We start from the raw sequence: 56,628 nt of genomic DNA on the forward strand, positions 1-56,628 counted from the left end.
CTGACGGGTGTAACGATCTACTTGACGAAGGAGAAATGGACCTGCTTTTCGCTTTATTGGAGTAGTTGCTTTATCTTGCAGTAACTTTAAAAACATAGGCCTTTTGAGTTTTTCTTGAAGTGTGAGAACTCCTCGAAAATACACAAAAGGCCTAATTTTTTGTCATCGCCAAAATTCGGGATGACTCATGTTATCGTCTTCTGCTTTGCATCCCGCGACCGCGCCCCAAAGCCGATAATTTGATGTCCACCCTCCAGCTTGAATCCATCAAATACTGCCCGTCGGCTCGCTACTGAACAATAGCACCAAATCCCAAATGGCTGCGCTGACTTGTTCCGCTTTCTCGGCAGCCAGGCATTGGTCGCCGGTTTGCAGAATGGCTTCAAACTTCTCCAGCGCAACTTCAACGCTGGCGTGGGCTAGCTCGAAGCGTTCCATATCGATCGGTGCCTCCGGGCCGTACATCCTATCGTGGGGCATAATGGAACGAACCCGCCGCCAGGTATTCCGGACGTCTTTTGCGTAATTGCTGAACCCCGTCCATTCAAGGGAGCAAAGGTCTGGCTCGCCAACGGCGTGTTTCACCTCAACCCAAGTGATCAGGAAATCATAGATTGCCCCGATGTATAGCTCGTGCATGGTCGCCGGGCTGGCGGCGGTAAGTTCATACGTCGCCCGGTCGAGCTGAATGCCGGCCAATTCGAGGTTGGCTGCTTCAATTGACTCACGGGCCTCTGCATAAACCCACGCCGCCTGATCAAGGTGGTAGCGAATGTTCTCGGCCCGTTCTTCACTCAACGGCCGTTGCCAGGTGGTCCTTAGTTGAACCAGCGTTTTGTCCAGTTGGCGGGCCGCCGTTTTTGCTGCCGTCGGCTCCTCGGTATGGATGGCGTAGAACAAGTCAACGTAAGCTTGCTCGGCTTGTCGGCCACTGGCCAGCTGTTCGGGCGTACAGGCATAAAGCAGGCAACTGGTCAGGAACAGCAGGAAGAGACGGGGTAAAGACATGCTTAAGTAGGTTTTTTGTCGGCATAAAGATCCATGGCGTCTTTAGCCACCTCGTCTTCGCCACCGTGCAGTACAAGAATTGGTTTGTTGGAGCGGAGGGCGAGGTTTTGTGTCAGGCTAGCGCGAAGAAACGCGCGCCAATGGCCATGGAGCTTATTGACGATAACCACCAGGTTAGCCTTCTCTTTGTCTGCGTATTCCAGTAAACCCTTGGTGATGTCGGTTTCATTAACAGTGACAACCTTAAAGGGGTAATTGTTCCCTGATTTACTGGCCGTTAGCTTCTCCATCAACCGCCAGGGCACAAACTTGAGGGGGCCGTATTGGTTTGGCCATTCTACGTGAACGAAGTGGACGGTAGCGCGGTATTTTTCTGCCAATTGCTCGATCTGCCAAAGTGGGAAAGATTGGGCGGCCAGGTGGTTATTTGCTACAACAATGCGTTCAAATGGACTAAAGTTGACCTCTGGAGGTACCAGGTAAACCGGGCGGTTACAGGCTTCGCTGACCGTGGTCGAAGTGCTCCCTAACCACTTGTCCATAAGCTTAGCCTTGCTACGTGGGGCCATTACTACGGCCACAATGTCACTTTCCTCTGCCCGCTCAATAATGGCATTAGGGGTGTTAAAGGTTAAAGCGCATTCGTAAAATATCTCGACGCCTCTGGGTGGTTCCACCAGGTGGTAACCGATACCGTCTCCACTTGGGTAGGCAAACTGACGCATACGCTGGATGTAACTATCGTAAATGCTTCCGTCTCCTGAAAAAACGAGTGGTTGGTTAGGATCAATAGAACTTGAGTAATAGTGAACGAGGACGACGTTGCAGCCCATGTCCTGTGCAAGGTGCAAGCCATACCGATATGCGTTGTGGCAGGGCAGGCTGAAATCAACGGGTATGAGAATATTTGGCATGGTAGCTAGCAGTTTTGTGTACTACAAAGTTCTGTTTCGCGTTACTGAGTCCCATTGATTTACGTCAGTAGGAGAGATGACTTTCATCATGGCCTGCATCCGCTCTTGTAGTGATATTTGTTGTGAACCAAACCAGTGACCAATGAACCAGATTAAATCCATTTTGGTGCCTGTAGATTTTTCCGCCATTGCTCGAAATGCCTTTCGGTATGCCTTGCAACTTGGGGATCATCTGGAGGCTTCCATAACGTTGTTGTACACCGTCCCTCCTGCTTCAGCGGTACCTGATCATGCGCCTTTTGCGGTCTCTTTTGTGGAAGAGCTGCAGGAAGAAGCGGCTCTTGGTATCCGGCAGTTTATGAACACTGAGATCAAAGCACTCAGTGGCCAACTTCAGCGGGAGCCCAAAGTTAATTGCGTGGTTGCTGTAGGTGACCTGCGACACACCATTCGGGACAAGGCCGGTGAAATGAACAACGACCTCATCGTAATGGGGACGCATGGCCAGCATGATGTTTGGGATAAGCTGCTGGGGACCAATACCACTTTTTTGCTTAAGCGTTCGCCATTGCCGTTGCTGATTGTTCCCAACGGTGTGAAATTCACGCCCTGCAAACTGCTCTGCTATGCAACGGACCTGCAGCATGTCGATGCTTCTCAAGTAAAGCGACTCCTGGATGCCTTCTCTGTATTCCATCCCGATCTGCACTTCCTGCACGTATTACCACCTGAAAAGGAGCAAACAGCCTACGACCTCGGTCGGCTCCGGGAGCTTTTCGGGAATCCCAATGCAGCTACAAAAACTACGTTTGCCACCGTAAATAACAAAGAGGTTTTTAGCGGCATCAACGACTATGTCTCCCGAAACCACTGTGATCTGGTCTTTATGCACCGGCCTGAGTACAGCTGGCTGGAAGATTTATTCAGATCCAGCAACACCCGTGAGGCAGCGCTTAAAGCCAATTTCCCTTTACTCATCTTCCGCCAGGAAGACGTGTAGATGGTGAAAAGCGCCCGAATCCCCAAGGCTCTAACCCATGGGCGTTTCAAGACTGATTATCATTGGCCGTTAGGCCGCTTGTAGCCTCGGTCAATACCAAAGCCAGGCCGGTCGGGTGGCTTGGAAAGAAACTGCCCCTTCTCGCCTGGTTGTGAGAAGGGGCAGCATACTTTTAAGATGTGCAAGGTCGAAGTCGTCTCTCCGGAGAAGGATTCCCAAAATATACCCAACCCTGAATAAATAAAATTACAGCGGCTCCGCGCCAGGGTAAGCGACGATCACGGCCACGTAATCAAGGAAGGCGGATTTGACGGCCTCCGAAGGGGCTAATAGAATGGTATGGTCGGCTTCGTCTAGGAGTTGACCGAAGTTCTCCAGTGCCTGTGTCAACGCCAGCGCACTATGTTCTGCAGACGTACTATTGTTACCAATACCAGGGAAGACAAGGTCGTGGTGCAATGGCCGTGTCTTTTGAAAGGATCGCCACTGGCTATCTGCCTGCTCATAAAGCGCTTCAAATTCTTTCCATTCCAGCAGGCACATCATTTGGTCCGCGCACGTTTCCCCCACCTGATCCCAACTGTAAATGAACTCATACAAATGATCCGCCGGATGGACGATCCCGTAACGCGGTCGCAGGGTTTTTAACTGGTTCTGAAGATGCTGGATGTTAACCAAGGCATTTTGGGGCTGGTTATTGGTAAAAGCAATGTTAAGGTTGTTTGTCCAAAGGTTGACCAGGCTTACAGAACGTTTTTCCGCTTCGGTCAATAAGGCCAAACGAAATTTTTGCCGCAGCTTTCCCCACTTCGCCTGCGCCGATTGGTGGTAACTGCTGGCGATCGTTGAGTCACCTCGCTCCAGGGCAATCCACGTGATGAGCAGATCGCGCTCAAGTGGTGCCACTTCGACCAACTGGTCATTGGTGCAGGAGGATAGCATCAGGGCTAAAACAAGGGCTGGGAGCAGGTACAGGCATTTCATCGGTGAGGGCTTTGGAGTAGTGGAATCGTTTGGAGCGACTGGGGAATCCTTTGCTATTCGAAACAAGCAGGTTTAGCTGTGGATTTTAATATTCTCCAATCGGTACTACCAGCACTGGTACGGCGCTACTTGAAAGCAGGGGAGCGGTGTCAGAACTGATGAACAGCCGTTTGAAGAAGCCGCGTTTCCGGCGTCCTAAAACAAGGAGGTCAACGTTTTCTTTCAGGGTGTAATCGGTCAGTTTATCTGATGCCAGGCCGTGAGAGAGCATGTCGAGCTCTACGGGGTAGCCCGGCCAACTGGAGTCCATTACTACTTGTAACAGTTCAAGTTCAACCTTGACCTCTTCGCTGGAATCGATATCCTGAACGTGTACAAAGCGAATCTCGGGTTTCAGCGCTTTGCGTAAAAAATCCATGCCTGCGCAGGTTTCTTGGAGCGGGGCAACTTTCTCAAAGGAAATGGAAATCACCCTAATATCGGGCTTGCCATACCCCGGTGGAATCAGGAAAACCGGACAGGCGGCCTTCATCGCTACGGAACGGGCAACGCTGCCGAAAACGGGAGATATCGTCGTTACCCTGCCGGAACCAACGCCACCCATAACGATCAGCACAACGTCCTCGTCCTTACTGGCTTCGACTATGGCATCTGTGGGCGAACCGACCACTTCACTGGATTTTATGATCGGCAAGGTATTTGTTGAACCTTCACCGTTACCCGTGAAGTTGACGGGGTCGGTATGGAAACGGACAAATGCATCAATGGCTCGTTGGGCTTGCATCCGGGCGGCCATATTGCCCTTTTTTTCAACCAGGCGGTCTGTCTCGCCATAACCATCGTGAATGTGCAGCACTTCAAGATCAAAACCAGTAGCACCCGCAAGGTAGCTCGCATAGTTAAGGGCAACTCCTGAGGTTTCGGAAAAGTCGGTGGGAACAATGATCTTAGGCATAATGGAATAGAATTGGTGCAGTGTAAAATTGCACTTTAACTAGCCGGGAAACGCTGCTTTTTATCATTGGGTGCCATGATGTATTTCGTAGCCATTCTGGCAAGTCAGACAGATATTTACTGAAAATTGAACGACTATGTCGGTTAGCTATTGGTTTCTGTTGTTGGCCCTGTTGGCCGAAATTGTGGGGACCATTGGTGGGTTCGGTTCCTCAGTCTACTTTGTCCCACTGGCTAATATTTATTTTGATTTTCAGACTGTACTTGGCCTGACTGCAGTTTTTCACTTGGCCAGTAACGTGAGCAAAATAGCTCTTTTCCGGAAAGGGGTGGACCGAAAACTGATCCTTTACATTGGCCTGCCTTCAGTGGTTTTTGTGATCATCGGAGGCTTGCTCTCCAAGGTGCTTTCTTCCATTTGGCTCGAGGTAGCACTTGGTGTCTTTCTAGTGGCCTTCAGCCTGCTCTTTCTGATTAAGCGGAGGCTGGAAATTGAACCAAGACCAAGGCCAGCAATGATTGGCGGCGCACTTTCGGGGTTCACCGCAGGGTTGCTTGGGTCAGGTGGGGCTATCCGAGGGGTGACGATGGCAGCTTTCAATTTGGAGAAAAGTACATTCATTGCCACGTCGGCCGTAATTGACCTGGCTATTGATGCCACGCGTACAGTCGTCTATTATCAAAACGGATACATTGGTACGGATGCATGGAGGTACCTCCCGTATTTATTCGTCATTGGGTTGGTAGGAACCTGGCTTGGCAGGCTTATTCTCCAGAACATTCCCCAAGACTCTTTCCGCCGTTTGGCATTATTTCTAGTGCTGGGCATCGGTCTGCTCACTTTGGTGAGTTTGTGGGTAACGTAGGCATTCAGATGGCGCGGTCGCAGGTGCCACGAACGTAGAAGGGCAAAGAATGGCCGCCAGCCATGCTTTGCTTTTCCGGCCCTTATTTTGCACCCGCGGCCGCGCCCTTCTGAAGTCACACGGTCAAAAAAAACGGGGAGCCGAACAGTATCCTGAAGTCCGACAACCCGACAACCCGACAACCCGACCTAAAAGTCCCCGCCACCATCACCGCTCTTCTGGTCATCATTCTTTACCCGAGACCGCCGGTTCTGGGTTTTAAAGTCAATCTGCCCGAATTTGTGGGTAAGGTTCAGCCCGAAGCTACGGAAGGGAATGCTGAAGGAGCTCAGCTGACTGAAGGTTGGTCCGCTGAGTTCCGAAATGAAATCTTTGTTCTCATTCCAGGGCTCGATCACCCGAATACCCAGGCTGGTACGTTCGCTGACGGTCCAGTTAGCCCCGATACTGATGATGCTGAAACTTGCCGTTGCCCCCTGCAAACTTTGGTTGCGGTTACGGAAAAAGCTGAACAGGTCGAGCCTTACCTTCTTGGAGAACTCGTAACTGCCCCCCACATTGCCACTAATGACGTTGGCCGACCGTGTCAGCTGCTCGCCTCCGGCAAAGCCCGTTCCGTTGTACCGGCCGTAGTTGAAGCTGCCGCGCAGCTGCAACTTTTTCCATAGCTTGAAGGAGGTGAAAATATTAGCTCCGTACGTGTCTGAACTACCGATGTTCAGGTAAGTAGTTGTGCTGGAAATACCGTCGTCGCTGAGCTGAAGGAACTGTTCAATCAAGTCATTAGTTTGGCGTAAATAGACCGCACCGTTCAGTACTACTCCCTTTACGTAGGTGTTGTAAGCTACTTCGTATTGACGTACCCGCTCCGGCTCCAGGCTGGGGTTGCCGATGGTCAGTGTATTGGGATCAGAAATGGCGGTAAAAGGATTGATGAAGAACAAGCTGGGCCGCTGGATCCGTTCATTATAGCTGGCCTTGATGTTACTGAACTGACTGAGCTTCCGATTGAGGATGATGCTGGGAAGCAGGTTCTGGTAGCTGTTGTCGAAACTCGGATTTTCACTTCTGAAATCTCCACCAATCTCGGTTACCTCGTAACGGGTACCGGCTACGAGGCCCCACTTATCACCGAGGCTGACGTTGAAGGAGACGTAGCCGGCGTATACATCCTGATCGTAAAGGAACAAGTCGGTAAGCCGGGTGTCTGTAATGAATTCCGATTGATCTGTTGCCTTTACCTGCGTAAAGTAGTCGCTGTCGATACGGCGAATGACGGCTTTGACCCCCGTCTCCATTTTTACCTTAGTACTGAAGGGGTGCACGTAGTCGACCTGGCCGGTATATTCCAGGTTAAGGCCTTCGTTTTCGTTGATGATGTCCCGCTGGTAAATGGCAAGATCTCCGGTCTGGTCCACCAGGTTCTCAGTGAGGCTCTCCTGGCCACTTACCTGGAAGGCAAAAATGAGCTCCTTATCCTTCTGGTCAGGGAATGTTTTTCGGTAGTCCAGTGTGGCATCGAATCCACCGCCGCTGGTGAATCCGTCATTGAAACGACTGAATTCGATAAGGTCGGCATTGCCGAAGTTGTCGATGTTGCCATTGGTGATGCCTTCACCGCCACGCCGCCGGCTGTTGTAGCGGCCACTAAGGTTGAGGCTGTTGTAGGCATTGAAATCGTAAAAGGCGCCAAGGTTTCCGTTTAGCCCCAGGTAAGTGGATTCGTTGATCCCACGCTGGGTAAGCTGTCGGATGGGGGAGCCATTGGCGAGATCCGTCCGGTCAAACTCGATCTCCGAATCCCGGGGCCAGCTCCAGCGGCCGTTCAATCCGCCATTAAGACCAAAACGGCCCATCAAAGCATTGAGGTTCAGGCCGCCACTGTTTTGGCGGGTACCGATGCTGGAATTGACGGAGCCGGTAAATCCCTGTGCTTCTTTCTTTTTGGTGATGATGTTAATGATGCCACCCGAGCCTTCTCCGTCGTAGCGGGCAGAAGGGGAGGTGATGACCTCCACGCTCTTGATCTGGTCAGAAGGGATAGACTTCAGGGCGTCGGCAACGCTTGCCGCAAAAATGGAGGAGGGGCGGCCATTGACGAGGATCTGTAGGTTCGAAGAACCCCGGAGGCTGACGTTGCCTTCCAGGTCAACGCTGAGCAGGGGGACCTTTCGTAGTACATCGCTCGCGTCACCACCCTGGTTGGTGGCATCCTTGTCGGCGTTGTAGACCATTTTGTCGATCCGGTTTTCCACCAAAGAAGCTTCACCGGTCACTTCAATAGCGTCAAGAGCTATGGCGTCGGCTTCCAGGATTATTTTGCCGAGGTCCAGGTCCGGGTTTTTGGGCGTAGTCTCTACGTCAGTCAGTATTTTCTCTTTGTAGCCGATAAAGCTAACCTTCATTTGGTACTTACCCGCAGGTATGTCCGCAAGCTTAAAGGTGCCATCGACCTCGGAGATGGTGCCGGTTATCTGCTTACTGCCGTCGGCAGACAGCAAGACAACTGTAGCAAATTCTACAACCTCTCCAGTGGTGGCATCCGTAACTTCCCCCTTGATGGTACCCTTTATGGCTGGGGCACCACCTCCCGGACCACCGTAGGAACTTGCTGGTCGTTGGCTATTCAGACTAATAGAAATGAATAATAAACTTAGTGGTAGAATCAGTCGAATTAGTGTCATGCCTACAAAAGATTTATTATATAATTTTGTTCAGTCATTTTTTACATACTGTGTCCGCTTAAGGTATCCGATAACCCGACAACTTGAAAACCCGACAACTAGATTTCACATCCACCAGCAGTCCTGCCAGTCGGTGAACATATGAAACAGTAAGCCAACCGCAATGATTCGAACAGGCTTCCAAAACCACATCAGGCAATAAGCGCCAATGGCAGGGTAGGTGTGTAACCAATGAAAGCCAATGCTGCAGCGATCAGGGGCAAATACGGGTACCGCTAACAGATGATCTAAATCCACCAGCATGGTGGCAAGCATAATTAACCAGGCCTGCTGCCAGCGGTCCCTAAAGAAAACCCAGGCGATAAGGCCAGGAGCCAGCAGGTGGAGGCTGTAGTGGAGGGTGGTCTGTAGCATTTAGGATCTAGTGTTCAGCGATTAGTATTCAGGTTTCAGCGTCCAGGATGTGCAAATTGAAGAAGTGAGCTGGACTTCGTTTGGGGCCCGTTTTCGCTCAATGAGCGAAGCCGAGGCAACTATTCTTTTAACGAATAGTCCAATATACAGAAATAAGTATCTAGCCCTGAACCCTAATAACTGATTCCTAACCCCCTATCGGCGCAGAGAAGGATCCTGTCAATAAGAACCGCATCACGAAAACGAGTGCAATACTTATGGCCAGACCGAAGGTGACTTTTGCCAGATCTTTACCGATGTCTTTGAAGGCTGCTTTCAGGTTAAAGCGGCCGGGAAGCGTTTCATAGTACGCTACCGCAGCCCGGGCAATCATCACTCCGGCCATCAGAGGGACCATCCAGGGGATATCGGTGACGGCGTCGCGGAGGAAGACAACGTAGGCGATCAGGGCTACGATCACAAAGTTAAGCCCAATACCAGCGTAATGCATCGCCGGTGCCCGCTCAATGTCACTTGGCTCTTTGATCAGTTCTACGGTATATCGAATGGCAATCTCCCGCCCGGCCAGCAAGCCAAGGAATACCCAGGTCGTTGACATCGGAACATTACTAAACTCCTTGAAAAAGAGTAAGAGGATGCCATAAATAAAATCGACAATGGTAGCGGAGCGAATATCCGTAGTATTGGTCTTGGCTTTAACGATCTTCTGGATGTTGCCGCCTTTACTGTAGAAGATGACGGCCAACATGGTCAGGAGAATGGCCAATGATAGCCCAATTTCTATCCCCGTCAATGACCGGGGCAGGTAAACGTAAATATTGGCAAAATCCTGAATCAGCCATTGCCCCCATAAAAAGCCAGTGGAACACCACTGTAAAATGGTCCAGTTGCGCTTCTGGTTGGAGGTGATCTTATTGTCCATGAACCGCTTGTCGAGTAACTTGGTCACAAACTGCCATACGATAATGGCGAGGAGGAAGGCCAGCGCATAGCCAAGAACAGACTTAACGGTCATGTCTATGAGCCCTTTTGGCTTAAAGAAAGTAAGTACGAGGAAAGAAGTACTCACGGGAATCCCCGTCCGGGTCAGCAACATCAGCACGAGCGGAGGGAGCAGATAAGGCCAGCTCATATTATCAACAAAAGCGTACTTCTCCAGTCGACCGTAGCTCACGTCACCCCCATATTGATACCAGCCGTAAATGAGGGTGAAAGTGAGAATGGATCCTGCGAAGGCCCACAATACGTACCATGGGCGTTCTTCGTTTGAGGAAAGAAAAGTCCCCAGGGTCTGAATCGAATCGTTACCAACTACGGCATAACCGGCCAGGATAAAGCCCAGCCACATGATAATTAAAGTTGGATCCATTGAGTTCTTGCTTGAGGAGTTCGCTTAGGGGCGCGAAGATACCCGGTATTATTCCTCGAAAGGTTAACTGTAGGTTAAGTCCGCCCGCCACTAAATAGCCAAAATACTTGCCATTCGGATCAAAGCCTCCCTGGGCTTCTTCTCTTTATGGATGGCTTCTTCAAATGGACAGGTGAAAATTTCATCATTCACAATACCAATAGCGACGTTCTCCTCACCTTCCAGCAAACGGTTTACCGCATGGTGGCCGAGCCGGCTGGCCAGCACCCGGTCGAGCGCCGTCGGGGCTCCGCCCCGCTGCAGGTGACCAATGACGGTAACCTTTGGTTCCATACTAGCCAGCTCATCCTTGATCTTGTCAGCTACGCCCGCAGCACCGCCATTTGGGTGGCCTTCGGCCACAATGACCACACTGAACAACTTACCCCGGGCCTTATTCTTTTTCAGCACCGTCTTAAGGTCCTCAAGATTGGTTTCTGATTCAGGAATCAGGACACTGCTGGCACCAGAACCGATGGCTGTGTGTAGGGCGATGTAACCGGAGTGGCGGCCCATAACTTCTACGAAGAAGAGGCGGTTGTGGCTGTCGGCCGTATCACGAATCTTGTCAACCGCCTCGATGGCAGTATTGACCGCTGTATCAAACCCAATGGTATAGTCGGTGCCAAACAGATCGTTGTCGATCGTTCCGGGCACCCCGATAAAGGGGATGTCGTGCTCCTCGCTGAAAACCTTAGCACCGGTAAACGTTCCGTTACCGCCAATGGCAATACAGGCGTCGATGTCGTAGGCACGCAAATGTTCGGCGGCCATGGCTCTGCCCTCAGCGGTCATGAATCGTTTTGAGCGGGCGGTGCGAAGCACGGTTCCTCCACGTTGAATAATGTTGGCCACATCACGGCGTTCCATCCGCTTAAAGTGGCCATCGATCATGCCTTCGTAGCCACGTTCGATGCCGTAAACGTGCAACTTGTTCCAGGCGGCAGTTCTCACCACAGCGCGAAGAGCGGCGTTCATTCCGGGAGCATCACCTCCTGAAGTAAAAACGGCAATACGACGAATATTCTCTCTTTTCATTCTTTTCAATTGGGGTGGCAGTCAGGGCGACGCAAATCTAGTAGGTAAATCTGTGGTATTTCAGGTGATTGTTAGCACTTAAAAATCCAGATACCTTGTCAGATGACGCGTAGCATTTAAATAGCGCTCTCCCAGAGTAGGGTGGGGAGGCCTGGGAAGGGGCTTGCGATTTGATGTTCTATAAGTTCCCCCGGTGAAAATCTGCCAGGGCCTCAATTGGCTTATGTACAAATCTACCCACCTTCAGGTCACGCTCATGCATTGCTGCCAATAGAATTGGCTTGAAGTGGAAAGCAATCGATCCGATGAAACTAATGGGAACACCCAGGTGACCTCTGTATTTACGAACATGACGATCCAGGAATTCGGCAAAACTGGTAAAAACAATCTTTTGAATTAAAGGGTGCGATTGGTGTTCTCCCATAAACCGGGTGAAACTGGCCAGGTAAGTATTAGGAACGTCGGATTCATAGACTTTGTCCAAAATTACCGACTTGTCAATCTTAGCGTATTGCTCAAAAGCGTCGTTGAGCTCCTCGTCCAACTCCCGGTAGAAATAGGCCCGCAACAGCGCTTTACCTAAGTGGGAGCCACTTCCTTCATCGCCCAACATGAAACCGAGGTTGGTGACGTTGTCGGTCACATCGTCTCCGTCATAAGAGCAGGTATTGGAACCCGTTCCAAGGATGCAGGCAATACCTGGGTCATGACCGCAGGCCGCGCGAGCAGCACCGAGAAGGTCATGCATGACCAATACTTTTGCCTCCGGCCAGGCTGCCGAGATCCGATCTGAAATCACCTGCTTTCGCTTGTAGTCCCAGCAGCCGGCACCGTAATAGTGCACTTCTGCAGGCTTTAAACCAGGAAGCAAGTCCCTGGTAAGTTTTTTCATCTCTTCGTCGAAAAGTTCTTTGGGGTGTACAACCGGGTTGTAACCTTTTGTGTGGACGAACGAACTTTCACCGTCTTTTGCTACCCAGGCCCAATCTGCCTTCGTAGAACCGGAATCAGCGATCAATATCATGTGCAAACTTATTTGGCTTGTGAAGGTAGTGTATATTTTACACTAAGTGTTTTTTTTGGCGGGAACGCAGGTACAATGATCGGATAAGAGTAAGGGTATACCAAATTTTTGGGTTGGAAAGTAGAGACTCTCTTATCTCCTCTAGGAGGAGTGAAAGCAGGGCAAGTCTAAACGTTAGTTGAGTTTTTAAAACAAAAATTGTATAAAAATGTATTTTTAAAAACATTTATGCTTAAATTTGTTTTAAACGGTACAGCTTTTCCCGTTTTGGTTGCAAAAAGAAAAAACATGTCTCTAAACAATACACCCCAATCCACCGCCTTCGGTCAGTGGGTAGCTAAAGTCTTTGACTATGCCTTTCACTACAGTGTGGAAATCCTACTCATTGTGCTGATCCTTTACATCTGCATCAGCCGAGGTCTGACCTTTAGTATAGATGTTTACGATCCGATCGAGCCAACGGCCGGCACGGCACTCTCCGAAGCTTCGATTGCCGGTGGCTGGTTGGACGGGGTAGGGCGGTCGGCTACCGCGCTGCTGGCCTCTTTCTCTGATCCGGTCCCTGAACCCGTGATTGGGGAACGCACCGTTGCTATTGATGCAGCACATGAAGGATTCAATGAAGTTGCGCCAACCAGTGACCCCGCTCCTCACATCAGCAATTTGACTTTGGTGCTTAGCCCCGACTACGGCGAACGGAAAAAGCTTCCTCCCAACATCATCAAAGCCAAGAAGGATCGCGTGCAAAATTACCTGAAGCGGTACAGTGAAATTGCTCAGAAAGAAATGGTCGACTTCGGTATACCAGCAAGCATTACGCTGGCACAGGGCTTATTGGAGTCTAATGCGGGAGACAGTAAGTTGGCCGTAAACTCAAATAATCACTTCGGAATCAAATGCCGAAAGAAATGCCTGGGTTGTACCTGCCGAAACTACGGCGATGACACCCGCTACGATATGTTCCGTGTATTTACCTCCGCAGCGGAATCCTTTCGGGAGCACAGTGAGTTGCTAAATACCAGCCGGTACGCAAAGCTCAAAGCACATGGCAGTGATTACAAAAAATGGGCCCACGGCCTGAAGGCCTGTGGTTACGCTACCGACAAAAACTACGGGAATAAGCTGGTGAAGATCATCGAAAACCTTGGGCTGGACAGCTATGATCTTATGTAGAGCATTCGCTCTTCCACCTTTCTAATGAGATTCGCGCTATTTACTAATCATCATTGACTACTGACGCTTTACTACTGATAGCGTCAGCCCCATCCAACCAGTCCAGTACAATCTTATTAAACATCTTACGGTCCTCAAGATTACAGAGGTGTCCCTTGCCTTCCATAACGACCAATTCGGCCAGCGGCGCGTGCTTGTTAGCGTACCTTTTGGCAGCGTCGAGAAAGACGTGATCCTGGCTACCGTTTACCAGCAGGCTGGGCGTAATTAATTTAGTGTTGAAGAATTTCCGGACGACGGAGAAGAAGTCTTTGTAAAGCCCCAACCATTTCAGAAATTCTCCTGGTTTAAGCTTCAACGATTGTTTGCGGTATTGCTTTCGGCTAAAGGCGTGGTTCCTTCGTGGCATTACGATCAGGATGAAACCGTCGTATATCCAGCGAAACGGAACGAAATAGCTCAGGAATTTGCCGAAGTGGGCAAAGGTGCTGATCCGCCAGTCAGCTTTGAATACCCCGCCACACATGATCATTGTTTTCATCATGCCCGGGCGACGGTCGCTTAACTTTTGCAGGATGATGCTACCCAGGGACAGGGCGATAAAGTGCGCAGTGGTGACCCCCGCATGATCAATGGCCCTAAGTAAATCGTCGGTAATAATGTCAAAATTATAGGTTCGGTATTTTGGCACCAGGTCTTTGCTGTAGCCATGGTCTCGCATGTCTATGAGCAACAAGTTGTAATGGGGCGCAAAGCCTTCAATCTGGTATTTCCAGGTGAGGGAACTCCCTCCGGCCCCGTGGATGAAGATCATCCAGTCAGCATTGGGGTCGGCCAGATGGGTGGTGTAATGAAGGAGGTTCTGCAAGTTAGCTGGTTTTGTGGGCACCGGCGGTAAAGGTAATACTTCCCCCTAAGGTTAAGCCATCATCATGAATTGCCTGTTATTTCAGGTGATGATTTGGTAGACGCGCTGGTTCAATTCTCCATCATTTACTGAATGAATTACCTAATGCAGGCTCACTTTTTCAGACATAAAATGGACGGGAGGACTGGTTTAAAAAGCAGCTAATGACGTTCGTCGGTTTTTTGCTCACAGGGAGCGAGAAGCCTGATTTGAGGCTAAACCATACCACCAACCGAAATTGTTACCTTTGCCGGCGTGCCTGCAGTGGAGTTTTCCCTGCTCTTACAACCCCCGGCACTGCCCGCGATCACGCGGGCAATGCCGGGGCATGGCACCCGCGTTCGCGCCAACTAATTAGAAAGGACGTTCGCCTATTTTTACCTTATCAAGCCCCAAACGCATGAGCTTTTTCAAGAAGTTTTTTAACAAAGAGAAGAAAGAAGACCTGGACAAAGGCCTGGAAAAAACCAAAACCGGTTTTTTCGATAAGCTGAACCGTGCGGTTGCCGGAAAGGATACGGTAGATGAAGAGGTGCTGGATGAGTTGGAAAGTGTGCTCATTTCCAGTGATGTCGGGCTTGATACCACCATCAAAATCATTGAACGTATTGAAGCCCGGGTTGCCGAGGATAAATACGTTAATACGAACGAATTAAATAAGCTGCTGAGAAGCGAGATTGTTAATTTGCTCGCGGAGCAGAACGATCAGGACTACGAAGATTACGAAATTCCTCCCGTAGAAGGAGGGGGGCCGGCAATTATCCTGGTTGTTGGGGTCAATGGCGTTGGGAAAACAACCACCATCGGCAAAATTGCCAATCAATATCAACTTCAAGGTAAGAAGGTGGTGCTCGGTGCTGCGGACACCTTCCGTGCCGCTGCCGTCGATCAACTAAAGATCTGGTCGGAGCGGGTAGGGTGCGAATTTTACTCCAAAGGGATGTATACCGACCCCGCCGCAGTAGCCTACGAAACCACGAAATACGCTATTGATAACAATTGTGATGTGGCGATAATCGACACTGCGGGGCGTTTGCACACGAAATTTAACCTGATGAAGGAACTTTCTAAAATAAAGAGGTCCATCACCAAAGCACTTCCGTCCGCACCCCATCAGGTTCTTTTGGTCCTGGATGCCACTACTGGGCAGAACGCCATTGAGCAGGCGAAGGCTTTTACCGAAGCGACTGACGTTACTGCGCTGGCCCTCACTAAGTTAGACGGGACAGCTAAGGGCGGTGTAGCCATCGGAATCACCGATCAATTTCAAGTTCCGATCCGCTATATTGGCGTAGGAGAGGGTATTGATCACCTCCAAATCTTCAATAAAAAAGCCTTTGTGGATAGCCTGTTCGGCAACGAAATGAAAATTTCTTAGAAAAAATTTCCTTTTCTCGTGCACATTTATTAAAGTCAAAGGTTTAAGCCACCGAATCACGCAAACGAAAGGAGCCGATGACACCCGGCAAGGCGAAATCGACTCCGATTCTTTTGTGATGATTTGTGAACTACCGGTGACGACCACGGCAATGGTCTTTAACGGTGGATTACGATTTTTTACTCTCTAATTCAGCCTCCTTAATTCAGTGAACGGAAGGGGGAGACTGTCCACAAATTACACTATTATGTATAATAAAGTAACTCGATTACTAGGGGCCGTGCTATGTCTGCTGGCTCTGGTAACCACCTCACTCTCAGCACAAGGTACAACCTACGAAGTTAATTTCGCAAGTATTTCCTTTGTAAACATACAATTAAACGCTGACTGCTCCCGCAACCTCATTTATATGAATTTGCTGACCGGAGATGCAGATGTTGACCGGGACGGCCGCTTCCCTCCGCAGGAAGCATTCATTATTGAAATTGATGATGCTGACCCGTCGAATAACGAAATATTGGATGGCTGCGGTAGTTTCAACTACACCATCCGGCCAAATCCTGACAGCACGGTTGTCGGATTCACCTTTGGTCAGGGCACTATTACGGCGCGTGACGTTACACCGCCTACTCAATTCCTTACTGCCGGCGCAAACCCCGGCCCCTTCTTTACCACGCAGTTACAGGAACTTACGGTAAATTCTTTGCGCGGTGGCGTCTCTCGTTCCTTCACCCTCGATGGCCAATCTGGCATGCCGATAATGAGCACCCTTGATGGTGAACTCATGGTACGCTTGTTAGCCGGTGGTATGATCCCACGGTTCCGCGACGCCTGCTCCGACGTAAACGTTGTTGTTTCCGATGAAATTTTCATTGACGGCCCTTGTGGCGACATCATTATCACGCGATCCTTTACCGCTACCGATGATAGCGAGGACTGCTCCGCACCTGGATTCAGCAGCGGCGAAACGGTAGTCAGTTATGACATCGTTCTCCAACGCCCAACTATAGCTAACGTGCAGGCACCCAGGGAATTGGTCACTTACGAATGTAATGACCCAGCTCTTGCTAATGGGAACTTCCCCGATCCGAATCCCGAAGACTATCCGTTTATTAATACGCCTGATGGTCCGCGATACCTTGAATTTGTGTTTGGCAACGTTGGCTCGTCTTTCACCAACAGCGCTCCGGTAAACATCTGTACCAATACCATTAAGTACGTTCGTACCTACACCGTGATCGATTGGTGTGACACTGATAACGTACGCACCTTTAGCCAGCTGGTAAAAGTTGGGGACACCGGTGTGCCAACCATTACGCTACCTACCCAGGATAACAACTTTGACGGCCGCCCAGATCTCGGGCCACTGGTTTACAGCACCAACGCACCCGGTTGTGGCGCTTACATCAACACCCGCGCCAGCGGCTTGGATGTAACGGACGGATGCTCGGATGTGATGACCGTAACTGCCTTTGTTCTTTTCAACGGGTCTGAAGACAATGTCTCTGCACCAATTGATGTGAACTCCCCTAATCCAACCAATCGCCTGACCCCCTTCATTCCCGCCGGTGAACACACCCTGCGTTACCTGGCGATTGATGAATGTGGCAACGAAACTACTGCTGACCTCGATATTCTGATCGAAGACCGTTCGGGACCAGTAGTAATCGCTGAAGATGCGATCAATGTCGCGTTAAGTAATAATGGTTTCGCAACCGTAGCTGCCACGGACATCGATCGTGGTTCTTACGACGATTGTACGGGGGTTACCCTCGACATCGCTTTCGCCAACCCCGGTTCACTCATCGCAATTGGTGCCTTCGGCCCAACCATTACCCTCACTTGTATCGACGTGGGAGCTGTTCCAGTTATCCTGCGGGCTACCGATGCAAACGGGAATTCAAATACCCGGATGTCTATCATTAATGTGATCGATAACTCCGTACCGGTTTGTATTGCTCCGGGTAACGTAACGATTGACTGCGAGCAGGCAGATGATTTGCTGCCGGAAGACATCAACGCATTCTTCCTAGGGGACCGCCAGAGTACCATCATCCTGTTTGACGAATTGTTCGGCGCACCAACCAGTCTGGATAACTGTGGGAACGAGCAGTCGACGCAAGAAATATTTGCTAACATCAACGATTGCGGTACCGGTACCGTAACCCGTTCCTTCACCGTAACCGACTCCCGTGGCTTTGCTTCCGCTCCCGGTTGTGACCAGATCATCAGCATTCGCGGCATCCGGGATTACACCCTAGAATTCCCAGGGGACGCAGCTGCCACTTGTGGCAACAACCCCGTCTACGGTGACCTCGTGTACACTCCGCTGGGCTGTGATATGGTAGTCACGAACCTTACGGTAGACACTTTTTTCGCTACCTCAGACGCATGTTTTAAGCTTCGTCGGACCATTGAAGTCATCAACTGGTGTGAGTACGATGGCAACGGAGACTTCTATACTGTGCGTCGGGATGCAGATAATGACGGAAACTTTGATGAGCCTACATTCCTGCACGTTCTGCCAAATGGCAATACAGATCTGTCTGACGATGTAGCCGTTCTTGATCGGGACGCGAGCCGGGTGAATAACAATAACATTGGATTCCTTGACCTCGATGACCTGACCAGCGGGAATATCGATAATGACAACGATGGCGATTCTGGCTACGGAAATTCAGTCAGCCGCGGCGCCTTCCGTTACGTTCAATACGTGAAAGTATACGATAATACTGCACCGACGATCACGAACATCTCCTCCGACGTAACCAATAGTACTAACTGCGACGGTGGTGGTATCCAGATCGACTATACCGTTCTCGATGATTGTATCGGAGCTAATCTTAACACACAGGTGGAACTTGACCTCGACTACGTTCCCGGAAACGGATTTAACATCAGCCGGGTGCTCAACAGTGACGAAATTTTCTCTGACGGTGGCGGCAACTTTAATATTCTGCTGCCAAACCTGCCAATTGGTGAACATGCGATTCGTGCCCGGGCCACCGATGGTTGTGGTAACGTAAATGGCCGGATCATCCAGTTCAATATTGAAGACAACAGCGTAGTGACGCCGATCTGTGTAGGACGCCTGACCTTTGTCCTGCAAACTGATGGTGCAGGCGGTGGCCTGGCTATCGTGGAAGCCGACGACTTCGTGGTCAGCGCTAACGGCAACTGTATGAACCTGCCGCTGGAATACGCAGTCTACACCGAAGAAGAAACCAACGCACCTGGCTTTGAGCCCAGTACCGACCGGACCGATTTTCAGGTAACCTGCGAAGATGTTGGCGAAATTCCGGTCCGGGTATACGTCTTCACTCCTAATGGTAACAGCCACTTCTGTAATGCAATGGCAAGTGTGGTCACTTCCGCAACCGTAAGTTGTGCCGGCGCAGGTGTCGCCTCTATCTCCGGGTTCGTTACCTCGCCTCAGAATGAATTGCTGCGCGACGTCGAGGTGTCCATCAGCGATATGGCATCAATGAACGATAGGCAACTGACGGATGCCAACGGAAGTTTTCTCTTCCCGGCTCTTTTAGCGGGTGGCCAGTATATGGTGCAGCCACAGACCTCTAATGAGGTAGATATCCGCAGAGTCAAGACCAGTGATATTGCAACCATCGCAGCCCACGCTCTTGGCACCACGCCACTAACGGACCCTTACCGCCTGATTGCGGCCGATGTAAATGGAGACGGATATGTAGACATCACTGATATGTTAGCCATCAGCCGGATTATCATCGGCCTTGATGCAACTTATCCGAATAGCCCAACCTGGCGTTTTATCCGTCGGGATTTCGACCTCAACGGCCTGGAAGAAGGATGGAACCCGAGTATCTTCCCGACCAGCTACATGATCGAAGAGTTGCAGGGCCATAACCGCAATGCGGATTTCGTAGCCATTGAGATCGGTGATGTATTTGTCCAGCCAGAAGGCCGGGAGGCTCACGCACTCTATACTGAAGATGCGCTGCTTGAAGCAGGTGAGCGCTTTGACCTGAAGATTAATGCTGGCGAACTACAGGCCTTCCAGGGGACTTTTGATGTAGCCGAAGGCCTGGAGATCGAGAATTGGTCTTCACCATTGCTTGGACGTGGAAATGTGAATGATGCATACATGAACGACGGTTTACTGCCCTTCAGCTACCAGGCGGACGAAAGTCTGGAAGGGAAGGAAATTATCACCCTTCACTTGCGGGCGGCTACTGATTTACGGATTAGTGATTACCTTAGCGTCACGGATAGAATCACCTACCCGGAGGCTTATACTCCGGCAGGTAACACGGCGACCTTAAGCCTTGAATTCAGTGAGACCACGGGCGGTGACGGTATTGTACTTCACCAAAACTTCCCCAACCCGGCGGCCGCTCAGACCACCATCGTATTTGAATTGCCACAAGCCAGCGCAGTAGCACTGGAGGTGCACGATCTGCAGGGACGTCTCGTTGCCGCGAGAAACCTTGCAGGGCACATGGGCCGCAATACGGTGTCTTTCCGAACCGACGACGACCTGAATAATAGTACTGGTATTCTGACCTACACACTTACCGTGGGGCAGCAACGCCTTACTAAACGCATGACGGTGATTGCGCGCTAAACGCATGACCCAACGGCCACACTAATGGCCTTAAAGATTTAGAGAGTAGCGCGGCCCTGCCAGTCCATTAGGATTGGTGGGGCTATGCTCTTTTTAACGCCTCCTCCAACTTTTTCAAAAGTTATTTTCGGGATCAGGCGCGGTCGCAGGTGCAGTGGAAAGTTGAAAAGCAGCTACCGGAGGCTTTAAGGTCTGGTGTTTATTTGCCAATTTGAAAATGACCTGTTTGGTAAAGTGATCAAATTGCTGACAACCTTTGCCTCTGATAAGGCCGTTGCTGCAACTTCATTTCTTCTTAATGACCTATTTATACGAGTTGTCTTGTTAAGGTGAGAAACTGGAGATTTTCCCCGAAAAAGGGACGTTTTAGCCTGTCTTGAGGATAATCTGTCTATCCAAATACCAACCGGAAGGAGAAAATCCAATCTTAGTGAATAAGCACTAGGATTTATCAGGATAACTTCCTACCTTTGCGCTCGCTTTTCAAGGAGGTAGGCCTCTGGTAAACAAAAAAAGCGCAGCTAAAGCAAATAAACGTATGCCTACAATTAATCAGTTAGTCCGTAAAGGACGCAAGCAAATCGTTGAAGCGAGTAAGTCTCGTGCCCTCGATTCCTGTCCGCAGAAACGCGGTGTATGTACTCGTGTATACACGACAACGCCAAAGAAGCCAAACTCAGCGCTCCGTAAGGTTGCTAAGGTTCGTCTCACAAATGGCATTGAAGTGATCGCTTACATCCCCGGTGAAGGTCACAACCTGCAGGAACACTCTATCGTACTTATCCGTGGTGGTCGTGTAAAGGATCTTCCGGGTGTACGTTATACCATCGTTCGTGGTGCTCTTGATACGGCTGGCGTTGCCGATCGTCGTCAGGCTCGTTCTAAGTACGGTGCGAAGCGTCCAAAGAAATAATTTAATCAGTAAGACGAGTTCCCTTGAGTAGGGGCTCACCGGTGTACGGTTCAAATCCGACACCATCTGAAGCAACCAAGCTATGCGTAAAAGAAAACCAAAAGTACGAGTCATTGCTCCCGATCCCCGTTACGGAGATGCGATGGTGACTCAGTTTGTCAACATGCTCATGTACTCGGGTAAAAAGAGTACGTCCTTCCGTATCTTCTATGATGCGATGGACATCATCAAAGAGCGCGTTGCAAGCGAAGAAATCGACGAGTTTGAGGTGTGGAAACGCGCCCTCAACAACGCCATGCCTCAAGTAGAGGTACGCTCTAAGCGTATTGGTGGTGCCACCTTCCAAATCCCTACGGAGATCCGCGCAAAGCGTAAGATGTCCATTGGTATGAAGTGGCTCATCAAATTTTCACGCCAGCGTTCTGGTAAGGGTATGGCTGAGAAGCTGTCCTCTGAACTCCTCGCCGCCAGCCGCAACGAAGGCCTGGCAGTGAAGCGTAAGGAAGATACCCACAAGATGGCCGAGTCTAACCGTGCCTTCGCCCACTACGGAAGATAGAAGCTGATGAGTCAGTAACTAGGAAACTAGCTGCTGGCGATTAGGCTCCTAATTTCTAGTTCTTAATTCCATTTTACATTCCCCCTCTTAAATCCTTCTGCCATGGCAACGGATCTCAAATTCACCAGAAACATCGGTATTGCCGCGCACATTGATGCCGGTAAGACGACTACTACTGAGCGTATCCTTTACTACACCGGTATCAGCCACAAGATCGGCGAAGTACACGACGGTGCCGCCACCATGGACTGGATGGAGCAGGAGCAGGAGCGTGGTATTACCATTACCTCTGCCGCTACCCACACCAACTGGAAATGGCAGGATAAGGATTACGTCTTTAATATCATTGACACTCCCGGACACGTTGACTTTACCGTTGAGGTAAACCGTTCCTTACGCGTTCTTGATGGTCTGGTATTCTTGTTCTGTGCCGTTTCAGGTGTAGAGCCTCAGTCTGAGACCAACTGGCGTCTTGCTGATAACTACAAAGTTCCACGGATTGGATTCGTTAACAAAATGGATCGTTCCGGTGCTGACTTCCTCAGCGTTGTTAAAGACGTGGAAGAGAAGCTAGGCTCTAAGTCTATTCCACTGCAGATTCCGATCGGTGCAGAGGAGACCTTCATTGGTGTTGTTGACCTCATTACGATGCAGGCCATTCAATGGAATGAAGAAGACCAGGGCATGACCTTTGAGGTTATCGATATGCCAGCCAACCTCGTTGATACCGTTAACGAATGGCGCGAAAAACTGCTCGAAGCCGTTGCTGAATACGACGAATCCCTTCTGGAAAAGTACTTCGAAGATCCGGAGTCCATTACCGTTGAGGAAGTACGCAAAGCCGTACGTGACGCCGTAACCGACGCCGCTTTCGTTCCGATGATGTGTGGTTCTGCCTTCAAGAACAAAGGTGTACAAGCCGTTCTCGACGCCGTATGTGCTTACCTGCCCAGCCCACTGGACATTCCTCCGGTGAAAGGTACTGATCCTGACGACGAAGAAAAAATCCTCGAACGTGCGCCTTCTGTAGACGAACCGTTTGCAGCACTTGCGTTCAAGATTGCTACCGACCCCTTCGTAGGTCGCCTCGCCTTCATGCGCGTTTACTCTGGTGTTCTGGAAGCTGGTTCTTACGTAAAGAACACACGTTCCGGTAACAAAGAGCGTATCTCTCGCCTTTACCAAATGCACGCCAACCAGCAGCAAGCCATTGATAAGGTGGAAGCTGGAGACATCGCTGCTGCAGTAGGTTTCAAGGACATCCGTACCGGTGATACCCTTTGTGACGAAAAGCATCAGATCATTCTTGAATCTATGGTATTCCCTGATCCCGTGATCGCGGTAGCCGTAGAGCCTAAGACGCAGAAGGACCTCGACAAATTGGGTATGGCACTCGCCAAACTTGCTGAAGAGGATCCAACCTTTACCGTTAAGTACGATGAAGATACCAACCAGACCATTATTGCTGGTATGGGTGAACTTCACCTGGAAATTATCGTGGACCGCCTTCGTCGTGAGTTCAAGGTAGAAGCTAACGTTGGTGCGCCGATGGTAAGCTACAAGGAAGCACTCTTCACAACCGTTGAGCACCGCGAGCGCCTTAAGAAGCAATCTGGTGGTTCTGGTCTCTTTGCAGACATGAGTTTCACCCTCGGCCCAGCCGATGAGGAGTTCCTGGAAAGCGAAGATTTCAAGAGCGGTAAGGAAAACTTCCAGTTTGAATGGGCCATCGTTGGTGGTGCTATCGACAAAAACTACCAGAAGCCCGTTCGTGATGGCTTCAAGTCAATGATGAAAAACGGCATTCTCGCCGGTTACAACATTGATAGCATGAAGGTGAAGGTATATGATGGAGGCATGCACTCTGTTGACTCCAAGCCACTTGCCTTTGAACTTTGTGCAAAGGAAGGCTTTAAGGAAGCAGCAAAGCTGTGTAACCCCAAGCTGCTCGAACCGATCATGGAAGTAGTGATTGTGACGCCTGAAGAGTACACTGGTAACGTAATCGGTGACCTTAACCGTCGTCGTGGCCTTCCAAAAGGTCAGGTCCCAATGAATGGTGGAGCCGTAAAGATCACCGCTGATGTTCCACTGAGTGAAATGTTTGGCTACGTGACCGACCTGCGTACGATCACTTCTGGCCGTGCTAACTCAAGCATGACTTTCAACCACTACAACGAAGCTCCTAAGGGTATCGCTGATACCATCATCAAGGAAGCTAAAGGCGAGTAATAACTGACTAATCACTCCCGCTCTTTCCGGCAGTTGCCGGGGAGCGGGAGTTCTCAACTCTAAACGACTCCCGGAAAGCCGGTGTGGTCAAATTTTATTTGAAAATCTTATCTGGCATGAATCAGAAAATTCGCATCAAACTGCGGTCTTACGATCACAACCTGGTAGACAAGTCTACTGAGAAGATCGTAAAGACTGTTAAGAACAGTGGGGCCATCGTTACCGGCCCGATTCCGCTGCCCACCGAAAGGGATATCTATACTGTACTGCGGTCTCCGCACGTAAATAAGAAATCCCGGGAGCAGTTTCAATTGCGCACGCATAAGCGCCTGATTGAAATCTACACCCCCAACCAAAAAACGGTGGACGCGCTTTCGAAGCTCGAACTCCCCTCTGGTGTAGACATTCAGGTGAAGCTTACCTAGTAAGTTTCCCGCAATCTTAAATCCCCATTTTACCGGTACTTGTTGCCAGGGTAGGGTAGGGCTATTATTTAACTGTTCCTTCCCCGTTCGTTTCGGGGTTGGGATATTAGTTGCCCGCTTCCGGACAAACCGGGATGGCAATGAACAAATCAAGACCAATGAACGGAATTATTGGTAAGAAGGTCGGAATGACTTCCATCTTCGACGAAGCAGGCCGTAACCTCGCCTGTACCGTAATCGAAGCCGGTCCTTGCGTTGTAACGCAGGTAAAGACCGAAGATACGGACACTTACAACTCAGTCCAGCTTGCTTTCGGCGAACGCCGGGCAAAGACCTCCAGCAAGCAGATGGTCGGCCACTTCAAGGCTGCCGGTACTACTCCTAAGCATGAGGTTGTCGAGTTCCGCGATATGGACATCGCTAAATCTCTTGGGGATACTGTTACCATCGAGGACGTATTCGCAGAAGGTGACACTGTTGTTGCCGTCGGTACTTCAAAAGGTAAAGGCTTCCAGGGTGTAGTTAAGCGTCACAACTTTAAGGGTGTGAACGATGCTACCCACGGTCAGCACAACCGTCAACGTGCCCCTGGTTCCATTGGTGCCGCCTCCTACCCCGCGAAAGTATTCAAGGGTATGCGTATGGGTGGCCGCGATGGTGGTGTCCGGGTAAGCATCCCGGGCCTTAAGGTCCTCAAGATGTTCCCCGAGCGTAACCTCATCATCGTTAAAGGTGCCGTTCCCGGCCCAAAAGGTGGAACCGTAATCCTGCACAAATAATTAAGTCAGCCGATCCCGCTCTTCTGGAAATTGTCCCGGATGATTGGATTGTAAAACTATAAAAATGAAACTCCAAGTTCAAAGCGCACAGGGTACGAATGCTGGCCGTGAGGTAGAACTGCCCGAAAATATTTTCGGCGTAGAGCCAAACGAGCACGCCGTATACTTAGCGGTAAAAGCTTACCTGGCTTCTCAGCGTCAGGGTACACACAAATCCAAAGAGCGCGGTGAAGTAGCCGGTTCCAGAAGGAAGCTGCATAAGCAGAAGGGTACTGGTGGTAGCCGTAAGGGTGACATCAAGAGCCCGATCTTCCGTGGTGGTGGTCGTATTTTTGGCCCCCGCCCTCGCACCTACAACGTAAAGCTAAACAAGAAAGTCGCTCAGGCGGCCCGTGCAAGTGCTTTCACTGTAAAGGCGAATGCCGGTGCAATCAGGGTAGTGGAAGACCTCAAGTTCGACGCGCCTAAGACCAAGGACTACGTTGCTTTCCTCAACGCCATGGGCGCCAACGAAGGTAAAGTACTCCTGATCACTGCAGAAACCGACCAGCACGTTTACCGTAGTGGCCGTAATATTCCTAACAGTGCTATTCTCAGTGCTGGCCAGGTCAGTACCTACGATGTAATGAAGGCCAGTACGGTCATCGTTTCTGAAGGTGCCATCGAAAAACTCAAAGAGCAATTCGCTTAATCATCAGCTTTCGGTCTGCATGCAGGCCGGACTAAACACAAATCAAAATGGCTAAGACTATTCTTATCAAGCCGGTCGTGTCCGAGAAAGCTGAGTTGCTTTCCGAGAACCAGGAACACTACACTTTCGTAGTGGCCAAGACGGCTAACAAAATCGAAATCCGTAACGCAGTGGAAGCTCGTTATGGCGTAACGGTAAACCGGGTGAACACCATGGTTATGCCTAGCAAAACTAAAAACAGATCGACTAAGTCCGGTCTTCTCCGCGGTCGGGTATCCTCCTTTAAGAAGGCGATCATTACCCTGGCCGAAGGCGAGACCATCGACTTATACAACGAATTATAGAAATCACCGGTGGGTGGGGAGCCAATAACCGTGGTCGATCGCGGTCATTGCTTTAGCTCCGAGATTCACCGGACCAATTTGTGCAATAATGCCAATCAAAAAGTTTAAGCCAGTATCTCCGGGTTCTCGTTTCCACGTTGGAAACAAGTTCGATGAGTTAACTGGTGACAAGCCAACCAAGAGCCTGCTCGCCCCCATCAAAAAGAGTGGTGGTCGTAACGGTACTGGTAAAATGACTGTTCGCCAGAAAGGTGGTGGTCATAAGCGTCGCTACCGTATCATCGATTTCCGTCGTAACCATGATGGCGTAGCCGCCACGGTTAAGACGATCGAGTATGATCCGAACCGTACCGCTTTTATCGCTTTAGTCGAGTACACCGACGGCAAGAAGACTTACATTATCGCTCCTCAGGGACTGAAAGTAGGTGATCAGCTGATGTCTGGTGCTGACGCGCTCCCAACCGTGGGAAATACCCTTTTCCTGGCCGATGTGCCATTGGGTAACTCCATCCACGCTATTGAGCTTCAGCCAGGTAAGGGTGCAGCCCTTGCCCGCTCTGCTGGTACTAACGCTACCCTGATGGGTAAAGAAGGTCGCTTCGTTTCTGTGAAACTCCCTTCTGGTGAGGTTCGCCGTATCCTCAAGACCTGCCGTGCTACCATCGGTACTACGTCTAACCCCGACCATAGCCTCACCGTAGCCGGTAAGGCAGGTCGTAATCGCTGGCTCGGCAAACGTCCACGTGTACGTGGCGTAGCTATGAACCCGGTCGATCACCCAATGGGTGGTGGCGAAGGTCGCGCTTCAGGTGGTCACCCACGCTCACGCACGGGTATCATGGCCAAAGGCCAGAAGACGCGCAACGTCAACAAGGCAAGCAACAAATTGATCATCACCCGTCGTAAGACGAAGAACAAGAAGTAATCCATGGCACGTTCGCTTAAGAAAGGTCCCTACGTATTTCACCGCCTCTATGACAAAATCGTCAAAGCACAGGAAGGTGGCCGTAAGGGCATGATCAAAACCTGGTCCCGTTCTTCCATGATCATCCCTGACATGGTAGGCCTCACAATCGCCGTACACAATGGTAAAACCCACGTTCCCGTATACGTTACGGAAAACATGGTTGGCCATAAGCTCGGTGAATTCGCTCCAACGCGTTCCTTCCGGGGTCACGGTGGCAAGAAAGGTAAGTAAGCCAAGTTACAGGTTGCAGGTTACAGGTTCCTTCGGAGCGTGCTTGGCTTGCAACCTGCAATTTGCAACCTGAATAATAATTAGGCGCGGTCGCAGGTGCAGTGCAAAAGAGTAGAAAGCAAAGAAGGGTTGCCCGCATTGCTTTTAATCCTTACCTTTGCACCCGCGTTCGCGCCCCCTTTAATTGAGTGAAGGTAGAGTATGATCTCGTTTGAGATTATTGATTGTTAATACTTAATTGCTGATTGCTGAAATCAATAATTATCAACCAACAGTCTTCAATCAAGAATCCGTTGTACTAACCCGTTCCCTCGAAAACCTCCAATAATGGAAGCAGTAGCAAGTTTAAACAGTATCCCGATGTCGGTGCGCAAGATGCGGCTGATTATCGACCTTATCCGCGGTAAGCAGGTAGGAGAAGCACTGGGTATTCTCGAATTCAGCAAGCAGGAAGCTGCGATCTGGATCAAAAAGGATCTCCTGAGTGCTATCGCAAACTGGGAGTACAAAACCGGTGGCACCGAAAGTGCTGACGAGTACGACCTTTATGTCTCCGAAGCATTTTCTGATGCCGGTGCGCAAATCAAGCGTTTCCGCCCCGCGCCTCACGGCCGTGCCCACCGTATCCGGAAGCACAGCTGCCACATCACCATCAAGGTATCCAACCGCAACCCGCTCCCGAGCGAAGTAGAAGGTGCCGTAATTGAAACCGAAACCGCAGAATAAGACATGGGACAAAAGACTAATCCAATTGGTAACCGCCTGGGTTACATTCGCGGCTGGGACAGCAACTGGTTTGCTGACAAAGAGTACGCCGCCAACGTCATCGAAGACGCCAAACTGCGTGAATACATCGATACCCGTATCGAAAAAGGTGGTATCGCTCGCGTTATCATCGAACGTACCCTGAAGCGGATTACGCTGACGATTCACACCAGCCGCCCCGGTATCATTATCGGTAAGGGTGGTAAGGAAATCGATCTGCTCCGCGAAGAGCTTCGTCGCCTGACGAAGAAAGACATTCAGATCAACATCATCGAGATCCGTAAGCCTGAACTAGACGCCAATATCGTGGCCGAAAGTGTAGCTAAGCAGATCGAAGCCCGGATCAACTACCGTCGTGCGATCAAGACCAGCATTGCCGCTACTATGCGTGCCAGTGCAGAAGGTATCAAGATCCGCATTTCTGGTCGCCTCAACGGTTCGGACATGAGCCGTACGGAAGAGTTTAAGGAAGGACGTACGCCCCTCCATACTTTCCGTGCCGATATCGACTACGCACACAAAGAAGCACACACTGTATACGGACGTATCGGTATTAAGGTGTGGCTCTGTAAGGGTGAAGTTCTCGGTAAGCGTGACCTGAACCCGAACGCCGGTCTTGCAACCAAAGGCAATGATCGCCGTGGTGGAGATCGTGGCGGCCGTGGCGGTCGTGATGGCGGTGGACGCCGTGGTGGCAACGATCGCCGTGGTGGCGGTGGCCGTCGTTAATCAAGTTGCAAGTTGCACGAGTTGCAGGTTGCATACTAAATAAACAGTATTAGCTGCGGCTAATTACAAAGCGGCTAACCGCAGACTTTGCAACTTGAAACCTGCAATCTGCAACTTGTCCAAGATTCAACCGCCCCAGGCGAGAGAAGAAACTGACCAAGAATCATCAAGACGCGGTCTTGCGCTGGTTCTTAAACTCCTGAAAGCAGGGCTGCAATAGCGAAATAACTCGCTGTTGTTGCCTTGCTTTCGCTATGGAGAACAAAAATCACCAAAAACGGGAAGTTTGCTTCGGTTTACTTCTCTAGATTGGAATAAAATCGTACCTTTGCCCCGCTCTAAGGAGATCCTCGGGGAAATTTGAGGTGTAAGTGTTCGATTCTCGGACGTTTGCCCACTAAACTTTAAGCAATGTTACAGCCGAAAAGAACTAAATATCGCAAGCAGCAGAAACTCCGTAACCGGGGTCTCGCCCAGCGTGGTAATAAGGTTGATTTCGGATCCTTCGGACTGAAGAGCCTCGGTATCGGACGGATCACCAACCGCCAGATAGAAGCCGCCCGTATTGCCATGACGCGTCATATGAAGCGTGAAGGTAAAGTGTGGATTCGCATTTTCCCTGACAAACCCATTACCAGCAAGCCGTTGGAAGTACGTATGGGTAAGGGTAAAGGTGCCCTTGACCATTGGGTCGCCAACGTACAGCCCGGACGGATTATGTTCGAGCTTGACGGTGTGACCCGGGAAGTTGCTGAAGAAGCCCTACGCCTTGCCGCACAGAAGCTTCCGGTACTGACCAAAGTGGTTACCCGGCTGGATTACCAGGATTAGACATCCGCCTCCAACGAAATTAAAACGCTTTTAATAGTTAAGTCCGCCGGCCTGCCGTGCGGCACAACAATATCAACTGATGGCGAGTAATAAATCAGTCGAGTTGCGGAATGCTTCCGACGCTGATCTTCAGGATCAGCTGACGGAGACCACCGCTAGCCTCGAGAAAATGAAGTTCGACCATGCCGTGAATGGCATCGAGAACCCCCTGCAACTGCGGGTAGTCCGTCGCGACCTTGCGCGGATCAAAACAGAAATTCGTCGTCGCGAATTGGACGCAATGTCTCCAGAGGAGAAGTCCAAGCGCGATCGCATCTTAATCCGTCGTCGTAAAAAGTAATCGAACATGAGCAACGAGGAAAATAAAGAGCAGGAAGGCACTGTCGAAGAGACAACCCCAACCGTGCTGGAAACCGTAGCCGAAGCTGTAGGCACCGCCGTAGGAGCCGTTGAGAATACCGCAACTGCGGTAGCCGAAACGGTAACCGATGCAGCGGAAACAGTTACCAACTACTTCGCTCCTGAAGAGGAGGCTGAGGATACTGGCCGTAACGAGCGCAAAACGCGGATTGGTCTGGTCGCCAGCAACAAGATGGATAAAACCATTTCTGTGGTGATCGAACGCCGGTTGAAGCACCCTATTTACGGCAAGTACGTAAAGAAATCAAAAAAGCTCATCGCACACGATGAGAACAACGAATGCCAGATCGGCGACCTTGTCAAGATCATGGAGACCCGCCCGATTAGCCGCCGTAAGCGCTGGCGTCTGGTGACTGTCCTGGAGAAAGCCAAGTAATTCATTAATCGTTCAAATTAGCATAGCATGATCCAACAGGAATCACGGTTGCGCGTAGCCGACAACAGCGGTGCCAAAGAGGTACTCTGTATTCGCGTACTGGGCGGCTCAAAGCGTCGCTACGCCAGCATCGGCGACCAGATCGTCGTGACGGTTAAGGAAGCTTCACCAGGCGGCAACGTAAAAAAAGGTACAGTATCCCGTGCCGTAGTAGTACGGACACGGAAAGAAATCCGCCGTAAGGATGGCTCGTACATCCGTTTTGATGACAACGCCGTAGTTCTCCTCAACGCAAGTGAGGAGCCACGCGGTACCCGCATCTTCGGCCCCGTGGCTCGCGAACTTCGCGACCGCGACTACATGAAGATCGTTTCACTAGCCCCTGAAGTAATCTAGGGCACCAAAATAATTTCCAATGGCTAACAAGACCTATAAGGATAAGCAGAAGCGCCACGCGCCGAAGCTCAAAATCAAGAAGGGTGACATGGTCGTGGTCATCGCTGGTGCCGATAAGGACCGCTCCACGCCACGTGAAGTTCTTCAGGTTCTTCCCCAGGACAACCGCGCAATCGTCGATGGCGTGAACATCCGCAAGAAGCACCAAAAACCGACTGAAACCGATCAGGGAGGTATCGTTGACAAAGCGGCCTCCATTCACATTAGCAATCTGATGCTCGTCGATTCCGACAATCAGCCAACTCGCGTAGGACGCAAGGAGGGTGAAAACGGAAAGTTGGCGCGTTTCGGAAAGCGTAACGGTAATATCATCAAGTAATGAGCTACACGCCAAGACTTAAGAAAAAGTACGACGAGGAAGTAAGAGCTGCACTGCAAGAGCAGTTCAACTACAGCAGTCCCATGCAAATTCCTCGTCTCCTTAAAATCTGCATCAATCAGGGTGTAGGTAAAGCTACGCAGGATCGTAAGCTTGTTGAGAACGCAATGAAGGAGATGTCTCTGGTAGCTGGTCAACAATCTGTGATCACGAAGTCCAAGAAATCAGTCTCTAACTTCCGTCTTCGTGAAGATATGGGCATTGGTGCCAAGGTAACGCTTCGTCGTGAGAAGATGTATGATTTCCTTGACCGCCTGATCTCTACGGCCCTTCCACGGGTACGTGACTTCCGCGGCATCAACGATAAGAGCTTCGACGGCCGTGGCAATTACACCATGGGCATCACCGAGCAGATTATCTTCCCGGAAATCAGTCTGGATGATGTGGCAAACATCACCGGTTACGACGTTTCGTTCGTAACCAGCGCTGAAACCGACGCTGAATCACTTGCTCTCTTGAAGGCCCTCGGTCTTCCATTCAAGAACCAAAATAACGCGAACTAAGATGGCTCGTAAATCACTGATTGCCCGCGAAAACAAGCGGCAACGCATGGTTGCCAAGTATGCTGAAAAGCGTGCTGCGCTCAAAGCTGAAGGTAACTGGGACGAGCTGGATAAGCTCCCTCGAAACTCTAACCCCATTCGCCTGCACAACCGCTGTGGACTGACGGGACGTCCAAAAGGCTACATGCGTAAATTCGGCCTTTGTCGTGTTAAGTTCCGTGAATTGGCACTTAACGGTCAGATCCCCGGAATTCGCAAAGCTTCCTGGTAAGCAACCGCTTATAAGTCTTGGGTTTTTAAACCTGAAGCTTGTAAACAAAAACATTAAGCAATTTGCCTTCTGCAATTTGCCACTTTTTTTAACAGCTCCGTAGGTTCCTTATACTGGAATACCCCGAAGCGCAATATCAATAGTAATGGCCGTAACGGATCCAATTGCTGACTACCTGACCCGCCTGCGTAATGCGCAAATCGCTGGTCACCGAGTCGTCATCATTCCTTCTTCTAAGACTAAGAAGCGTATGACTGAAATTTTATACGATCAGGGATATATCCTGAAGTACAAGTTCGACGATGAAGCAGGTAAGGGTAAGCAGGGAGAAATCTCCATTGCCCTCAAATACGAGAAGGACAGCAAGCGTCCTGTTATTCGTAAGCTCATTCGCATCTCTAAGCCGGGTCTGCGTCAGTACGTAAAAGCTGATGCTCTCCCCAGAGTAATCAACGGCCTGGGAATCGCCATCATTTCTACCTCTCATGGTCTGATGACCGAGAAGCAGGCACGGAAAGACAATGTCGGCGGCGAAGTACTGTGCTACATATACTAATCAATCTTAAGTAAACTCCTGCAGAGGTCTGTAACCCACTGGGTTTTATAACTGACTTCATAAGGCAATTAAATCAACAGGATATGTCCAGAATTGGCAAAAATCCCATCAGCTTCCCTTCCGGCGTCTCTATTGACGTGAGCAAAGGAAACCTGGTGACCGTAAAGGGCCCTAAAGGGGAACTTACCCAACAGGTTAGCCCTGACATGGGAATCAACATCGAGGATGGTGAAATCACCGTTACTCGCCCTTCTAATAGCAAGCGTCACCGCAGCTTCCACGGTCTTTACCGGTCGCTGATTGCCAACATGGTGGAAGGTGTGACCAATGGCTACGAACTCAGTCTTGAGGTAGTAGGTGTAGGTTACCGTGCTGAAAACAATGGCAACCTGTTGATCCTCACGCTTGGGTTTTCCCACCCGATCTACTTCATGGTTCCCCAGGAAGTATCGGTAGAGACCATCAGTGCTAAGGGTAAGGCTCCAATCGTTAAGTTAACGAGTATGGATAAGCAGCTTATCGGCCAAATCGCCGCTAAGATTCGCGCCTTCCGTAAGCCTGAACCTTACAAAGGAAAAGGTATCAAGTTTGTTGGAGAAGAACTTCGTCGTAAGGCTGGTAAGACCGCCGCTAAGAAGTAAGATCCCCTAATCCCCAGAGGGGGAATCAAAAAAAATTAGCAATGCAACTCACAAAACTTAAGCGGAGAAAGCGGATTCACAGCCGCGTCCGTCGGAACATTTCCGGTACGCCCGGGCAACCCCGACTGAACGTCTTCCGCTCTAATAAATTTATTTACGCCCAATTGATCGATGACGTCAACGGTGTAACTCTTGCACAGGCTTCAAGCTTTGAAGCTTCTGTAGCAAACTCAGGCAACAAAGCTGAGCAGGCAACTGCGGTAGGCAAATTGATTGCTGAACGCGGTGCTGCTGCAGGTGTAAGCAAAGTTCTCTTCGACCGGGGAGGATATCTTTTTCACGGACGGGTCAAAGCGCTGGCAGAAGGTGCTCGCGAAGGTGGCCTTAAATTTTAAATAACACTACAATGGCTGATAACAGAAATTCAGGTGGCAGTGGTGGAGGCCGCAACCGCCGTGACAATGACCGCCGCGGTGGTCGTAATAACAAAGACCAAAACTCCGAACCGGAACTGCGCGAAAAAATGGTTGCCCTTAACCGGGTATCCAAAGTAACAAAGGGTGGTCGTACGTTTACCTTTGCTGCAATCGTTGTAGTAGGTGACGGAAAAGGCAAGGTAGGTTCTGGTGCTGGTAAGGCACGGGACATCTCCGAAGCCATCCAGAAGGCTACTGATAATGCTCGTAAGAGCATGATCAAAGTGCCACTGCATAAGGGAACAATCCCACACGAGCAGTTGGGTAAGTACGGTGCCGGTAAGGTACTCATCAAGCCAGCTTCCGAGGGTACCGGTGTAATCGCCGGTGGTGCCATGCGTGCCGTTCTCGATATCGCAGGTGTTCACAATGTACTGGCCAAGTCACAGGGTTCTTCTAACCCACATAACGTGATTAAGGCTACCATCGATGCGCTGAAGAAGCTCCGCAGCCCGATGGAGATTGCTAAGCAGCGGGGTATTTCCATGGAAAAACTGTTCGAAGGGTAGTCTTCCGGACTTAAGCCCGCTCTCTGGGCAATTCCTAACAACAGAAAACAATAAGTCAACATGGCAAAGGTTAAAATTACCCAGGTCAAAAGCGTGATCGACCGCCCGAAGAAACAAAAGGCGACGATCCAGGCCCTCGGCCTGAAGCGGATGCACCAAACCGTGGAGAAGGAGAATACTCCGGTAATCCAAGGTATGATCAAGGCAGTAAGCCACCTCGTTAAAGTTGAAGAAGCCTAAGGCAGCCAAATAGTCAGTTGAGCGATTCGTCAATAAGTTGTATGACGTTTGACAGGATGACACTCCGCTGACAGAATGGCACTGCTGGAACGTTTGTTGCACTGCACCTGCGTCCCCGCCCTAAGCTTTTTAAAAATAAGTCCGTAATGGAACTGAATAATCTCAAACCAGCCGCCGGCGCTACGAAGTCCGGAAAGCGAATTGCTCGTGGTCAGGGATCCGGCCGTGGTGGTACCTCCACCCGTGGCCATAAGGGTGCCAAATCTCGCAGCGGTTACAAAAGTAAGCGCAATTTTGAAGGTGGTCAGATGCCACTTGCAACCCGCCTACCAAAGCGTGGCTTTAACAGCCCGAACCGTACGGAGTACGTTGCTCTCAACCTTGATCGCCTCCAGGCCATCAGTGAGAAGCACGGCCTGACGGAAATTTCCCCAGCCGCCCTGTACGCTGCCGGTATCATTAAAAAGAATGATCTGGTTAAGGTACTTGCTACCGGCGAGCTTACTTCTGCCCTGACACTGACGGCCCACGCCGCTTCAGCCAAGGCAAAAGAAGCCGTTGAAAAAGCAGGCGGTTCCATTACCATCTCCTAAAATAAGCACCCATGAAGAGGTTTTTTGAAACGCTTAAAAACATGTGGTCGATCGAGGAATTGCGTAAGCGGATCCTGTTCACCTTACTGTTGATCGCAATTTACCGTCTGGGTTCTTACATCGTGCTTCCTGGTGCTGATGTGGATGCACTGACGGCATCAATCGCCAGCCAGGGTGGTGGTAATGACCTCCTTGGGTTGATCAATCTGTTTACAGGTGGTGCATTTAACAATGCTTCCATCATGGCTCTTGGTATCATGCCGTACATTACGGCAAGTATCATTGTCCAGCTGCTCGGCTTTGCCGTTCCTTACTTCCAGCGCCTACAAAGCAAGGAAGGAGAGTCCGGTCGTAAGAAACTAAGCCAGATTACCCGCGCCCTTACGGTGGCTATTACCCTGGTTCAGGGTGCCGGTTACCTGACTTACATTAAGAGCAACGGTGGTATGAGTTCCCAGGTAGATGAATCTATCTTCTGGCTCTCCGGTATTATTATCCTTTCCACGGGTACCATCTTCGCGATGTGGCTCGGTGAACGGATCACCGACCGGGGTATAGGTAACGGTGTTTCCTTACTGATTACAGTAGGTATCATTGTTGGACTACCTACCGCTTTCGGCTTCGAATTGGTAGACAAATCTGACCGCCTGTTACTCTTCGCACTCGAAATGTTCGGCTTCTTCTTCGTGACCATGGTAACCGTAATGGTTGTAACTGGTGTACGTAAGATTCCACTGCAATTCGCCAAGCGAATGGTAGGCCGTGGCCAGGGAGCCGCTCCTTCCCGTACAGAACGCGACTACATTCCCCTGAAAGTGAATGCTTCCGGTGTAATGCCGATTATCTTCGCTCAGGCCCTGATGATGTTGCCCGTAAGCCTAGCAGGTTTTGGTGCCGGTGGACAAACCAGTTGGCTCGTTCAACAGTTCAACGACTTTACGTCACCACTCTACAACATTGTTTACTTCATTCTGGTAGTGGTCTTCACTTATGTCTACACGGCATTGGTGGTGAACCCTGGTCAGTACACGGAGTACCTGCGTCGTCAGAATGCGTTTATTCCTGGTGTTCGTGGTGGTGCCGAAACAGAAGAATACATTGATGCAATCACTAGTCGTATTACGCTTCCAGGTTCCATCATTCTCGGTTTGATTGCCATCCTTCCTGCACTCGTTGCTGGTCTTGGTGTCAACCAGCAGTTTGCTATCTTCTTCGGTGGTACTTCCCTGATCATCATGGTTGGTGTGGTACTCGATACACTGCAGCAAATTGAAAGCTACCTACTCATGCGCAAGTATGATGGTCTGGTTAAAGATGGTCGTCTCGAAGGCCGCAGCGGTGGAAGCCGGATGCAGAGCCTTGGTGCTGACTTCTAACAGTTCTTCACCTATGGATGGTGATCAAACGCCCTCTCTGATTTCAGAGAGGGCGTTTTGTATTTAAGTAATTGAGAATGTTAAACCTTGATAATATTGTGAATTACGCACGAACTTGTACCTTAGCATTTCCTTTAGAATAAATAATACCTTCTCTTTAATGAGTTTGCGTTCATTGGTTTTTTTGAAGAGAAGTTTTTTTTCGCTCTACAATCACTTAATATGAAATCGTTATTTACACTTTTTTCCCTGGCCCTGCTTTGCAGCTTTAGCTTAGGTGCCCAGGACCTCCAGGCAGGCCTGGTCATGCACTATCCTTTGGACGGCAACCTCACGGATACCATCTCCGGAATTACCGCGGACAACAATGGCAACCTTACGTTCGCTGATGGGCTGGCAGGCGGCAAAGCCGTACGCTTCTTCACTGAAGAAGCCTATTTCCTTACGCCCAGAGAGAAACTCCAGGTAGGGCCTGAGGCAGACGGCGGCACCGCCGGAACTTTTTCCATGTTCGTCAATCATCGCGATGCTCCGCTGATGACCGACCGTCAAAACTACCTCGCGCAGAAGAACGGCTGTGGCCCTGAAGACAATAACCGTGGCCGGGTGGTACTCTACCGCCAGGACCCAACTGGAAACAGCGATCCGGACAGTTTGATCTCCTTTTTCGCCGGTCGTCCAAACCGTACTGGATACAAGTTGGATATGGCGGATACCTGGATTCACCTGACACTTACCGTTGACCCGGAAATTCGGGAATGGGCGTTTTACGTCAACGGTGCTGAGTTCAGCCGGGATACTTTCCCAGGAACCACCAATGCGGAAAACTCCTGTGGAGAATACGTGGTAGGCCACCACCTGACCTTTACTACAGGGACGCAGACTTTCGACGGACTGATGGACGACCTGCGCTTCTATAACCGGGTGCTTACTGACAGGGAAATTTTCCTGTTGTCTCAGCAATTTCCAACTGCTACCCGTGAGGTAGTAGTGAATGACGGTGCACGTCTGTTCCCTAACCCTGTTGCTACGGGCCAGGATGTCCAGATTGATATTGACCAATCCGTCTTCCCCGTTTCCGCTCAACTTAAGGTGAACGTTACGGATGCTTTGGGCCGGGTGGTCCTCAGCCGCGAATTCGATGGCCACCAGGGGCGTATTGCCTTGGGGCAAAACCTGAAAGTGGGAACCTACACGGTTTCCCTGACAGATGGCGTCCGACTAACCTCTGCTGCACTTCTGGTGCGGTAAATCCTCGTTGAGCCCTGACATCAACACTGCAAGCGCCCTCTCTGATTTCAGAGAGGGCGCTTAATCTTTGGCGTTTTATTCGATTTTGTGGATAGCTTGCAACTTTAAAGGGGAAGATCTCCCTTTACCATTAGCGGGACATAGGCCCGACAACATAACACGTTCTGCCAAGATGCGCCGAAAGATTTGGACCCTATTGGGGGACGCCATTCGTGGAAAACAATTTGACCTTACGGCCATCAGTATACCAAAGGCAATTGTCTTATTGGCAATACCGATGATGCTGGAGATGGCCATGGAGTCAATATTCGCGCTCGTAGACACTTACTTCGTTGGTAGAATTGGAACCGAGGCGCTCACCACAATTGGGCTTACCGAAGTGATGCTGACCCTGGTATACAGCGTAGCCATCGGTTTAAGCACGGCCCCGATGGCGATGGTGGCCAGATTCATCGGGGAGAAAAACCCGGCTCAGGCAGGTAAAGCGGCTGGGCAAGCTATTTTGCTAGGCATTTTCGTCAGTTTACTCGTTGCCGTGCCCGGCTTTATCTATGCCGAGGACTTGCTTGCTCTGATGGGAGCGAGCGAGGCGGTAATCAAACAGGGAGTGGGGTACACCAGAATTATGTTTGCTACCAATGTGGTTATCATGTTGCTATTTGTAGTCAACGGCGTATTTCGTGGCGCAGGGGAAGCGGCCAAAGCGATGCGTGTACTGTGGTTAGCAAATGGGATCAACATCGTGTTGGACCCGATTTTTATTTTTGGCCTTGGGCCGATTCCTGCATTCGGAGTGGAAGGGGCTGCCATCGCTACTTCGATTGGAAGGGGGGTGGGCGTAGCCTACCAACTGTACCTGCTTTTCGGAGATAAATCCGTGATCAAGATGGGCGCTAAAGCCTGGTTGATAGACTGGGTAATGCAACAGCGGATTGGCCGGATTGCCTCTACGGGCGCTTTTCAGTACCTCATCGCCTCGGCGAGTTGGGTATTCCTGATGCGCATCGTTGCGGGGTTTGGTGATGCGGCGGTGGCTGGGTATACCGTAGCCATTCGCCTCATTCTCTTTACGATGTTACCCGCCTGGGGCCTGGCTAATGCTGCGGCGACATTTGTGGGGCAGAGCCTTGGAGCAAACCAGCCCGAGAGAGCAGAGAGGGGAGTATGGGTAACCTTAAAAATCACGGCTATATATTTTGGCGTCCTGTCAATTTTTTATTTTTTTCTGGCGCGGCCGCTGGTGCAAGGATTCGTTGAAGAAGCAAGGGCGGTCAGCTATGGGATCAACGCACTGCAGGCCTTTGCTATCGGCTATGTCTTCTTCGGTGTCGGGATGATTCCCGTACAAGCCTTAAACGGAGCAGGAGACACCAGGACCCCGATGTGGCTAAACTTTATCTGCTTTTGGCTGATCGAAATTCCTTTGGGCTTTTGGCTGGGCCAGGAACTCGGGTATGAAGTGAAAGGTGTCGTCTCTGCAGTAGTGATTGCAGAGGTTGTTCTCTCTGCGCTCGCACTGTGGTTTTTTGCACGAGGGAAGTGGAAGGAGACCACGGTTTAAGTCGGTATTCATTGACGCCAGGACTACTCCTTTAAAAAGGAAAACAGGAGGTCGGAGATCAAGTCATGGCCTTTAGCATTAGGATGATTACCCTGGGCCATCAGCTCTTCTAACGATGTTCCTTTAACTACTGCCTGCTGGAAAGTGGCGTAACTATCGGCCAAACCAACGCCATGCCGGGCAAATGACTGCACTTAACCTGCACTGCACCTGCGGCCGCGCCCTAATGAAAGACAAGATGCAAAACCAGTAAAGAAAGAGCCAACCCAAGCCCTAGCCAGGCAGAGGATTTGCTGTCAGCCACAAAAAGTTCCCTAAATGGCCGTAAGCTATTGCGGCCCGGTAATAACTGCAAGAATACGAACAGGGCCATTATAACTACCCCGGCACGGACGAAGTAATTCATTTCCGGAACGAAATATTTAATGGCCAGATTTAACGGCGTAGAGGCAAGGAAGGCAAATAAGGTAACTTTCGGCGCCCGAACGATCAATAAGGCAGCCGATAAAATGACCACCACTATGCCGCAATTGATGTAGTAACGTAACTCGTTGAGCGTATGCGTAAAGGCGTCTCCCGGGTTATTTAACTTGAGGTACATAAGCGTTAACCCCATGGCAATACCCGTAAGGAGCGTGACAAGGATCGTCCGTTTTCCGGTAGCGACCATTTGACTTTCGGTAGCCTGGGGCCGCAAATACCGCTTGTAGACGTCGACCGTCCAAAGGGTGGCGAGGCTATTGAAAGTAGAATCTACCGTAGACATCAAACTGGCGAATAGCGCGCACAGGATGATGCCCTTTACGCCGACCGGCAGGTAGTTGTTTACGATATAGGGGAAGGCTCCGTCGGGATCATCCAGTGGTGTTCCCTGCTCCGCCAGTATGCCGTAAAGCGCGACACCGGGAACAATAATGATGACGGCCATGAGGTATTTGGTAACACCGCCGACCATGAGGCCCACTTGCGCTTCGCGCAGGCTCCGGGCAGCGAGGCTTCGCTGTACAACCGCCTGGTTGGCACACCAGTAATTGATGTTGAGGAAAAACAGACCGAACAATAGGGTCCAGGGTAATTTAGGGTGGTCCGCAGGAAGGTGAAGATGCATTAATTGTGGCGTTTTTTCATAGAGCTGAGACCATCCGCCAAGATGGTGTACCGCAACCAATGTTACCACGATCCCGCCTAACAACAGAATAGCAAACTGAATGATGTCCGTTTTTACCACCGCCGCAAGACCACCTAAATAAGTATAAATGGCGGAGAAAACACCCAACGCAATGACCAGTACCCCGACCCGAATCATCCGGATATCACTGATGAAAGTGAAGTATTCTCCAAAGACCAGGTCCGCTGCGTAGGCGCCCCAAAAAAGGGCGCCACCAAGGGTTACGGTGGCAAAGAGCGCAAGGTTTGCGAGGCTGTAAACCAGTGCCACTTTTGGCCCAATTTTCTTTTCGATGAACTGCGTAATAGTGATGATCTTCTCACTCAGGTACATTGGGACAAAGAGGAAGGCCGCAAGTAAAATTCCTTGTACCGCGTTGATCTCAAGATTTGCCTGTGCCAGTCCGTACAGGTAGGCAGAACCCATCATTCCAAGAAATTGATAACCCTGAATGTTGGTAGCAATGGTAGACATCGCCACGGAAGGCCAACGCAGGTTCCTGCCAGCCAGGAAATAACTTTCAGTACTTACTTCTTCGGCTTTCGACCGGCCAGCAAGGGCGACTACCATGATGGCGATGAAGTAAAGCGCTACGATTAAAAGGTCAAGCATAGGCCGCAAGGTAATACGTATCAACAAGCTCAAAGTCGGAGGGTAGTGGCCGTGTGTATTTTGCTCCACGGCAATTGTGCCGACCCCTTCTTATCAACCGGCAGAAGTGCCGGGGAACAAGCCCACCAAGCCATGAGGGCCGGAGATGCCAACCCATTTATACAATTTGTTACATACAGAATAGCCTTTCCATTAAGCAGGCTGTAGCAACCAAAAGATGGCCTTATCTTACGCTAAGAAATTCACTATAACATGAGACTACTAATCGCACTTGCCCTCCTCAGTCTGTTTTCCTGCAATCAACAGACTGAAACGATTGCTGATGAGTTTGGGCCAAGGCCTGCACTGCAACTTTACCACGACCTCTCTAACGTTCCCACCGATCAATTCAGCGGAGGGGCAAAGATGATTCCAATCACTACGCCCCTGGGCAATTTCAAAGTATGGACGAAACGAACGGGTAATAATCCTGACGTAAAGGTACTATTGTTGCACGGTGGCCCCGGAGCCAACCACGCCTATTTAGAATGCTTTGACAGCTATTTTCCCGGCGCTGAAATAGAGTACTATTACTACGATCAGCTGGGTTCCCGCCTGAGCGATGTCCCTTCTGACCCCAGCCTTTGGACGATCGACCGATTCGTCGACGAAGTTGAACAGGTTCGTAAAGCACTTAACCTGACCAAAGACAACTTCTATATCCTGGGACACAGCTGGGGAGGTATTCTCGGACTTGAATATGCGCTGAAGCACCAGGATAAGATGAATGGATTGATCATCAGTAATATGATGGTTTCCATTCCTGATTACAACAAGTATGCCGATGAAGTACTGGGGCCTCAGCTGAACCCGGATACCCTAGCCGCAATCAAAGCTTATGAAGCTAAGGGGGACTTTGACAATCCTGGCTACATCAGCACCATTATGAATAATTATTACCCCAGGCATGTTTTACGAATGCCCCTGGAGGATTGGCCGGAGCCGGTGAACCGCGGCTTTGACAGGCTAAATGGTCAGATCTACGTGGGCATGCAAGGACCGAGTGAATTTGGAATTCGGGGCGATGCATCCTTACTCACCTGGGACCGTCGTAAGGATCTACCTAAGGTCACCATTCCAGTGTTAACGATTGGCGGGAAGTACGACACTATGGACCCAGAGCACATGCGCGAAATCGCGAGCGAGTTTCCGGATGGGAGCCATGTACATTGTCCGACGGGAAGCCATATGAGCTTCTACGATGACCAGCAGACTTACTTTGATGGCCTTATTGGATGGATCAATTCGGTGGAACAGAGGTAACCTATTAGTCTGCTTTGCGCCGACCGGATAAAAAGCCAACAGGTGACATAATTGTGATTTTACCATCAGCTTCTCGTTCTACTTCCAAGTCCGGATTTTGGGCGCAAAAAATGGCGAATTCAGGTAAGCTGCGCTTACGGTTGAAACTCAAGGTTGCGAGTTGGTCAGGAGGAAGTTGTACGGTAATAGACATGCGGGTGTATCACTTTCTTAAAAGTACAACGACAAAGAGTAATGAAAAGGCTTATTCGGGGAAGGAATATACGCTAAGCCGCCACCCGCTGCAGTTTCCGTACCACCTCCGCATCAACGATGGGGGCGAAAAGCAAGTCTCCCTGCTGGTCGTCTACAATCTCCAGGCGGAGCTGTTTGGCCAATTCTTTAGCCAGGTTCCCAAGCTGCTGTGCGTAAGGTAGGGTATTACCCATGGCGGCGTAATGATCGATGATGCCGATACGGATCAGGTCATAAGGATCAACACGGTTGATGAGTTCCCGCAGATCCGCTTTGGCGGCAATCTTTTGCCCCCGCATCTTGAGCTGTTCGCGCAGGTCAGCCATAGTGCAGCCAACGATTTGCTCCCGGCGGTAGAAGTTCCAGTATTCGGCGGTATCGCGTTTGCGGGAGTAGTGAGCAAGGTGCCGGCTTTCGGCGGCTTTCTGACAGCTGATGCGGGCCATAGCCTTTACTTGTTCCAATAGCTCCAGGGTCTCGGTAGTGGAAAGCTGTACCTGCTCTGGATATACGTCTTCTTCTTTACTGAGCTTGGTGGCTATGGCTTGCTTCAATTTCGACTTTGAGGCTAAAGCAATGACTTTGCCAAGTTCCAACGAGAGGTAGTACTCTTGCATAAGTGCTCCCCTTGATTGAGGAGAACGGGCGTAGTCTTTCATCCCGGCTGGTTTTCGGATGCCATCAGAGAATTGATAGATGTCCTTCAACCAGTGACGGATGTTGGTCTGGTAATGATGGTCAGAAATACCCAGCGCACGATGAAGCTCAGTGGCCTTGATGACGCGGGTACCTTTTCTTGAAGTTCGAATTGTTAGTTCCATGTTGGAAACTTGCTGTTGTTACTACAAATTTAGGTTTAAGTGTTGTGTTTTGCAAATTTGAAACAAATAATTTTTAACTTTTGTGTGTTTATTTTTGATTTATCAGCTGATTATGCGTTTTTGTAATCAAATTGATGTTTAAGTATTGTTGTTTTTATCTGCTTTGTTGGAAATTTTGCGGAAGTAGCTGCTCTGAGCAGGAGCAGGCAATAGCTCCGCTTGCGGGTACTTTATCTGTCAGAACCCAAATTAATCAGATGACCCAACCACTAGACAACCCGACAACTAGACACTATCTTGTCCACCACCCGGGTTGTCGGGGAAACGTACTCCAGTTATGAAATTCAGCAAAACGGGCCATATTCTAGCCTCCGCCGGTGCCGCCATCGGGGTAGCAAACCTGGTGATATTCCCCTACCGTGTCCATTTTTTTGGCGGCGGTGCCTATGTACTTGCCTTCGTAGGGTTCACCTTATTGATGGGGATTCCCCTGATGATCTTGGAGAATGCCCTCGGTAAGCGAAGTGGAACGGACGCAATCGATGCTTTCCGTGGAAAGGGAGATGGAAAGGGGTGGGCGTGGATCGGACGGCTAGGTATCCTGACCTCCATCATGGTAGCCTCGTTTTATCTCGTATTGGCGGGGTGGACCCTTGATTATGTCTGGCATTACCTAACGGATTACCAGGCACTGGCCGAAACACCCGCAGGTCCGGCCTTCGGGGCAGCCATCAGTACGACCAAAAGGGCCTTGTTGTTTACGGGCCTGTTTACAGCTTTGGCCGCCTTCATATCTTCGAGCAAACTGCACACCGGCGTAGAGCGGCTAAGTAAATTTGCCATGCCACTACTTGGTGTGTTAATCCTTTTCCTGATCATTTCCCTGCCGATGTTGCGGCCCGAGGCAGTAGATTATACCAATCTCTTTCGTTTTGACTGGTACGCATTATTTGTTCCGACCGACACCGGAGAACTGGCCATTCTGCACGCTTTGGGGCAGGCGTTCTTCAGCCTTGGATTGGGAGCTGCCTCCATGCTGACTTTTGCCACCCACCTCGATCGTAAGGAAAACGTGCTGCAAAATGCACCATTGATCGTTCATTTAGATACCACCATTGCTCTTTTAGGAGCCTTGCTGGTGGTACCATTGCTTGGGAACATTGAAGGAGACATATATAATGGTCCGCCGCTGGTATTCATCAATTTGGTGGAAATCTTTAAATCGTACGGCGCAGCGGGGCAGCTGGTGGGCTTATCCTTCTTTGTTTTGCTTGGTATTGCCATCATGACTTCGGCGGTGTCCCTGATCGAGCCCGCGTTGCGGGCGGTGGAGGCTCAAATGGGCTGGAGTCGGCGTATTGGCGGACTGGTGCTCGGTCTTCTGGTCTTCGTACTGGCGGTGCCGGTGGTCATTTCCTGCTCGCCCACCGGCCCGACCTGGCTGACGGACTTTGCGGGAATGGGCGGCAACGACCCCAGTATGGGCTACTTTAATTTTCTGCTGGAATGGTTCGGTAGCATCATGCTGTTAATCGGCACGCTGCTGCTGTGCGTTTATTTATTGCGGCGTTGGAAACTCGACGGCTTGTTTGAGGAACTGGAGATTGGCGGACATAAGGTATCTCCCGCATGGCGGAAGTGGTTGACGATTGCTTATCGGTACGTGATTCCCATCGGGATAGGTTTATTGCTGGTGGCCAAGATGGTGGTACTTTAATGCCTTTTTGGCGCGAACGCAGGTGCCGGAGAAGTTGAAAAGCAAAGGGGGCCTTATTCGTTTAGTAGTTCATAGTCTCTACCCTTTGAACTACTGAACTATGAACTATTGAACTATGAACTAATAAACCACTAAACTAACAAACATCGCTCCCAGCACCCGCCACCTATTCGAGATCAACCTGGCTATGATCTTCATCGGAACCTCTGGCATTCTCGGCCGGTTCGTACCTGTCGATGCCGTTCCCGCCGTCTGGTGGCGGGCTTTCATCGCGATGCTCCTATTGGCGGGCTTTTGCTGGTGGAAAGGTTTTAGTTTCCGGATCGCCGATCCGAAGCGCCTCAAACTGGTCATGCTCTCCGGTGTGCTGATGATGGGGCACTGGGTGATGTATTTCTACGCGCTGAAGTTATCGAGCGTAGCCATTGGCATGCTGTCCATCTTCACTTATCCGGCCATGACGACCCTGCTGGAACCGCTGCTGCTCAAAAAACCATTCCAACCCCGTCACCTACTGCTGGCGTTTTTGGTCATCGTCGGCATTTATTTCCTCGCCCCCAGCTTTGATCTGGCCGATGGTGCCACGTTGGGCCTATGTCTGGGGCTACTTTCCGCCTTCGTGTATTCCCTCCGCAACATTCTAATGAAAACGCAGATCGATGCGCTCCAGGGCTCGGTACTAATGACTTACCAGGCGGGGATCACCGCGTTGCTACTACTGCCGACATGGTATTACTTCAACACTGCCCCCCCGGCGGCCGCATGGCCCTACCTGATAGGGCTCGGCCTTCTGACCACGGCTATCGGCCATACACTTCTACTGGGCTGCTTTCGCTATTTCTCGGCGAGTACCGCCAGTTTGTTAACCTGCGTTCAACCAGTGTACGGCATCTTGATGGGGGTGGTCTTTTTCCAGGAGATCCCCGGCTGGTCGGCCGTGCTGGGCGGTGCGTTAATCCTTTCGGCGGTAGTTGTTGAGGCACGAGCCACGATGCGGAAGGCACCTGTAGCTTAACTTCTTTGCTCCAGGTACCGGTGAATGGAAGCAAAATCCAATCGTCCCATCCCGTCGGCACGTGCAGCAGCAAAGATTTCTTTGGTCAGGTTCGCGAGGTAAAGTGGCTGGTCTTCTTCATAAGCGGTCAGCGCAGCCAAGTGCAGGTCTTTGTGCATCCATTCCAGTGGGAACTGAACGTCGTAATTGTCTTCCCGGATCATCTCGGCTTTAAATTTGGTGAACGGAGCGGAGACGGGAAGGCCGGGAAGGACATTGAGCAGGAAGTCCTTGTCGAGGCCAAGCTTTTCGCCCAAGAGTACCGCCTCAGAGAAGATTAGCATGGATTGTGCCAGCATCACGTTGACCAGCATCTTAAAGGAAGCACCTTGACCGACCTCACCGAGGGTAATCACTTTGGCGCCCATAACCTCAAGGTAAGGCTGGATCTCGGTTGCCTGCTCCGGTGAGGCACCAACGAAGAAGGCTAATTGGGCTGCTTCAGCCTGTGGTTTTGACCCGGCTACCGGGGCGTCAATAAAACGAATACCGGCAGCCCGGGCAGCATTGGCCGCTTTCCGGCTGAAGGATGGGTTAACGGTCGTACAATCGACCCAAAGCGCGCTGTCTTGCATGGCGGAGAGCGCAGCGCCTTTTTCTAGAAAACAGGCGGTAATGGCCTCGGGAGTGGAAAGCATAGAAAAGACGATGTCTGCATCTTGTACGGCCTCGGTGAGTGTGTGGACAACGGTTGCTCCCAGGTCCCGAAGAGGAGAGGTAGCCAATACCGTCCGATTCCAAACGGTAATTTCAATATTATTTTTTAGCAGGTTGGCAGCCATCCGGCTGCCCATTATACCGAGTCCGGCGAAAGTGATCTTCATGGTGATGTTTTTGTGTTCCACAAAGATCTGGAGGTAGACGCGGTAGAACTAGTCTGGATCGGGTAGGAATGCTATTAATCCGTCAGGATAAATTATTCCGGTGTTGCCGCAGCATAAACTGCTTTGGGCTCAGGCCGGTCCGGTTACGGAATTCCCGGATGAAATAGGAGACATTGTCGTAACCTACTTCAAAGGCCATTTCGGTGACGGGCATTTCCTGATTCGTCGCCAGCTGGTGCGCTTTGTTGAGGCGCTGATCCTTCACCCATTGTTGTGGCGTGGTCCGGAACTGTGCCTTAAAGTCTCGCCGGAAGGTGCTGGCGCTACGCCCGGTCAGGTAGGCGTAGTCTTCCATCTTCAGCGGCTTATCGTAGTTGGCCTCCATGAAGGTGCGGATGTTCCGCTTGCGGGGTAGGCTAAGGCGGAAGAGGAATTCGGCGAAGGCCTTATCATTGCTCTGTGCATTCAACAGGTGTAACAATTCCAAGAGCTTAGGCTGCAGGAACTGCTTGCCGTGGCGGCCGTTGCCGTAGATGTCGAGGAAAGACTGGACGAAGGTGCTGATGGCGGGAAATTGCTCGAATTTCAGATGGTCGGGCGCAGCCTGATGGTCGGCTTCCATAACCCGGGAATGCTGTAGGAAGGCATGAATTTGTTCATCATCGAAATAGAAGAGCAGGCTACGGAAATTGTCCGCAGCGGGTTTCAGGTCCGTTACGTAGTAGACGCCGCGGGGGAGAAAGACTAGTTCGCCGGCACGGACGTGGATGACATTGTCGTCGTAGGTTTTGATCCGCTGCTCTCCGGCAAGAACCACGGAAATAACGTGGTTGGAAACGTAGGCCTCCCGACCAATTAAAGCTTCAGGTAATTCCTTGTGCAGAATGCAGGTATTGCCGTCCTGCATCAGAGTACGAACGTTTTTATCGTTGAATAGGCGCTGTGGAATCAGGATCATAGCCGTAAATATCGGGACGAAGGTCGTACCAAAATAGTCCCAATACACCAAAAATGGTGGTGGGGCTTAGTTTGTGAGTACAACAAATTGTAGAAATGAAATAGAAAGCTTTTTGACCCGCCCGACGACCTACGTCGAAAGACCATGGGTCTTTACGCGTAGCCGTCCGACGGGAAGACGATCCTATTGCTGAGACCGGAGGCCGTCGGGCCGCTCGGAGCTTCGGCAACGGCCGAGCCGCCGGCGGTCGGACGGCTCTGAGGTCGCCACCTGTAATTTGTGATACGTACCTTACTCTGCATCCTGCGTCCGCGCCCTTATTAGTCAAGCAGTCAGAGAGTCAAGCAATCAAATAGTCAGGCGATATTAGCTCGTTTTACAAAGAATGCCCAAACGAACGCAGGGAGCATAGTCGTGCGGCAGCCACTCTCTGACTGCTTGACTACCTATTTGCCTTCACCCCAGCATACACCTTCCGCACCATTTCCCCAATCTCCCGAGGTTCCAGCCACCGGGTAACGATCACCAGATCTTCCTGTTCGTCAACAACAATGAAATTACCCCCGAAGCCGGCAGCATAATACAGGTGGTCCGGCACGCCTTCCCACTGGCGCGGCCCCTGGTTGAGCCACCACATATAACCGTAGCTGGCGTTGGCCGGGGTGGGGGTCTGGATCATGTCCGTCCAGCGACGGGAAATGAGCTGGCGATCGCCCCATTTGCCCTTTCGGGCAAAGAGCAGGCCGAGGCGCGCATGGTCGGTGGTGTTGACGAACAGCCCGCCGCCGTGGTGGCCACCGCCGGAGACAGATTGCATCTTCAACCCGTCCACATTTACCCAGGTGTTATCGTAACCGTACCAGCGCCAGGTGGTGCTGGCACCAATCGGGTCCATGATTCTTTCCTTAATAACGACGGGAAGGGGGCGTCGCCATACCTGCAGCAAACTGTAGGCCAGAACGTTGACCCGCACATCGTTGTATTTGAACTGAGAGCCGGGTTCCTGCAACTTACGGTACCGCCATTCATCGAGGTTTCCGTCGCGGTCGGGCCGGTCGGCCCAGTCATACAGGCCAAAAAGAGCCCCGGACCAATCGGAAGTCTGGTGGAGGAGGTGCTCCCAGGTAATCTTTCCGTTGTGGTCACCGTTGAAGGTGCCGTCCCAAACATAGTCTGCGACAGTATCCTTAACGGAACGGATCAAGCCGTCGTCCAGAGCCAGGCCAGCAGTGGTGGAGAGATAGCTTTTGGTGACGCTGAAGGTCATGTCCACCCGCTCTGTGTCTCCCCATTGGGCAACGACGTAGCCATCCTTGATGATCATCCCGGCTGGTCCGCCACGCTCTTTTGTTGGTCCCTGTAATGCATGGTCAGGCTCACGGCTGAAACTTTGCAGAATGGCCAGGCGGAGGTCGCGCGCACCGGAGTATTCGTTGGCCAGTGCAAAGACTATGGCACTGTCGATGGCAGCGGGGTCAAGTCCCGTTTCAGCGGGCGTTTTGTTGGCCCAGGCAGTTGGGGTAGGGTAGTACTGTGCGCTTAGTGTAGTGGAAAGCAGGAGGGCGAAAAGGAAGGCATGTCTCATATCCGTGAAGGTAAAGTATTTACTAATAGAGCTAAATAAAAGCATATTATAAAGCAATTATTTATATATAATCTATTGAAATTTATGCGTTTGCGAGTATTTGAATGTCGCTTTTTTAAAGCGGAGCCTCTTTTTATTGTGAAAACTATTTTATTGATAATCAATCGTATGTAACGTTTTTAGCAAGTGAAATTACTAAAGGAGTGCCGCCAAATCTACAAGGTTGGCCATTCTGATGGCATAGATTTTACCTTTGGATTATTCGAAATTATTATTGACAAATAATACGGCACCTGAAACTTTTTCATTTTTGATTTTGCTTGTTTATCCCTAATTGATATGATTTACTCACCTGGACTTAGGCATCCGGCAGGGCATTTTGCTTCCCTCCGGTCAGCCTCCTGTATGCCTGGAAAAGAGCTTTTGTTGCCTTTTCCATCGGCAGAGCAGGGCCTCAACAAGGCTTCCGTTCCGTTTAAGCCGGTCTTGCGGAAGCGGGGTCCGCCGACCAAGATCCTGAACAGATTATTAAGGTGGAGTTTATGACTCCACTTTTCAACAGATTACTATGATGCACGTGTGGACAACACCACTTAGTTAGCCCACTTTGTTACGCGAACAACCTCCGACTAAGGAGCGGGGAAGGCATTCCCCTAAACGGGGCAACCACCGGAAGTAATTACTCCGGTGGCCTGCTTCAAATTTTATAACAATGCTTTTTCGTGCTTTATTTTTTGCAGCCGTACTTACAGCCGCTGCACCGATAACCGCTCAGGTTGTCGAGGATATTTCTATGCTCACGGCTCCCGGCTCAACGGAGTCAGAGAAGCCAGCTTTGGTCTTACCCCTGCTTGTTTCACTCGATCCACAGAGCTTGGTTCTGGTAACCTGGAAGGATAAGACCACTTCTACGGTAACCGTCAACCAGGTCCTTAGCTGGTACGATGAGCCCTAAGCTCGATCAACAAATCGAACGGGGTTTTAATCGTTAGGTTATTGCTGAGTAGTGGTTTTTATCCCCATATTTCCCAATCCAGTGTCGAAGCGTCCAACCCTGGCGTTTCGTCCTGGTGAGGGAAAGGGATAGGGTCTGCTATTTGGAGGGCAGGTCGGTCAATGAATACCGTAAGGTTTTCGCTTAGCCACCCACTCAGGTATCGGCCGCCATTAATAAAAAGCGTCCCTTTGCCCGAGTCAACGGGGAAGCTGGCAATACCACTGGCGTCCGTACAACGGACTTTAGTCCAACCCATGGCAGGTTCAGTAAACTCTAAGGAGATATTCTGGCCGGCAACTGGGTTCTCATCTTGCCGACGCTTAAGAGTAATGTTAATCATGAAACAAAAATTAAAAGAGAGCCGACTATTTAAATACAGCCGACCCTCAACAAATACATGTTTTTTTAATGTTCAATTCTGGGATCTACTAAGGTGTTGATTAAGAATAAGAACATATTAAAATGACGGTGCACCCTACCTCCCATCCTGATTAAAGGTATTAAGAGGTACGACGAGTTATTAAACTGCCTCAGGTAGCACCGTCTTGAATAGGAGGTGTTGATCTTTGCACTAGGCCAAAGTTCTATTTTGAATCAGAAACGGACAGTATGGAAAGAGTTGGTTCATTGGATTCGCCGCAAAAAGCGCATCCGTGTAGTTGGTAAAATGCTGATTATCAGTAAATTATTTTTCACAATTTATAATGCGGTATCTCGCGCTTGCCACAGTATCTGGCTAGCCCTTGCCGGTTCGGACCAAGCGTTCCAGAGCGTCTTCCAGCCAATCTTTACGCGGGTGATTATAGTCCAGATAAGTCGGGGGGAGCTTTCCTTTCTTTCGGGCAAAGAGCTTTTTTCGGGCTTCCAGTGTGGGAGCGTTACCCTTGGTCACGATGGTGGAATACATACTTCTGAGCATGGTATAAGCCTTCACCCAGCAGCGGAAATTAGCTACATGTTTTGGTGGATACTTCTCCTTTTCCATCTCCAGGTAATCCAGCGCACGGTTCAGGTTTTTAATCTCCTTATCTACTTTGCCAATAAATAGTGTAACGTAGGCGCCTGTCTTAGTTCCCGGATGAGTAGCAAGCATATACAGTACCTGAAGACGAAGGATCCGAGCAGCAATATTCATAATTTCATTACCTACGGAGGCTACCTCGTCAAATTCCTTGTATGCGTTTACGTAGTCCTGTTCGTCAAAGCAGATCAGTGCCTCGAGGTAGCTGACAATAGAATTCTTAATTGCGGGATCCAGTCGGTTACGATAATGCTCACTGAATAATCGTAACCAATCGTGTACGCCGCGGTATCGCTCTGTTACGGGAATGAAGCTTATTTCAAGCTTATTCCAAATAAACTTATTGGGAACCTCAAGGCCCTGTTTTATGGTGTTGAAGAAGAGCGTGTAAGGTAGGTATTTAGCCTCCTCCTCGTTCCAGTCAATCCCGTACTTGTAGTCAATCGTTAGCAGGCGGGTAGAAAAGGCCAATGGCACATAATGGCGCAAACCGTTATTCTCCGCCGTTGTACAGTAGCTACTCAAGTTGCTCAAGGCATCGATCCAATCTTCCTCATCAATCTCATTCTTGTTGGCCCGAAGTTCTTGCAAAAAGTTCTTTATCCGCTCAGGTTGTGCGGGGTCCTCTGCGGGTAAACGAATAATATCGTAAAGTCCGATATAGGTATTTAATAATGGATCAACTTTGATCCGTGACTGATTCAATTTGATCAGATCCAGGAGAAGTTTGAAATGTTCCTCTTGCCAATCACCTTTTAGATGAGTCCATACCCTTATGTGAGTCTTTAACCGGATATAGCGCCGGAGATGATAAAGGATAAAAACATCGTCCGTTAATTTACCAAGCGTATTAAGGCCCTCTGGCGGATTGTGATTGGTTCCTGCCCATTCAAATTCCTTAATCTTAGTATAGGCATCAATTAAATTGTGGGCAGTAGAGTTCATTGTCGAAATATAGTGATGATAATCGGGTGTTGGATGAAAATAAGTACAGAATACGTTTACAACTGAAGGAGACCTGATCAATGAATCCAGGCAGTCAGGCTTTGCGCTGTTAACCTTTTTTGTACCTGCGATCGCGCCCAAATATGTCTGGCAGAACCTACCTCATTAGCATTCGAAGCAGGCGCGGCCGCAGGATGCCAAATAAGTTGTTGGGCAAACTAAAGACCACTAGAAAAGCAGCACCGCTATTACCGCCGCAATAGCTATCGCGAACGGTAATAAAAACAGATAACCCCAGCTAAGTATCACTGCTTTAATGATGGTCTTGATCCAACTTTGTGGGTACACTCGCTTCATTGCCATCAGGAAATAAATCACCATGGTAATACTGCTCAGGGTAAGTAGCCACGGAGTACCGATGATCAGCAGTTCGAGGGCGGCGAGGAACTGCGTCAGAAACAAAAACGCATGCACGTGCAACGTGAAAATGAAGTGCTCTATGTATTTCCGTTTGTGGCGGATGTAGATCAGTTTCAGCAGGCCCGCCGAAAGTGGAACCAGAAGTAGTAATCCCCAAATCGCCTGGCCCATCAACGTACTCACCCCCGATACGCCCAGGTGGTTGAGCCTGACGACCTGTTTGATTATGTACTGGTTCCATACACCCTCAATCTCGTATTTCTTCACTAGTTCCGTTGGGGTCAGTAGCGAATAATCCTCCCGGTTAAACATGATTATTTCTCCAGAGAAGTCGAGTCCACCAGAGTAATCAAGGTAACTAATCGACATGGAGTCGGATTTGGACAGGTTCAGTAGCCTGACTAAGCTGTCGGTAGCTTCGACTACGACCGGTGCGGGGAAGATCGTCCTAATACTATCAACGCCAGCCAGTAAATCGATCCCGAACTTACTTTCGTAGGCCGCTGATCTTTGCTTTTCCATGCTTACCTCTAAAGAATCTCCAATGGCCTGTGTCGTTAAGAAGCTGTAAGTTGCCACCATCAACACCCCACTTACGAAGAAGAGCCGCAAGGGGTGGAAGTAAGGCTTCTGCTTGCCGGAGAGGAAATTGTTCGTTAATCTGCCGGGGACCATCAGGGCAGCCAGGGTACGAAACAAACGGTTGTCGAAATTGAAGACCGTTTCGAAAAACTCTCCAACCAACTGCCAGAAACCTGGCGGCCCCTTGTAGGACTTTTGCCCACATTCAGGACAAAAAGCAGCATCGGGCCACATTGGCTCAGCGCAGTTAGGACATGTGGAAATCTTATTTTCGGAATCAGACACGCCAGGTTAGTTTAGTGCAAAGTAAGCCTCCCTAAACAAAGGCACCTGTTTATTCGGCAAAAGACCAAGCCCATACCATCAAAAATTATGGGACGGAGCACTAACTATTTATGTGGGCGGGGCCGCAGGTGCAGTGGAAAGGATAAAGAAGCAGGGTATCAGTGCTTGTGGACCATCGCTGAAACAACAACGGCCGCCACGTACGAGCGTACGGGCGGCCGTTGTGAGCAGCGCTATTACTAAGCGTTTAGTTCTTGTAGAACTTCACGAACATTTTACCTTCCGGTGTGCGGATGGCGGCAATGTACATGCCGGTAGCCAGGTTACCCAGCTTGTTGTAGGTAATCGAGTGGCTACCAGGAACCTGGTCTCCGGTAACTACGTTGGCTACACGTGCACCACGGACATCAAAGATGGAAAGATCAATCTTTCCGGCTACGCTCAGCTCGTAGTTGAAGCTGATCATGTCGTTGGCTGGGTTCGGCGCTGCAGTCAGCTGCAGGAACGGATTGTAAGCAGCAGGGCGAACACTGTTCACCAGGTCGGCGCAGAAACCGGTAGCACCTACGGCTCCGCCATCAGTTGCTCCGGTGGCAGACATAGACGTCGGGTCATAGCAAGGGCTGAAACGATCAAAGTTATAGAGCAGGCGACCGGTTGCGTAATCAGTACCAACGGCGAAAAGGCTGTCTTCCACCATGATGTTGGTAATGCCAACGGAGTCCTTGAACAGGATAGCTTCCTCAGAGTAGGTAATCAGACGCTCACGAGATGGCACGTCGTTGAGTTCGAGCACTTCTTCAAACGTGGCATCAGCTACGTCGTTGGTCATCGCGGCAATGAAGGTAGGGCTGAACAGCTCTGGCTGTACTACGGAATCAAAGTTCATGTAGTGGTCCAGTACGTCCTGTGTCCAGTGAACGTTATTGTTACGCATCGTGACGCTACCTCCCGCTACGATGGTGTCCAGCGTAAAGATCGGCGTGCTCATGTCCTTTAGGTTGATCTGCTCATTAGCTAACCAGGGGGATGAACCGATAATGGATGGGTTCTGGATGAAGTTGTCAGTAATCACCGTCTCTTTGGTGTTCTTCATCTGAATGAAACCGTGACGACCAACGTGGTTGAATACTGTATTCTTAGAGAATTCGAAGTAGTTCAGACCTTGCTGGCGGAAGCCAATGTAAATCCGGTCAAGGGTGTTGTGGATCACATTGTTTTTAATGATCACCGTGTCACCAAAGTTGGTCCGGAGGTCAACAATCCGGCCATTACCCTGCTGGCGGGCGTAGTCACCGAAGTTGCGAAGAATGCTGTTGGTGATCTTCACCGTCACGAAATCTCCTTCACTACGGATGGTGCCCTGACGGCTCTTCTCGATGATACAGTCATTCCAGCTGTAAGTGGTGCTGTCACCCTCTGGGCGGAAAGAAGCTGTTTCGTAAGCTGCGGCTAGCGGGCCTTCATCACCCATGATGATGTAAATGCCGTCCCAGGTGAAGCCTCCTTCTCCGCGGAACATTTCAACAAGGTTAGAACCTCCGGTGGGGTTGAGGCGGTCCACCAACGGACGACCGAGGGTCGCTACGTCTCCGGTTGCCGCCAGGTTGACGTCAAACGTCCAGCGGTTGACTTTGGAGAAGAAGTAAATACCGCCCGCTTCGAGGAGGTAAGTCTCCGTACCGTTACGGTCACCGGCAGCAGTGGTGTCCCCGTCGATGAAACGGTCAAGGTAAGTAAAGGGGAAGCCTGCGTCACCGTCCACATTGGCGGGGATGGTAACCGTTTGGGCCTCTAAGGCGAAGGAGCAGCACATTAAGGCTACAAGTAAAGCGTAAATCTTAGTCATGTGTAAACGAGTTTGTGAGGTTTGTAGAACGAATTGTTATTGGGTCCGGAACTAATCCTCCTTAGGCAGGAACTTTACTTCGACGCCCACGGTAGCCGTGGTGCCGAAAGTGGCACGGGACGTTTCGAATCTTTCGTTACGGAAGAAACTGACGTCCTGCTGATTAGTCAGGTTGTTTAGATTTAAGAAGACGTTGAGGCGCCGGCTGAAACGATATTTCAGGGCAGCATCCATACGCCAGAATTCTTTGTTGAAGCGGTCTTTGTCAGCAATGGAGCTGTATCCGGATAGTTTGGTACCCTGGTAAGAACCAGACACCCGGGCGGAAAAGCCACCAATGTCATATCCCAACGAGGCGTTGAAAATATCACTGGCCTGACCAATTAACGCTGCCTCCCGCTGAAAAGCAAAAGCAGTGGTCGTACAACGGGGGCGACCTCTTACGATCACACAGCTGGTCTCCTCCCGGAGGGAGTTGATCGTTGTGTTCGAATACAGCCGCGCGTAGTTTACGTTGAGTAATAGCTTATCAAAAGGCTTGGGGAGGAAGCTTAGTTTTGTCTGAACGTCAAATTCGATACCATAGACCCTGGAGTCGGGAGAACTCTCGAAACCGGTCAATTCAGCACCAATGAAGCCGGTGGCAGGCAGATCGTTGGCAACGGCGATACTGTCATTGTTTACGCCAAGGGTGATGGGGTAAAAGGCGTCTTTGATGTCTTTATAGAATCCACCGATGGAGAACAGCCCCAACTTGTCGGAGAAGGCGGTAAGAAATAAGTCGTAGTTAGTCGATACTGAAGGTCCCAGGGTCGGGTTACCCCGCCG

At 50.4% G+C, this 56,628-nt stretch carries 58 protein-coding genes (1 of these 58 only partly in view); 36 read left to right on the top strand and 22 right to left on the bottom strand.

The window, feature by feature from the left end:
* Positions 1-267: 267 nt before the first annotated feature.
* The gene (locus B036_RS0121870) at positions 268-1,008 is read right to left on the bottom strand and encodes a hypothetical protein (RefSeq protein WP_020570875.1); all 741 of its coding nucleotides are present in this window, start codon (positions 1,006-1,008) and stop codon (positions 268-270) included.
* Positions 1,009-1,010: 2 nt separating this feature from the next.
* Positions 1,011-1,922, bottom strand: a complete 912-nt coding sequence (locus B036_RS0121875; protein ID WP_020570876.1) for a universal stress protein — start codon at positions 1,920-1,922, stop codon at positions 1,011-1,013.
* A 142-nt stretch (positions 1,923-2,064) separates the two neighbouring features.
* On the opposite strand from B036_RS0121875, the gene B036_RS0121880 reads away from it, so the two are divergent.
* On the top strand, positions 2,065-2,922 hold the full coding sequence (locus tag B036_RS0121880) for a universal stress protein (protein ID WP_020570877.1): 858 nt from the start codon (positions 2,065-2,067) through the stop codon (positions 2,920-2,922).
* A gap of 246 nt (positions 2,923-3,168) precedes the next feature.
* Here B036_RS0121880 and B036_RS0121885 read toward each other — a convergent pair whose 3' ends face one another.
* Entirely contained in the window at positions 3,169-3,906 is a 738-nt protein-coding gene (locus B036_RS0121885) for a hypothetical protein (RefSeq protein ID WP_020570878.1), read from the bottom strand.
* An 85-nt stretch (positions 3,907-3,991) separates the two neighbouring features.
* Positions 3,992-4,861 carry a universal stress protein gene (locus tag B036_RS0121890; protein ID WP_020570879.1) on the bottom strand — a complete coding sequence of 290 codons (870 nt, stop codon included), beginning with the start codon at positions 4,859-4,861 and terminating at the stop codon, positions 3,992-3,994.
* Positions 4,862-4,997: 136 nt separating this feature from the next.
* On the opposite strand from B036_RS0121890, the gene B036_RS0121895 reads away from it, so the two are divergent.
* Positions 4,998-5,726, top strand: a complete 729-nt coding sequence (locus tag B036_RS0121895; RefSeq protein WP_020570880.1) for a sulfite exporter TauE/SafE family protein — start codon at positions 4,998-5,000, stop codon at positions 5,724-5,726.
* A 188-nt stretch (positions 5,727-5,914) separates the two neighbouring features.
* Here the strand turns inward: B036_RS0121895 and B036_RS0121900 are convergent, their stop codons facing one another.
* The 5 genes from B036_RS0121900 to B036_RS0121920 all read right to left on the bottom strand — a co-directional run bounded on the left by B036_RS0121900 (position 5,915) and on the right by B036_RS0121920 (position 12,294).
* On the bottom strand, positions 5,915-8,410 hold the full coding sequence (locus B036_RS0121900; RefSeq protein WP_020570881.1) for a TonB-dependent receptor domain-containing protein: 2,496 nt from the start codon (positions 8,408-8,410) through the stop codon (positions 5,915-5,917).
* 105 nt (positions 8,411-8,515) lie between these two features.
* Positions 8,516-8,824 (bottom strand): DUF6122 family protein, encoded by a 309-nt coding sequence (locus B036_RS0121905; protein ID WP_020570882.1) that lies wholly within the window; start codon positions 8,822-8,824, stop codon positions 8,516-8,518.
* A 187-nt stretch (positions 8,825-9,011) separates the two neighbouring features.
* Entirely contained in the window at positions 9,012-10,193 is a 1,182-nt protein-coding gene (locus B036_RS0121910; protein ID WP_044103506.1) for a hypothetical protein, read from the bottom strand.
* Between the two features lie 90 nt (positions 10,194-10,283).
* On the bottom strand, positions 10,284-11,270 hold the full coding sequence (pfkA, locus tag B036_RS0121915) for a 6-phosphofructokinase (protein WP_020570884.1): 987 nt from the start codon (positions 11,268-11,270) through the stop codon (positions 10,284-10,286).
* Positions 11,271-11,448: 178 nt separating this feature from the next.
* Positions 11,449-12,294: a hypothetical protein gene (locus B036_RS0121920; RefSeq protein WP_020570885.1), complete on the bottom strand. Its 846-nt coding sequence runs from the start codon at positions 12,292-12,294 to the stop codon at positions 11,449-11,451.
* A gap of 288 nt (positions 12,295-12,582) precedes the next feature.
* Here B036_RS0121920 and B036_RS32500 point away from each other — a divergent pair, with 288 nt between their 5' ends.
* Complete coding sequence (locus B036_RS32500; RefSeq protein ID WP_157472306.1) at positions 12,583-13,467, top strand: glycoside hydrolase family 73 protein; 885 nt, start codon at positions 12,583-12,585, stop codon at positions 13,465-13,467.
* A 43-nt stretch (positions 13,468-13,510) separates the two neighbouring features.
* Here B036_RS32500 and B036_RS0121930 read toward each other — a convergent pair whose 3' ends face one another.
* Positions 13,511-14,335: an alpha/beta fold hydrolase gene (locus B036_RS0121930; protein WP_020570887.1), complete on the bottom strand. Its 825-nt coding sequence runs from the start codon at positions 14,333-14,335 to the stop codon at positions 13,511-13,513.
* Positions 14,336-14,774: 439 nt separating this feature from the next.
* Between B036_RS0121930 and ftsY the strand changes: the two genes are divergently transcribed.
* The 29 genes from ftsY (at position 14,775) to B036_RS0122075 (ending at position 39,426) form a co-directional block, all read left to right on the top strand.
* The gene (gene ftsY, locus B036_RS0121935; RefSeq protein WP_020570888.1) at positions 14,775-15,752 is read left to right on the top strand and encodes a signal recognition particle-docking protein FtsY; all 978 of its coding nucleotides are present in this window, start codon (positions 14,775-14,777) and stop codon (positions 15,750-15,752) included.
* 409 nt (positions 15,753-16,161) lie between these two features.
* Positions 16,162-20,352: a T9SS type A sorting domain-containing protein gene (locus tag B036_RS0121940; protein WP_169435088.1), complete on the top strand. Its 4,191-nt coding sequence runs from the start codon at positions 16,162-16,164 to the stop codon at positions 20,350-20,352.
* Between the two features lie 538 nt (positions 20,353-20,890).
* Positions 20,891-21,265 carry a 30S ribosomal protein S12 gene (gene rpsL, locus B036_RS0121945; RefSeq protein WP_026232226.1) on the top strand — a complete coding sequence of 125 codons (375 nt, stop codon included), beginning with the start codon at positions 20,891-20,893 and terminating at the stop codon, positions 21,263-21,265.
* Between the two features lie 82 nt (positions 21,266-21,347).
* Positions 21,348-21,824, top strand: a complete 477-nt coding sequence (gene rpsG / locus B036_RS0121950; RefSeq protein ID WP_026232227.1) for a 30S ribosomal protein S7 — start codon at positions 21,348-21,350, stop codon at positions 21,822-21,824.
* A 102-nt stretch (positions 21,825-21,926) separates the two neighbouring features.
* Positions 21,927-24,056, top strand: coding sequence for an elongation factor G (gene fusA, locus B036_RS0121955; protein WP_020570892.1), 2,130 nt, complete (start codon positions 21,927-21,929; stop codon positions 24,054-24,056).
* Positions 24,057-24,172: 116 nt separating this feature from the next.
* Positions 24,173-24,481, top strand: a complete 309-nt coding sequence (rpsJ, locus tag B036_RS0121960) for a 30S ribosomal protein S10 (RefSeq protein WP_020570893.1) — start codon at positions 24,173-24,175, stop codon at positions 24,479-24,481.
* A 158-nt stretch (positions 24,482-24,639) separates the two neighbouring features.
* Positions 24,640-25,260, top strand: coding sequence for a 50S ribosomal protein L3 (gene rplC / locus B036_RS0121965; protein WP_026232228.1), 621 nt, complete (start codon positions 24,640-24,642; stop codon positions 25,258-25,260).
* A gap of 64 nt (positions 25,261-25,324) precedes the next feature.
* Positions 25,325-25,951 carry a 50S ribosomal protein L4 gene (gene rplD, locus B036_RS0121970; RefSeq protein WP_020570895.1) on the top strand — a complete coding sequence of 209 codons (627 nt, stop codon included), beginning with the start codon at positions 25,325-25,327 and terminating at the stop codon, positions 25,949-25,951.
* 47 nt (positions 25,952-25,998) lie between these two features.
* Positions 25,999-26,295: a 50S ribosomal protein L23 gene (gene rplW, locus B036_RS0121975; protein ID WP_020570896.1), complete on the top strand. Its 297-nt coding sequence runs from the start codon at positions 25,999-26,001 to the stop codon at positions 26,293-26,295.
* Between the two features lie 88 nt (positions 26,296-26,383).
* The gene (rplB, locus tag B036_RS0121980; protein ID WP_020570897.1) at positions 26,384-27,220 is read left to right on the top strand and encodes a 50S ribosomal protein L2; all 837 of its coding nucleotides are present in this window, start codon (positions 26,384-26,386) and stop codon (positions 27,218-27,220) included.
* Between the two features lie 3 nt (positions 27,221-27,223).
* Positions 27,224-27,493, top strand: a complete 270-nt coding sequence (gene rpsS / locus B036_RS0121985) for a 30S ribosomal protein S19 (protein ID WP_020570898.1) — start codon at positions 27,224-27,226, stop codon at positions 27,491-27,493.
* A gap of 327 nt (positions 27,494-27,820) precedes the next feature.
* Entirely contained in the window at positions 27,821-28,219 is a 399-nt protein-coding gene (gene rplV / locus B036_RS0121990) for a 50S ribosomal protein L22 (protein ID WP_020570899.1), read from the top strand.
* Between the two features lie 3 nt (positions 28,220-28,222).
* Positions 28,223-28,987, top strand: a complete 765-nt coding sequence (rpsC, locus tag B036_RS0121995; RefSeq protein ID WP_020570900.1) for a 30S ribosomal protein S3 — start codon at positions 28,223-28,225, stop codon at positions 28,985-28,987.
* Positions 28,988-29,398: 411 nt separating this feature from the next.
* On the top strand, positions 29,399-29,818 hold the full coding sequence (gene rplP / locus B036_RS0122000; protein WP_020570901.1) for a 50S ribosomal protein L16: 420 nt from the start codon (positions 29,399-29,401) through the stop codon (positions 29,816-29,818).
* 79 nt (positions 29,819-29,897) lie between these two features.
* Complete coding sequence (gene rpmC / locus B036_RS0122005; RefSeq protein ID WP_020570902.1) at positions 29,898-30,158, top strand: 50S ribosomal protein L29; 261 nt, start codon at positions 29,898-29,900, stop codon at positions 30,156-30,158.
* A gap of 6 nt (positions 30,159-30,164) precedes the next feature.
* Positions 30,165-30,614 carry a 30S ribosomal protein S17 gene (gene rpsQ, locus B036_RS34645; protein ID WP_020570903.1) on the top strand — a complete coding sequence of 150 codons (450 nt, stop codon included), beginning with the start codon at positions 30,165-30,167 and terminating at the stop codon, positions 30,612-30,614.
* A 27-nt stretch (positions 30,615-30,641) separates the two neighbouring features.
* Positions 30,642-31,010, top strand: coding sequence for a 50S ribosomal protein L14 (gene rplN / locus B036_RS0122015; RefSeq protein WP_020570904.1), 369 nt, complete (start codon positions 30,642-30,644; stop codon positions 31,008-31,010).
* A 19-nt stretch (positions 31,011-31,029) separates the two neighbouring features.
* Positions 31,030-31,389 (top strand): 50S ribosomal protein L24, encoded by a 360-nt coding sequence (gene rplX, locus B036_RS0122020; RefSeq protein WP_020570905.1) that lies wholly within the window; start codon positions 31,030-31,032, stop codon positions 31,387-31,389.
* Entirely contained in the window at positions 31,389-31,952 is a 564-nt protein-coding gene (gene rplE, locus B036_RS0122025) for a 50S ribosomal protein L5 (protein WP_020570906.1), read from the top strand. The genes rplX and rplE overlap by 1 nt, the downstream gene beginning before the upstream one ends.
* Before the next feature lies 1 nt (position 31,953).
* Complete coding sequence (gene rpsN, locus B036_RS0122030) at positions 31,954-32,223, top strand: 30S ribosomal protein S14 (protein ID WP_020570907.1); 270 nt, start codon at positions 31,954-31,956, stop codon at positions 32,221-32,223.
* A 145-nt stretch (positions 32,224-32,368) separates the two neighbouring features.
* Complete coding sequence (rpsH, locus tag B036_RS0122035) at positions 32,369-32,779, top strand: 30S ribosomal protein S8 (protein ID WP_020570908.1); 411 nt, start codon at positions 32,369-32,371, stop codon at positions 32,777-32,779.
* A gap of 83 nt (positions 32,780-32,862) precedes the next feature.
* Positions 32,863-33,420, top strand: a complete 558-nt coding sequence (gene rplF, locus B036_RS0122040; RefSeq protein WP_020570909.1) for a 50S ribosomal protein L6 — start codon at positions 32,863-32,865, stop codon at positions 33,418-33,420.
* 41 nt (positions 33,421-33,461) lie between these two features.
* Positions 33,462-33,815: a 50S ribosomal protein L18 gene (rplR, locus tag B036_RS0122045; RefSeq protein WP_020570910.1), complete on the top strand. Its 354-nt coding sequence runs from the start codon at positions 33,462-33,464 to the stop codon at positions 33,813-33,815.
* Positions 33,816-33,826: 11 nt separating this feature from the next.
* Positions 33,827-34,405 carry a 30S ribosomal protein S5 gene (gene rpsE / locus B036_RS30555; RefSeq protein ID WP_020570911.1) on the top strand — a complete coding sequence of 193 codons (579 nt, stop codon included), beginning with the start codon at positions 33,827-33,829 and terminating at the stop codon, positions 34,403-34,405.
* Between the two features lie 60 nt (positions 34,406-34,465).
* Complete coding sequence (gene rpmD / locus B036_RS0122055) at positions 34,466-34,645, top strand: 50S ribosomal protein L30 (RefSeq protein ID WP_020570912.1); 180 nt, start codon at positions 34,466-34,468, stop codon at positions 34,643-34,645.
* A gap of 146 nt (positions 34,646-34,791) precedes the next feature.
* Positions 34,792-35,238 carry a 50S ribosomal protein L15 gene (gene rplO, locus B036_RS0122060; protein ID WP_020570913.1) on the top strand — a complete coding sequence of 149 codons (447 nt, stop codon included), beginning with the start codon at positions 34,792-34,794 and terminating at the stop codon, positions 35,236-35,238.
* Between the two features lie 11 nt (positions 35,239-35,249).
* Positions 35,250-36,614 carry a preprotein translocase subunit SecY gene (gene secY, locus B036_RS0122065; RefSeq protein WP_020570914.1) on the top strand — a complete coding sequence of 455 codons (1,365 nt, stop codon included), beginning with the start codon at positions 35,250-35,252 and terminating at the stop codon, positions 36,612-36,614.
* A 222-nt stretch (positions 36,615-36,836) separates the two neighbouring features.
* On the top strand, positions 36,837-37,865 hold the full coding sequence (locus B036_RS0122070) for a LamG-like jellyroll fold domain-containing protein (RefSeq protein WP_020570915.1): 1,029 nt from the start codon (positions 36,837-36,839) through the stop codon (positions 37,863-37,865).
* A 172-nt stretch (positions 37,866-38,037) separates the two neighbouring features.
* Positions 38,038-39,426 (top strand): MATE family efflux transporter, encoded by a 1,389-nt coding sequence (locus B036_RS0122075; RefSeq protein WP_020570916.1) that lies wholly within the window; start codon positions 38,038-38,040, stop codon positions 39,424-39,426.
* A gap of 23 nt (positions 39,427-39,449) precedes the next feature.
* Here the strand turns inward: B036_RS0122075 and B036_RS33740 are convergent, their stop codons facing one another.
* Together B036_RS33740 and B036_RS0122080 are read right to left on the bottom strand one after the other, a co-directional pair.
* The gene (locus tag B036_RS33740; RefSeq protein ID WP_157472308.1) at positions 39,450-39,620 is read right to left on the bottom strand and encodes an SGNH/GDSL hydrolase family protein; all 171 of its coding nucleotides are present in this window, start codon (positions 39,618-39,620) and stop codon (positions 39,450-39,452) included.
* Between the two features lie 29 nt (positions 39,621-39,649).
* Complete coding sequence (locus B036_RS0122080; RefSeq protein ID WP_020570918.1) at positions 39,650-41,206, bottom strand: SLC5 family protein; 1,557 nt, start codon at positions 41,204-41,206, stop codon at positions 39,650-39,652.
* Between the two features lie 252 nt (positions 41,207-41,458).
* On the opposite strand from B036_RS0122080, the gene B036_RS0122085 reads away from it, so the two are divergent.
* Positions 41,459-42,508, top strand: coding sequence for a proline iminopeptidase-family hydrolase (locus B036_RS0122085; protein WP_020570919.1), 1,050 nt, complete (start codon positions 41,459-41,461; stop codon positions 42,506-42,508).
* Positions 42,509-42,512: 4 nt separating this feature from the next.
* Here B036_RS0122085 and B036_RS0122090 read toward each other — a convergent pair whose 3' ends face one another.
* Positions 42,513-42,701: a Uma2 family endonuclease gene (locus B036_RS0122090; RefSeq protein ID WP_020570920.1), complete on the bottom strand. Its 189-nt coding sequence runs from the start codon at positions 42,699-42,701 to the stop codon at positions 42,513-42,515.
* Between the two features lie 73 nt (positions 42,702-42,774).
* Positions 42,775-43,563: a hypothetical protein gene (locus tag B036_RS0122095; protein WP_020570921.1), complete on the bottom strand. Its 789-nt coding sequence runs from the start codon at positions 43,561-43,563 to the stop codon at positions 42,775-42,777.
* A 337-nt stretch (positions 43,564-43,900) separates the two neighbouring features.
* Here B036_RS0122095 and B036_RS0122100 point away from each other — a divergent pair, with 337 nt between their 5' ends.
* Together B036_RS0122100 and B036_RS0122105 are read left to right on the top strand one after the other, a co-directional pair.
* On the top strand, positions 43,901-45,280 hold the full coding sequence (locus tag B036_RS0122100) for a sodium-dependent transporter (RefSeq protein WP_020570922.1): 1,380 nt from the start codon (positions 43,901-43,903) through the stop codon (positions 45,278-45,280).
* Positions 45,281-45,467: 187 nt separating this feature from the next.
* Positions 45,468-46,295, top strand: a complete 828-nt coding sequence (locus B036_RS0122105; protein ID WP_020570923.1) for a DMT family transporter — start codon at positions 45,468-45,470, stop codon at positions 46,293-46,295.
* Here the strand turns inward: B036_RS0122105 and B036_RS0122110 are convergent.
* The 3 genes from B036_RS0122110 to B036_RS0122120 form a co-directional block, all read right to left on the bottom strand.
* Positions 46,292-47,158 (bottom strand): NAD(P)-dependent oxidoreductase, encoded by an 867-nt coding sequence (locus B036_RS0122110; RefSeq protein ID WP_026232232.1) that lies wholly within the window; start codon positions 47,156-47,158, stop codon positions 46,292-46,294. The genes B036_RS0122105 and B036_RS0122110 overlap by 4 nt on opposite strands.
* Positions 47,159-47,240: 82 nt before the next feature.
* Positions 47,241-48,116 carry an AraC family transcriptional regulator gene (locus tag B036_RS0122115; RefSeq protein WP_020570925.1) on the bottom strand — a complete coding sequence of 292 codons (876 nt, stop codon included), beginning with the start codon at positions 48,114-48,116 and terminating at the stop codon, positions 47,241-47,243.
* 442 nt (positions 48,117-48,558) lie between these two features.
* A complete protein-coding gene (locus B036_RS0122120) occupies positions 48,559-49,701 on the bottom strand; it encodes a serine hydrolase domain-containing protein (RefSeq protein WP_044103560.1) in 1,143 nt (380 codons plus the stop codon).
* A gap of 712 nt (positions 49,702-50,413) precedes the next feature.
* Here B036_RS0122120 and B036_RS0122125 point away from each other — a divergent pair.
* On the top strand, positions 50,414-50,656 hold the full coding sequence (locus B036_RS0122125) for a hypothetical protein (RefSeq protein ID WP_020570927.1): 243 nt from the start codon (positions 50,414-50,416) through the stop codon (positions 50,654-50,656).
* 58 nt (positions 50,657-50,714) lie between these two features.
* Here B036_RS0122125 and B036_RS0122130 read toward each other — a convergent pair whose 3' ends face one another.
* From B036_RS0122130 to B036_RS0122150, 5 genes are all read right to left on the bottom strand, one after another.
* Complete coding sequence (locus tag B036_RS0122130) at positions 50,715-51,038, bottom strand: hypothetical protein (RefSeq protein ID WP_020570928.1); 324 nt, start codon at positions 51,036-51,038, stop codon at positions 50,715-50,717.
* Positions 51,039-51,434: 396 nt separating this feature from the next.
* On the bottom strand, positions 51,435-52,664 hold the full coding sequence (locus tag B036_RS0122135) for a hypothetical protein (RefSeq protein ID WP_020570929.1): 1,230 nt from the start codon (positions 52,662-52,664) through the stop codon (positions 51,435-51,437).
* A 228-nt stretch (positions 52,665-52,892) separates the two neighbouring features.
* Positions 52,893-53,951 (bottom strand): DUF3667 domain-containing protein, encoded by a 1,059-nt coding sequence (locus B036_RS0122140; protein ID WP_157472310.1) that lies wholly within the window; start codon positions 53,949-53,951, stop codon positions 52,893-52,895.
* Positions 53,952-54,198: 247 nt separating this feature from the next.
* Positions 54,199-55,800: a T9SS type A sorting domain-containing protein gene (locus B036_RS0122145; protein ID WP_020570931.1), complete on the bottom strand. Its 1,602-nt coding sequence runs from the start codon at positions 55,798-55,800 to the stop codon at positions 54,199-54,201.
* Between the two features lie 51 nt (positions 55,801-55,851).
* Positions 55,852-56,628: the 3' portion of a TonB-dependent receptor gene (locus B036_RS0122150; protein WP_211217427.1), read on the bottom strand. Its footprint extends 2,145 nt past the window's final position; only the last 777 of its 2,922 coding nucleotides appear in the window; the start codon falls outside the window, past its right edge; the stop codon is at positions 55,852-55,854.

This window comes from Neolewinella persica DSM 23188 (genome assembly GCF_000373105.1).
In the GTDB taxonomy this organism is placed as follows: domain Bacteria; phylum Bacteroidota; class Bacteroidia; order Chitinophagales; family Saprospiraceae; genus Neolewinella; species Neolewinella persica.

What these genes read in the sequence shown, in the direction of transcription:
- B036_RS0121870 (WP_020570875.1), bottom strand. Translation starts at nt 1,008, where the DNA reads ATGTCTTTACCCCGTCTCTTCCTGCTGTTCCTGACCAGTTGCCTGCTT.
- B036_RS0121875 (WP_020570876.1), bottom strand. Translation starts at nt 1,922, where the DNA reads ATGCCAAATATTCTCATACCCGTTGATTTCAGCCTGCCCTGCCACAAC.
- B036_RS0121880 (WP_020570877.1), top strand. Translation starts at nt 2,065, where the DNA reads ATGAACCAGATTAAATCCATTTTGGTGCCTGTAGATTTTTCCGCCATT.
- B036_RS0121885 (WP_020570878.1), bottom strand. Translation starts at nt 3,906, where the DNA reads ATGAAATGCCTGTACCTGCTCCCAGCCCTTGTTTTAGCCCTGATGCTA.
- B036_RS0121890 (WP_020570879.1), bottom strand. Translation starts at nt 4,861, where the DNA reads ATGCCTAAGATCATTGTTCCCACCGACTTTTCCGAAACCTCAGGAGTT.
- B036_RS0121895 (WP_020570880.1), top strand. Translation starts at nt 4,998, where the DNA reads ATGTCGGTTAGCTATTGGTTTCTGTTGTTGGCCCTGTTGGCCGAAATT.
- B036_RS0121900 (WP_020570881.1), bottom strand. Translation starts at nt 8,410, where the DNA reads ATGACACTAATTCGACTGATTCTACCACTAAGTTTATTATTCATTTCT.
- B036_RS0121905 (WP_020570882.1), bottom strand. Translation starts at nt 8,824, where the DNA reads ATGCTACAGACCACCCTCCACTACAGCCTCCACCTGCTGGCTCCTGGC.
- B036_RS0121910 (WP_044103506.1), bottom strand. Translation starts at nt 10,193, where the DNA reads ATGGATCCAACTTTAATTATCATGTGGCTGGGCTTTATCCTGGCCGGT.
- pfkA (WP_020570884.1), bottom strand. Translation starts at nt 11,270, where the DNA reads ATGAAAAGAGAGAATATTCGTCGTATTGCCGTTTTTACTTCAGGAGGT.
- B036_RS0121920 (WP_020570885.1), bottom strand. Translation starts at nt 12,294, where the DNA reads ATGATATTGATCGCTGATTCCGGTTCTACGAAGGCAGATTGGGCCTGG.
- B036_RS32500 (WP_157472306.1), top strand. Translation starts at nt 12,583, where the DNA reads ATGTCTCTAAACAATACACCCCAATCCACCGCCTTCGGTCAGTGGGTA.
- ftsY (WP_020570888.1), top strand. Translation starts at nt 14,775, where the DNA reads ATGAGCTTTTTCAAGAAGTTTTTTAACAAAGAGAAGAAAGAAGACCTG.
- B036_RS0121940 (WP_169435088.1), top strand. Translation starts at nt 16,162, where the DNA reads ATGAATTTGCTGACCGGAGATGCAGATGTTGACCGGGACGGCCGCTTC.
- rpsL (WP_026232226.1), top strand. Translation starts at nt 20,891, where the DNA reads ATGCCTACAATTAATCAGTTAGTCCGTAAAGGACGCAAGCAAATCGTT.
- rpsG (WP_026232227.1), top strand. Translation starts at nt 21,348, where the DNA reads ATGCGTAAAAGAAAACCAAAAGTACGAGTCATTGCTCCCGATCCCCGT.
- fusA (WP_020570892.1), top strand. Translation starts at nt 21,927, where the DNA reads ATGGCAACGGATCTCAAATTCACCAGAAACATCGGTATTGCCGCGCAC.
- rpsJ (WP_020570893.1), top strand. Translation starts at nt 24,173, where the DNA reads ATGAATCAGAAAATTCGCATCAAACTGCGGTCTTACGATCACAACCTG.
- rplC (WP_026232228.1), top strand. Translation starts at nt 24,640, where the DNA reads ATGAACGGAATTATTGGTAAGAAGGTCGGAATGACTTCCATCTTCGAC.
- rplD (WP_020570895.1), top strand. Translation starts at nt 25,325, where the DNA reads ATGAAACTCCAAGTTCAAAGCGCACAGGGTACGAATGCTGGCCGTGAG.
- rplW (WP_020570896.1), top strand. Translation starts at nt 25,999, where the DNA reads ATGGCTAAGACTATTCTTATCAAGCCGGTCGTGTCCGAGAAAGCTGAG.
- rplB (WP_020570897.1), top strand. Translation starts at nt 26,384, where the DNA reads ATGCCAATCAAAAAGTTTAAGCCAGTATCTCCGGGTTCTCGTTTCCAC.
- rpsS (WP_020570898.1), top strand. Translation starts at nt 27,224, where the DNA reads ATGGCACGTTCGCTTAAGAAAGGTCCCTACGTATTTCACCGCCTCTAT.
- rplV (WP_020570899.1), top strand. Translation starts at nt 27,821, where the DNA reads ATGGAAGCAGTAGCAAGTTTAAACAGTATCCCGATGTCGGTGCGCAAG.
- rpsC (WP_020570900.1), top strand. Translation starts at nt 28,223, where the DNA reads ATGGGACAAAAGACTAATCCAATTGGTAACCGCCTGGGTTACATTCGC.
- rplP (WP_020570901.1), top strand. Translation starts at nt 29,399, where the DNA reads ATGTTACAGCCGAAAAGAACTAAATATCGCAAGCAGCAGAAACTCCGT.
- rpmC (WP_020570902.1), top strand. Translation starts at nt 29,898, where the DNA reads ATGGCGAGTAATAAATCAGTCGAGTTGCGGAATGCTTCCGACGCTGAT.
- rpsQ (WP_020570903.1), top strand. Translation starts at nt 30,165, where the DNA reads ATGAGCAACGAGGAAAATAAAGAGCAGGAAGGCACTGTCGAAGAGACA.
- rplN (WP_020570904.1), top strand. Translation starts at nt 30,642, where the DNA reads ATGATCCAACAGGAATCACGGTTGCGCGTAGCCGACAACAGCGGTGCC.
- rplX (WP_020570905.1), top strand. Translation starts at nt 31,030, where the DNA reads ATGGCTAACAAGACCTATAAGGATAAGCAGAAGCGCCACGCGCCGAAG.
- rplE (WP_020570906.1), top strand. Translation starts at nt 31,389, where the DNA reads ATGAGCTACACGCCAAGACTTAAGAAAAAGTACGACGAGGAAGTAAGA.
- rpsN (WP_020570907.1), top strand. Translation starts at nt 31,954, where the DNA reads ATGGCTCGTAAATCACTGATTGCCCGCGAAAACAAGCGGCAACGCATG.
- rpsH (WP_020570908.1), top strand. Translation starts at nt 32,369, where the DNA reads ATGGCCGTAACGGATCCAATTGCTGACTACCTGACCCGCCTGCGTAAT.
- rplF (WP_020570909.1), top strand. Translation starts at nt 32,863, where the DNA reads ATGTCCAGAATTGGCAAAAATCCCATCAGCTTCCCTTCCGGCGTCTCT.
- rplR (WP_020570910.1), top strand. Translation starts at nt 33,462, where the DNA reads ATGCAACTCACAAAACTTAAGCGGAGAAAGCGGATTCACAGCCGCGTC.
- rpsE (WP_020570911.1), top strand. Translation starts at nt 33,827, where the DNA reads ATGGCTGATAACAGAAATTCAGGTGGCAGTGGTGGAGGCCGCAACCGC.
- rpmD (WP_020570912.1), top strand. Translation starts at nt 34,466, where the DNA reads ATGGCAAAGGTTAAAATTACCCAGGTCAAAAGCGTGATCGACCGCCCG.
- rplO (WP_020570913.1), top strand. Translation starts at nt 34,792, where the DNA reads ATGGAACTGAATAATCTCAAACCAGCCGCCGGCGCTACGAAGTCCGGA.
- secY (WP_020570914.1), top strand. Translation starts at nt 35,250, where the DNA reads ATGAAGAGGTTTTTTGAAACGCTTAAAAACATGTGGTCGATCGAGGAA.
- B036_RS0122070 (WP_020570915.1), top strand. Translation starts at nt 36,837, where the DNA reads ATGAAATCGTTATTTACACTTTTTTCCCTGGCCCTGCTTTGCAGCTTT.
- B036_RS0122075 (WP_020570916.1), top strand. Translation starts at nt 38,038, where the DNA reads ATGCGCCGAAAGATTTGGACCCTATTGGGGGACGCCATTCGTGGAAAA.
- B036_RS0122080 (WP_020570918.1), bottom strand. Translation starts at nt 41,206, where the DNA reads ATGCTTGACCTTTTAATCGTAGCGCTTTACTTCATCGCCATCATGGTA.
- B036_RS0122085 (WP_020570919.1), top strand. Translation starts at nt 41,459, where the DNA reads ATGAGACTACTAATCGCACTTGCCCTCCTCAGTCTGTTTTCCTGCAAT.
- B036_RS0122090 (WP_020570920.1), bottom strand. Translation starts at nt 42,701, where the DNA reads ATGTCTATTACCGTACAACTTCCTCCTGACCAACTCGCAACCTTGAGT.
- B036_RS0122095 (WP_020570921.1), bottom strand. Translation starts at nt 43,563, where the DNA reads ATGGAACTAACAATTCGAACTTCAAGAAAAGGTACCCGCGTCATCAAG.
- B036_RS0122100 (WP_020570922.1), top strand. Translation starts at nt 43,901, where the DNA reads ATGAAATTCAGCAAAACGGGCCATATTCTAGCCTCCGCCGGTGCCGCC.
- B036_RS0122105 (WP_020570923.1), top strand. Translation starts at nt 45,468, where the DNA reads ATGATCTTCATCGGAACCTCTGGCATTCTCGGCCGGTTCGTACCTGTC.
- B036_RS0122110 (WP_026232232.1), bottom strand. Translation starts at nt 47,158, where the DNA reads ATGAAGATCACTTTCGCCGGACTCGGTATAATGGGCAGCCGGATGGCT.
- B036_RS0122115 (WP_020570925.1), bottom strand. Translation starts at nt 48,116, where the DNA reads ATGATCCTGATTCCACAGCGCCTATTCAACGATAAAAACGTTCGTACT.
- B036_RS0122120 (WP_044103560.1), bottom strand. Translation starts at nt 49,701, where the DNA reads ATGAGACATGCCTTCCTTTTCGCCCTCCTGCTTTCCACTACACTAAGC.
- B036_RS0122125 (WP_020570927.1), top strand. Translation starts at nt 50,414, where the DNA reads ATGCTTTTTCGTGCTTTATTTTTTGCAGCCGTACTTACAGCCGCTGCA.
- B036_RS0122130 (WP_020570928.1), bottom strand. Translation starts at nt 51,038, where the DNA reads ATGATTAACATTACTCTTAAGCGTCGGCAAGATGAGAACCCAGTTGCC.
- B036_RS0122135 (WP_020570929.1), bottom strand. Translation starts at nt 52,664, where the DNA reads ATGAACTCTACTGCCCACAATTTAATTGATGCCTATACTAAGATTAAG.
- B036_RS0122145 (WP_020570931.1), bottom strand. Translation starts at nt 55,800, where the DNA reads ATGACTAAGATTTACGCTTTACTTGTAGCCTTAATGTGCTGCTCCTTC.